General features: G+C 65.0%; 43 protein-coding genes and 3 pseudogenes (1 of these 46 running past the window's edge). 17 read left to right on the top strand and 29 right to left on the bottom strand.

From position 1 onward, the window contains the following. The 11 genes and pseudogenes from ACFFDA_RS07885 to ACFFDA_RS07835 form a co-directional block, all read right to left on the bottom strand. A protein-coding gene (locus ACFFDA_RS07885) for a TM0106 family RecB-like putative nuclease (RefSeq protein WP_404478587.1) crosses the window boundary here: on the bottom strand, nucleotides 1-2,228 show its 5' portion. Its footprint begins 1,162 nt before the window's first position; only the first 2,228 of its 3,390 coding nucleotides appear in the window; its start codon is at nucleotides 2,226-2,228; its stop codon lies beyond the left edge, outside the window. Nucleotides 2,229-2,332: 104 nt separating this feature from the next. Then, complete coding sequence (locus tag ACFFDA_RS07880; protein WP_404478586.1) at nucleotides 2,333-3,109, bottom strand: hypothetical protein; 777 nt, start codon at nucleotides 3,107-3,109, stop codon at nucleotides 2,333-2,335. A 38-nt stretch (nucleotides 3,110-3,147) separates the two neighbouring features. Then, complete coding sequence (locus ACFFDA_RS07875; RefSeq protein WP_404478585.1) at nucleotides 3,148-3,696, bottom strand: energy transducer TonB; 549 nt, start codon at nucleotides 3,694-3,696, stop codon at nucleotides 3,148-3,150. Continuing rightward, complete coding sequence (locus ACFFDA_RS07870; protein WP_404478584.1) at nucleotides 3,693-4,403, bottom strand: hypothetical protein; 711 nt, start codon at nucleotides 4,401-4,403, stop codon at nucleotides 3,693-3,695. Before ACFFDA_RS07870 ends, ACFFDA_RS07875 begins: the two co-directional genes overlap by 4 nt. 105 nt (nucleotides 4,404-4,508) lie before the next feature. Beyond that, nucleotides 4,509-7,139, bottom strand: a complete 2,631-nt coding sequence (locus ACFFDA_RS07865) for an AAA family ATPase (RefSeq protein WP_404478583.1) — start codon at nucleotides 7,137-7,139, stop codon at nucleotides 4,509-4,511. Then, nucleotides 7,136-8,254: an exonuclease SbcCD subunit D gene (locus tag ACFFDA_RS07860; protein ID WP_404478582.1), complete on the bottom strand. Its 1,119-nt coding sequence runs from the start codon at nucleotides 8,252-8,254 to the stop codon at nucleotides 7,136-7,138. The genes ACFFDA_RS07865 and ACFFDA_RS07860 overlap by 4 nt, the downstream gene beginning before the upstream one ends. 237 nt (nucleotides 8,255-8,491) lie before the next feature. Next, nucleotides 8,492-9,106 carry a hypothetical protein gene (locus ACFFDA_RS07855; protein ID WP_404478581.1) on the bottom strand — a complete coding sequence of 205 codons (615 nt, stop codon included), beginning with the start codon at nucleotides 9,104-9,106 and terminating at the stop codon, nucleotides 8,492-8,494. Between the two features lie 334 nt (nucleotides 9,107-9,440). After that, a complete protein-coding gene (locus ACFFDA_RS07850) occupies nucleotides 9,441-10,031 on the bottom strand; it encodes a response regulator transcription factor (protein ID WP_404478580.1) in 591 nt (196 codons plus the stop codon). Then, nucleotides 10,028-11,650, bottom strand: coding sequence for a sensor histidine kinase (locus ACFFDA_RS07845; protein ID WP_404478579.1), 1,623 nt, complete (start codon nucleotides 11,648-11,650; stop codon nucleotides 10,028-10,030). Before ACFFDA_RS07845 ends, ACFFDA_RS07850 begins: the two co-directional genes overlap by 4 nt. A gap of 685 nt (nucleotides 11,651-12,335) precedes the next feature. Then, nucleotides 12,336-12,779: pseudogene (locus ACFFDA_RS07840) on the bottom strand (IS3 family transposase); the annotation flags it as partial. Between the two features lie 367 nt (nucleotides 12,780-13,146). Further along, nucleotides 13,147-14,079 (bottom strand): helix-turn-helix transcriptional regulator, encoded by a 933-nt coding sequence (locus ACFFDA_RS07835; RefSeq protein WP_404478578.1) that lies wholly within the window; start codon nucleotides 14,077-14,079, stop codon nucleotides 13,147-13,149. Nucleotides 14,080-14,317: 238 nt separating this feature from the next. Here ACFFDA_RS07835 and ACFFDA_RS07830 point away from each other — a divergent pair, with 238 nt between their 5' ends. Both ACFFDA_RS07830 and ACFFDA_RS07825 read left to right on the top strand, forming a co-directional pair. Continuing rightward, on the top strand, nucleotides 14,318-14,782 hold the full coding sequence (locus ACFFDA_RS07830; protein ID WP_404478577.1) for a DUF2628 domain-containing protein: 465 nt from the start codon (nucleotides 14,318-14,320) through the stop codon (nucleotides 14,780-14,782). 34 nt (nucleotides 14,783-14,816) lie between these two features. Continuing rightward, nucleotides 14,817-15,251: a limonene-1,2-epoxide hydrolase family protein gene (locus tag ACFFDA_RS07825; RefSeq protein WP_404478576.1), complete on the top strand. Its 435-nt coding sequence runs from the start codon at nucleotides 14,817-14,819 to the stop codon at nucleotides 15,249-15,251. Between the two features lie 3 nt (nucleotides 15,252-15,254). Here the strand turns inward: ACFFDA_RS07825 and ACFFDA_RS07820 are convergent, their stop codons facing one another. After that, nucleotides 15,255-15,680 (bottom strand): nuclear transport factor 2 family protein, encoded by a 426-nt coding sequence (locus ACFFDA_RS07820; RefSeq protein ID WP_404478575.1) that lies wholly within the window; start codon nucleotides 15,678-15,680, stop codon nucleotides 15,255-15,257. Then, entirely contained in the window at nucleotides 15,673-18,036 is a 2,364-nt protein-coding gene (locus ACFFDA_RS07815; protein ID WP_404478574.1) for a TonB-dependent receptor, read from the bottom strand. The genes ACFFDA_RS07820 and ACFFDA_RS07815 overlap by 8 nt, the downstream gene beginning before the upstream one ends. Before the next feature lie 218 nt (nucleotides 18,037-18,254). On the opposite strand from ACFFDA_RS07815, the gene ACFFDA_RS07810 reads away from it, so the two are divergent. Continuing rightward, nucleotides 18,255-20,474, top strand: a complete 2,220-nt coding sequence (locus ACFFDA_RS07810) for a molybdopterin-dependent oxidoreductase (RefSeq protein WP_404478573.1) — start codon at nucleotides 18,255-18,257, stop codon at nucleotides 20,472-20,474. 397 nt (nucleotides 20,475-20,871) lie between these two features. Here ACFFDA_RS07810 and ACFFDA_RS07805 read toward each other — a convergent pair whose 3' ends face one another. After that, nucleotides 20,872-26,574 (bottom strand): hypothetical protein, encoded by a 5,703-nt coding sequence (locus ACFFDA_RS07805; protein ID WP_404478572.1) that lies wholly within the window; start codon nucleotides 26,572-26,574, stop codon nucleotides 20,872-20,874. Nucleotides 26,575-26,868: 294 nt separating this feature from the next. Here ACFFDA_RS07805 and ACFFDA_RS07800 point away from each other — a divergent pair, with 294 nt between their 5' ends. Beyond that, complete coding sequence (locus ACFFDA_RS07800) at nucleotides 26,869-27,234, top strand: MarR family transcriptional regulator (protein ID WP_404478571.1); 366 nt, start codon at nucleotides 26,869-26,871, stop codon at nucleotides 27,232-27,234. A gap of 121 nt (nucleotides 27,235-27,355) precedes the next feature. On the opposite strand, the gene ACFFDA_RS07795 is transcribed toward ACFFDA_RS07800, so the two are convergent. Then, nucleotides 27,356-27,787: a hypothetical protein gene (locus tag ACFFDA_RS07795; RefSeq protein ID WP_404478570.1), complete on the bottom strand. Its 432-nt coding sequence runs from the start codon at nucleotides 27,785-27,787 to the stop codon at nucleotides 27,356-27,358. A 268-nt stretch (nucleotides 27,788-28,055) separates the two neighbouring features. On the opposite strand from ACFFDA_RS07795, the gene ACFFDA_RS07790 reads away from it, so the two are divergent. After that, complete coding sequence (locus ACFFDA_RS07790; protein WP_404478569.1) at nucleotides 28,056-28,376, top strand: hypothetical protein; 321 nt, start codon at nucleotides 28,056-28,058, stop codon at nucleotides 28,374-28,376. Nucleotides 28,377-28,562: 186 nt separating this feature from the next. Here the strand turns inward: ACFFDA_RS07790 and ACFFDA_RS07785 are convergent, their stop codons facing one another. Beyond that, a complete protein-coding gene (locus tag ACFFDA_RS07785) occupies nucleotides 28,563-28,688 on the bottom strand; it encodes a hypothetical protein (RefSeq protein ID WP_404478568.1) in 126 nt (41 codons plus the stop codon). Nucleotides 28,689-29,001: 313 nt separating this feature from the next. Between ACFFDA_RS07785 and ACFFDA_RS07780 the strand changes: the two genes are divergently transcribed. The 4 genes from ACFFDA_RS07780 to ACFFDA_RS07765 are packed head-to-tail and all read left to right on the top strand — an operon-like array spanning nucleotide 29,002 to nucleotide 34,033. After that, a complete protein-coding gene (locus ACFFDA_RS07780; RefSeq protein WP_404478567.1) occupies nucleotides 29,002-29,553 on the top strand; it encodes a TPR end-of-group domain-containing protein in 552 nt (183 codons plus the stop codon). 45 nt (nucleotides 29,554-29,598) lie between these two features. Beyond that, the gene (locus ACFFDA_RS07775) at nucleotides 29,599-31,245 is read left to right on the top strand and encodes a hypothetical protein (protein WP_404478566.1); all 1,647 of its coding nucleotides are present in this window, start codon (nucleotides 29,599-29,601) and stop codon (nucleotides 31,243-31,245) included. Nucleotides 31,246-31,249: 4 nt separating this feature from the next. After that, on the top strand, nucleotides 31,250-33,310 hold the full coding sequence (locus ACFFDA_RS07770) for a hypothetical protein (RefSeq protein ID WP_404478565.1): 2,061 nt from the start codon (nucleotides 31,250-31,252) through the stop codon (nucleotides 33,308-33,310). Nucleotides 33,311-33,352: 42 nt separating this feature from the next. Next, the gene (locus ACFFDA_RS07765; RefSeq protein WP_404478564.1) at nucleotides 33,353-34,033 is read left to right on the top strand and encodes a hypothetical protein; all 681 of its coding nucleotides are present in this window, start codon (nucleotides 33,353-33,355) and stop codon (nucleotides 34,031-34,033) included. 52 nt (nucleotides 34,034-34,085) lie between these two features. Here the strand turns inward: ACFFDA_RS07765 and ACFFDA_RS07760 are convergent, their stop codons facing one another. The 5 genes from ACFFDA_RS07760 to ACFFDA_RS07740 form a co-directional block, all read right to left on the bottom strand. After that, complete coding sequence (locus ACFFDA_RS07760) at nucleotides 34,086-34,418, bottom strand: hypothetical protein (RefSeq protein WP_404478563.1); 333 nt, start codon at nucleotides 34,416-34,418, stop codon at nucleotides 34,086-34,088. A gap of 21 nt (nucleotides 34,419-34,439) precedes the next feature. Continuing rightward, complete coding sequence (locus ACFFDA_RS07755) at nucleotides 34,440-35,129, bottom strand: CerR family C-terminal domain-containing protein (RefSeq protein ID WP_404478562.1); 690 nt, start codon at nucleotides 35,127-35,129, stop codon at nucleotides 34,440-34,442. A 232-nt stretch (nucleotides 35,130-35,361) separates the two neighbouring features. Continuing rightward, nucleotides 35,362-36,771: an FAD-binding oxidoreductase gene (locus ACFFDA_RS07750; protein WP_404478561.1), complete on the bottom strand. Its 1,410-nt coding sequence runs from the start codon at nucleotides 36,769-36,771 to the stop codon at nucleotides 35,362-35,364. 11 nt (nucleotides 36,772-36,782) lie between these two features. Then, nucleotides 36,783-37,517, bottom strand: a complete 735-nt coding sequence (locus ACFFDA_RS07745) for an SDR family NAD(P)-dependent oxidoreductase (protein WP_404478560.1) — start codon at nucleotides 37,515-37,517, stop codon at nucleotides 36,783-36,785. A 67-nt stretch (nucleotides 37,518-37,584) separates the two neighbouring features. Next, complete coding sequence (locus ACFFDA_RS07740; protein WP_404478559.1) at nucleotides 37,585-38,958, bottom strand: spinster family MFS transporter; 1,374 nt, start codon at nucleotides 38,956-38,958, stop codon at nucleotides 37,585-37,587. Between the two features lie 410 nt (nucleotides 38,959-39,368). Between ACFFDA_RS07740 and ACFFDA_RS07735 the strand changes: the two genes are divergently transcribed. From ACFFDA_RS07735 to ACFFDA_RS07720, 4 genes are all read left to right on the top strand, one after another. Beyond that, on the top strand, nucleotides 39,369-40,277 hold the full coding sequence (locus tag ACFFDA_RS07735; protein WP_404478558.1) for a glutathione S-transferase C-terminal domain-containing protein: 909 nt from the start codon (nucleotides 39,369-39,371) through the stop codon (nucleotides 40,275-40,277). Nucleotides 40,278-40,334: 57 nt separating this feature from the next. Beyond that, on the top strand, nucleotides 40,335-40,541 hold the full coding sequence (locus ACFFDA_RS07730) for a hypothetical protein (protein WP_404478557.1): 207 nt from the start codon (nucleotides 40,335-40,337) through the stop codon (nucleotides 40,539-40,541). 143 nt (nucleotides 40,542-40,684) lie between these two features. Further along, nucleotides 40,685-43,066: a TonB-dependent receptor plug domain-containing protein gene (locus ACFFDA_RS07725; RefSeq protein WP_404478556.1), complete on the top strand. Its 2,382-nt coding sequence runs from the start codon at nucleotides 40,685-40,687 to the stop codon at nucleotides 43,064-43,066. 14 nt (nucleotides 43,067-43,080) lie between these two features. Continuing rightward, nucleotides 43,081-43,794: an SDR family NAD(P)-dependent oxidoreductase gene (locus ACFFDA_RS07720; protein ID WP_404478555.1), complete on the top strand. Its 714-nt coding sequence runs from the start codon at nucleotides 43,081-43,083 to the stop codon at nucleotides 43,792-43,794. Nucleotides 43,795-43,832: 38 nt separating this feature from the next. On the opposite strand, the gene ACFFDA_RS07715 is transcribed toward ACFFDA_RS07720, so the two are convergent. The 6 genes from ACFFDA_RS07715 to ACFFDA_RS07690 form a co-directional block, all read right to left on the bottom strand. Next, nucleotides 43,833-44,522: a CerR family C-terminal domain-containing protein gene (locus ACFFDA_RS07715; RefSeq protein ID WP_404478554.1), complete on the bottom strand. Its 690-nt coding sequence runs from the start codon at nucleotides 44,520-44,522 to the stop codon at nucleotides 43,833-43,835. 130 nt (nucleotides 44,523-44,652) lie between these two features. After that, nucleotides 44,653-45,303: a glutathione binding-like protein gene (locus ACFFDA_RS07710; RefSeq protein WP_404478756.1), complete on the bottom strand. Its 651-nt coding sequence runs from the start codon at nucleotides 45,301-45,303 to the stop codon at nucleotides 44,653-44,655. 14 nt (nucleotides 45,304-45,317) lie between these two features. Continuing rightward, nucleotides 45,318-46,415: an LLM class flavin-dependent oxidoreductase gene (locus ACFFDA_RS07705; RefSeq protein ID WP_404478553.1), complete on the bottom strand. Its 1,098-nt coding sequence runs from the start codon at nucleotides 46,413-46,415 to the stop codon at nucleotides 45,318-45,320. Nucleotides 46,416-46,481: 66 nt separating this feature from the next. After that, nucleotides 46,482-48,302, bottom strand: coding sequence for a CocE/NonD family hydrolase (locus ACFFDA_RS07700; RefSeq protein WP_404478552.1), 1,821 nt, complete (start codon nucleotides 48,300-48,302; stop codon nucleotides 46,482-46,484). A 1-nt stretch (nucleotide 48,303) separates the two neighbouring features. Further along, nucleotides 48,304-49,059: a glutathione S-transferase family protein gene (locus tag ACFFDA_RS07695; RefSeq protein ID WP_404478551.1), complete on the bottom strand. Its 756-nt coding sequence runs from the start codon at nucleotides 49,057-49,059 to the stop codon at nucleotides 48,304-48,306. Between the two features lie 11 nt (nucleotides 49,060-49,070). Further along, nucleotides 49,071-51,407, bottom strand: coding sequence for a TonB-dependent receptor (locus ACFFDA_RS07690; RefSeq protein ID WP_404478550.1), 2,337 nt, complete (start codon nucleotides 51,405-51,407; stop codon nucleotides 49,071-49,073). Nucleotides 51,408-51,765: 358 nt separating this feature from the next. Between ACFFDA_RS07690 and ACFFDA_RS07685 the strand changes: the two are divergent. Next, nucleotides 51,766-52,667: pseudogene (locus tag ACFFDA_RS07685) on the top strand (ATP-binding protein); the annotation flags it as partial. Between the two features lie 215 nt (nucleotides 52,668-52,882). Here the strand turns inward: ACFFDA_RS07685 and ACFFDA_RS07680 are convergent. Then, nucleotides 52,883-53,056, bottom strand: a pseudogene (locus ACFFDA_RS07680) (chromosome partitioning protein ParB); the annotation flags it as partial. A gap of 123 nt (nucleotides 53,057-53,179) precedes the next feature. Here ACFFDA_RS07680 and ACFFDA_RS07675 point away from each other — a divergent pair. The 3 genes from ACFFDA_RS07675 to ACFFDA_RS07665 all read left to right on the top strand — a co-directional run bounded on the left by ACFFDA_RS07675 (nucleotide 53,180) and on the right by ACFFDA_RS07665 (nucleotide 56,375). Continuing rightward, a complete protein-coding gene (locus tag ACFFDA_RS07675; RefSeq protein WP_404478549.1) occupies nucleotides 53,180-53,533 on the top strand; it encodes a hypothetical protein in 354 nt (117 codons plus the stop codon). Nucleotides 53,534-53,697: 164 nt separating this feature from the next. Beyond that, nucleotides 53,698-53,829 (top strand): Entericidin EcnA/B family protein, encoded by a 132-nt coding sequence (locus ACFFDA_RS07670; RefSeq protein WP_404478548.1) that lies wholly within the window; start codon nucleotides 53,698-53,700, stop codon nucleotides 53,827-53,829. Nucleotides 53,830-53,996: 167 nt separating this feature from the next. Further along, nucleotides 53,997-56,375, top strand: coding sequence for an EAL domain-containing protein (locus ACFFDA_RS07665; RefSeq protein ID WP_404478547.1), 2,379 nt, complete (start codon nucleotides 53,997-53,999; stop codon nucleotides 56,373-56,375). 290 nt (nucleotides 56,376-56,665) lie between these two features. On the opposite strand, the gene ACFFDA_RS07660 is transcribed toward ACFFDA_RS07665, so the two are convergent. Next, on the bottom strand, nucleotides 56,666-57,514 hold the full coding sequence (locus tag ACFFDA_RS07660) for a transglutaminase family protein (protein WP_404478546.1): 849 nt from the start codon (nucleotides 57,512-57,514) through the stop codon (nucleotides 56,666-56,668). Between the last annotated feature and the right edge of the window lie 157 nt (nucleotides 57,515-57,671).

The following is a 57,671-nucleotide window of genomic DNA, read 5'->3' as shown; positions in this document are numbered from 1 at the left end:
TCCATCGCCAGGCAGCGCAAGGTGGCGGCCTCGACCAGATTTTCGCTCGGTTGCACCAGAGCGCCAGCCTGTCCGGCCTGCCCGGCAGTGGGCCAGTCGTGCAGGCGCGGCGGCGTGCGTTCGATGAGATCGAGGAGCGCGCGGTAGCTCTCGCCGCCCGCCGCCCAGTGCGCGGCGACGCGGCGCACGGCGGCGATCAGCGGGCGGTTGTTCACCGCCGGTTCGGGGATCAGCGAGCCGCTTTCGGGAAAGGCCTCGCCCGGCTTGAGCTGGCGCTTGAGGGTGAGCTGTCCGGCGGTCGCATCGATGCTGTCGATTTTGCCCAGCTTGGCCAGCGTCGGCGCGTGGAGCACGGCCGAGCCCTTGCGCAGCTTGGTGTCCTGCGGTGCGAAGCGATAGCGCGCCAGGGTGCTGCGTTTCTCCTGCCACTGCCACGCACCCTCGGCGTCGGGCAGGGGAGCGATGTCGCCGATGCACTCGCCGTCCTCGACCATCTCCTCCAGCTCGCGTTCACAGCGGTCGAACATGGCCCACAGTGCGGGCTTGTCGGCGCGGCGGTGGAACTGGGTCAGGTGGTCGACCAGCGCGCGGCCCTCCGCGCTGGGCGGCAGTGGCCCCGCGGCGATCGCGGCGCTGAGCGCGGAGGCGGCGGCCTCCGCCTCGGCGCGGGCCTCGGCCTTGTCGTCGGGCAGGGCGGTGGCGAGGCCGACCTCGCGCCAGGGCAGGCCGTCCATGCGCAGCGAGACGAGCCAGTCGCGTAGGGCCTCGGTGTTCTCGCAGTCCACCTTGTTGTATTCGAGGATGTCGTCGAGGATCTTCTGCTCACCTGAGTCCTGCCAGCTTTTGTACTCGACGATCGAATCTCCGGCGTTCGTGACCGCCTGATCGCGCTTCCTGGCGAAGAACACCTCCATCGTCTTGAGTGAGAGGTTCGGCTCCGAGGTGCGGATCGACTGGCGCAGCACGCCGTAGAGGTCGACCAGCTTGCGCTCGCGCAGCAGCGTGTCGATCGCGTCCTCGCGGCTTGCGTGGAGGGTGGAGAGGCGACGCAGCGCGGTCACTTCGTAAGGTGCGTAGTGGTAGACGTGGGCGCCCGGGTTCGCCGCCAGGTGCGCGACAATCCAGTCCACCGTGCTCTCGAAGGCGACCCGCTCTGCCGCGCGGTCGTGGCCCCAGCGGAAGCGGAACTCAGGATGGCCGTCCACCACGTGATGCACGCCCCACAGGTAATCGAGGCCGCCTTCGGTCAGCGGATCGCCTTCGAGGTCGAAGAACAGGTCGGCCGGGTGCGGCGGGGGCAGGGTGGCGAAGCCACGCCCAGGCTCGATGGGCAGGGGAACCACCACCGGCGCGCCACCCTCGCGCCGCGCCAGCTGCAGCGCGGCCTGCGCGCGCAGCTTGGCGAACGTCGCCGCGGCCATGCGCGGCACCTTGGTATCCTCACCTACCCCCGCTAGCGCGGCGAGGGTGGTGATCCCGGCGTCCTCAAGCTTGCGCCGCTGCGGTTTGCCCAGGCCCGCCACGCGGCTGAGATGGTCGGCGGCGTCGAGCTGCTCGTCGCAGTGATCGCGCCACCCGCACAGCGAACAGGCCGCGCACGGCTCCGGCGCCGATTGCGGCGCGCCATCGCGGATGAAATCGAGGTAACGGGCCTTGGCTGCACCCAGCGTATGCGCGAATTCGGCCAGGCGGAACGTTTCCAGTCTGCCGCTGCCCAGCGCCACGTGGACCCGGCGCGGCGCGATACCCTGCACCCGCGCGATCATTTCGGCATAAAGCCCAAGCTGGACGATGTACGATGCCTTCACCGACTTCGCGAGCTTGGTATCGACTGGCTCGTAGGACCATGCGCCGAGGTCCGAAGGCTCCTCCACCCGGATCAGGAAGTCCGCGAAGCCGTGCCAGGGCGCATCGAGAAATGCGGCTTGAAAGATCGTCTTCGCACCAGCGCGCATCGCCTCCAGCGTCGCAGCCGCGCGGTGGCGCAACGAGCCCGTGGTGGGAATCTCCACTAGCCCGCCCTCGGCCTTGAGCCCCGCGCGATAGGCATCCTCGTGGTCGAGTCCGGCGCGCTGGACCAGCTTCGCCATCGCATCGTCCTGCGCGCGCTCGGGCAGCGCACCGGGATCGACGAGGCGCAAGTGATTCAACGACACCGCATGCGCGCAGCCGAGGAACGTCACCAGATCGGACGGCGAATGGAGCAGCTGGTCTTCGTAGGTGCGCAAGGGGCGAATCCTGAATTTGGGCGATGCCGGACGTTTGCGCCCCGCTACGACACATGCAGTCGTAGCGGGGCGTTGCGGGGTTGTCCGGATCGTAAGCTATCGGCTCAGATGTGGGCGTTGCAAAGGCAGTCGGGCGCGTCCGTCAGGTGTGCTGTGACCTTGCTGGTGCGATGTGTCGTGTAGGTTTGCTCGCAGCATCCGCGCGGCAGGGTCAGCCCGTCCAGGCTGTCGATCACTGACTTCAGGCCCGGGATCGCCCGCAAGTCGTCCAGCAACTGACCTGCGGAGTAGGTGGCGGGATCGATGATCCTGCCGTCTATGCGGACGAGTTCGAGCGGTGCTCCATCGACTTGCGCATAGCGCATGTAGGGCAGCGAGAGATCAGTGCAGCGGTTCGGCAAGGCCTTGTGTGTCGTCTTCGTGCACAGGACCGTGGGGACGAGCCAGGCGAAGACCAGTCGCTTGCAGGCAAGCTCCATGTCGCCCGCCTCCACCGCCATGAGCACCATCGATTTGACCTGCGATACCGGCAGGGCATGTTCGCGGTCGGACAGGTCGAGCACGGCATCGCCGCGCCGTTCGACGAAGAAGTGCTCGTCCGCCCTTTTCCTGGTCCAGGGCAGCAGGTGCTGATTGCGGATCAGGTCCGCCACCGCCTCGCGCTGCATGCGGCGGATGACGCCGGTGAAGTCAGTTTCGTGGCCGGTCGTCTCTCCCAAGTGCTTGAGAAACAGGAGTTCGGCGGACAGCTTCCCAGGCATGTAGAGGCCGGCCCAAGCGTCGATGCCTACGCCGTGCCATCCGCGATCGAGCCAGATGTCCCATTTCGCGGGATAGACAGTCAGCTTGTCCTGGAGGGGTGTGGTGGACATGTCGTTCATTGCGATCTCCATTGCGGGCGGCCGGTTGGAAAGTCCGGTCAGTTCAGCGTGTAGCTGACGGTCTGGCGAAGGTTCGTCGTTGCCACCGGCACTCCGGCGGCGTCGGTGGCGGGCCGGTAGCGCGCGCGGCGCAACGCGGCGTCGCAGGCCGCTTCGTCGAGGTCGGGCGAACCGCTCGAACTTGCGACCGTGCAATGCGTGACCCGGCCTTGCGCGGACACATCCACCGCGATGGTGACACCGCCTTCGCGTTCTTCGCGCGCGGCGCGGGTGGGATAGTTGTCGGCAAAGGCCCTGGAGATCAACTCGGGCTCGTCACGCACTGGGACCAAAGTCTGCGGAGTGGCCGAGGCGTCATCGCCGTAGGGCTGGTTGCCCTCGTCGCCATCGAGGTTTTCGTAGCCTTGGTCCGGCGGGATCGGCGTTTCGACCTCGACGGGCTGTGCCGTTTCCACGGGGCTGGGCGTTTGCGAGGGCTCTTCTATGGTGGTGTCGACCGGGCCCTCGCCCGGCGAAGGCGAGCATGCCGCGACCACTACCGACAGCGCCAGCAGACACGCGCGCCGCCGCGTTTCCGCGCTGGTCATGGCTCGATCCCTTCTGGCGTCGCCTGGACGGCGATTCCGCGCAGGTTCCGTTCGATCTTGACGAACAGGAAGACGAAAATGATGAGGACGAAGGCGAGGAACGCGGCCCCGGCAACGCCAAGCTTCACCATCAGGTCGGCGCGGGCCGAGGCCTGCCGGGCCTGGTCGGCCGCCAGTTCGCCGACGAAGTGCTGGAAATGCCAGGCGATCAGTTCGTGAACCCGCTCCTCGCTCAACTTGCGCCCGGTGCTGTTCAGCAGGCTTTCGCTGAGCGCCAGCACGCTCGCACCGTAGCGCGCAGGGGCATCGGCGACAGAGACCTGGCCCACCGCGCCGGTCACCAGCCCGTCGGCGTTGCCCTGCAGCAGGATCGAGAAGTTGCGCTTGGCAGCAGTGCCCGGCGTGCCGAGATACTTCGCGAAGTTCGCGGCCGCGGCATCGATGTCCGGGGCGATCACCGTCTCGACCTCCGGCCTGCGTTCGGCGAGTGTCTCGTCGCCGGGGCTGCTTTGATCCTTCTGCTCGGCCATGAACTGACGCAGGCTGCCGTTGGCGGTGTCCTCAGCGCCGCCGAAGCCCGCCGACGCCAGCAGCGATGGCCCCGATGCGACCGCGACGCCGATGGTGACGAGCAGCGCCAGGCTCGCAGCGACAAGAATGGCAACCCGCAGGATTGCCAGATAAACGCCTTCCAGTTTCGACAGCATGGTACCCCCTGATTGCCTCGTGCCGGTCTGGCGCAGGGGAAGGTTCTTCGTCGATCCGGGAAAAATCCGGTCTTCCAAAAGCTTAACGGCGCAGCATTGCTCCGCTCACATCCGCACCCGGTTGCCTTCGACATGCCGGAACGCGCGTTCGCGGCAGGTCAGCAGGATCACCTGCATGCGCTGCGAGGCTTCGAGGATCAGGTCGGTCATCGCATCGAGGCGCACGTCGTCGGAGTAGACCAGCGGGTCGTCGAGGATCAGCGAGACGGGCCGGCCCTGGTCCAGCAGCATGTCCGCGAAGGCGAGGCGGGTGAGGATCGCGAGTTGCTCCTGCGTCCCGCGCGAGAGTTGCTCGCAAAGTTCGTCCACGCCGGCGCGGCGGATCGCGGCAAGACCCAGGTCGTCGCCGAACCCGGGTTCGCCGCCGGGCAGGATGCGCCCGACATAGCGGGCGGCGCGGGTCGCCACCGGGCCGGTGATCGAGCGGGCGGTTTCTGCCTGCGCTTCGGCCAGGGTGTCGCGCAAAAGGCGCAGGGTCTCGGCTTCCTCTTCGATGCGGCTGAGCGCGGCGCGGGCGGCGTCGTTTTCCTCGCGGGCGAGGGCGGCATGTTCGGCCAGGCCCTTGCCGCCGTCGCTCTCCACTTGCGCTTCGAGGCGGGCGATGCGGGTGGTGATCTCGTTGCGGCTGTCCTCGGCGGCGCGGCGGCGCGCGGCGAGGGTTTCGATGCGGCGGGCGAGCGCGGCCTCGTCGAAAGCGCGGGCATTGGCTTGTGCGCGGTCCAGCTCCACGGCGGCAGTGGCCGCACCCTCGCGAGCGGTGGCCAGCGTGGCGGCGAGGTCGGCGAAGTCGGCGTGGGCGGCAAGCGCGGCCAGATCCTCGGCGGCGCGGGCGAGGTCGCTGGCGGCGGTCTGCTCGTCGATGGCGAGGGGGGGTTCCGCCTTTTCGGCGTCGCGCATGTCGCTTTCCGCCTGGCGCGCCTGTGCCTCGGCGCGCACGAAGACGGCGTCGGCGCGGTCCTGTTCGGCTTCGAGTTCGGCGAGCGGCCGGGCAGGGGCCTGCGCCTCGTCGGCGTCGAGCGGGTTCGCGGCGACGAAGGCGGTGAGCGCGTCGGCACCAGGGGCCAGCGCAAGTTCGCGGTCAGCGGGGGTGGCGGCGGCGATCTGCGCGGCCAGCGTTTCGAGCGCGCGCCCGGCCTCGCGCGCGGCGTCGGCGCGGGCCTGCGCAGCGGCCAGGCTTTCGAGCTGCCATTGCGCCAGCAGCGCGGCGCGGCGGGCGCGGGCGGCGTCGAGCGCGGCCTGCGCACCGGCGAGCGCCTGCGAGGGGCGCAGGACCAGTTCGCCGCCGCCGGGCAGGCCGATACGGGTGTCGCGGGTCAGCGTCCATTCGCCGGGCTCCAGCGGAGCGCCATCGCGCGTGAGCGCGTCCGCCCCGCCGATAAGTTCGATGCGGGTACCGTCGGCTTCGAGCAGGGTGCGGTGGCGCACCACTTCGCGCTCGGCTGCGGCGAGGTCGTCGAGCACGCGGGCGGGCACGGCGAGGGCGACCGCCTCGTCGAGCGCGGCGCGGCGGGCTTCAAGCGCGAGCACATGAGCATGACGGGCATGGGCGGCGGTGACGCGCTCGCGGCGGCGGTTGGCGGTGTCCTGCGCGCGGGCCTCGGCCAGTGCCGTGCGCGCCGTCTCGCGCGCGGCGAGCGCGGTGTCGAGGGCGGAGCGGGCCTGCGTGGCCTTGGCGCGTGCGGCGTCGAGTCCGGCTGCCAGCATGGCGCGTTTGCCGCTCGCCGTCTCGCGCCGCGTCTGCGCCGCCGCCTGCCGGTCGAGCGCACCGGCGTGGCGGGTCGCCAGGTCCTCCAGCCCGCCCAGACGCGACGATGCCGCCGCAGCTTCGGCCTTGCGGGTGGCAAGTTGCTGGGCGGCGCCGCGCGCGGTTTCCAGCCTGGCGATCAGGTCGGCGCGTTCGGGGGCGTCGGGATCGTCGTCGAGTTCGCGGCGCAGCGCGGTCAGCGCGCGGCGCGCGGTGTCGAGATCGGCGAAGGCGGCTTCCAGCGCTTCCTCGCGCCGCTCCGCCTCGGCCAAAGTGTCGACGGCCGTGCCCACGCGCTTTTGTGCGGCCAGCAGGCGGGCGGTGGGGGCGCCGCTTCTGGCGGTGAAGTACGTGACATACTGCCCCTCGATCCGCGCGCGCACGCGTTCGAAAGCGGCGCTGCCGATCAGCGACCCCGCCTCACCTTCCAGCGTTGCGCCGATGAGGTCGCGCACGGTGCCGCCGGGGGCCTCCACGCACAGGCCGTCCATCTGCGCCACCCACAACATGCCCAGCGCGCCGTGGAGCGCTTTGTCGAACGTCGCGCCCTGCTGGCCCGCCTCGAAGCCGAGCAGCGCCTGCAGCGCCTGTTCGGCAGCGTCGCCCTGCTGGCGTCCGGTGGGGCCGGAGAGCTCGACCGAAGGCGACTTGAGGAACTTCTTGGTCAGCGACCAGGCCGCTCCGTCCACTTCGAAATCGAGCGCGACCTGCGGCGCCACGTTGTCGCCGGTGGGCTGGAACGAGCCGATCAGCCGCGTCTTCGAGCCATGCTTGAGGAACAGCGCGGCGCGCACCGCTTCGAGCAGCGTGGACTTGCCAGTCTCGTTCGGCTCGATGACGATGTTCAGGCCACCGGTCAGCCCGGCGATTTCGTGGGGGCCGCGAAACTTGCGGAAGTTTTCCAGCGCGATGCGGCGGATCAGCAGGCTCATGCGGCGTCTCCCTGATCTCTCAGCGCTTCGACGAACAGGCGCTCCAGCGCGCGGCGGGCGCGGGGGGCCTCGGGGCCGTCGGCCTCGATCTTCGCGCGCAGCATCGCGCCGGCGCGGCCGAGCATCCCTTCGGTGGAAAGCGCGGCAAGGTCCTCCTCGGTGGGCCGCGCCACCACGTCGGCGTCGCGCACGTCGAGATGGCGCAGGCGGTGGGCAAGGTCGTCCTCGATCCGCGCCAGCATCGCCACGCGGTCGGTCAGCGGGACGATGCCCGCCAGTTGCAGGCGCAGCAGCGTGGCGGCGGGTTCGCACGCGGCGAGCAGGTCGTCGGCCAGCGCGGCGAAGCCGATCGCGTCGGCCACTGTCCAATCGCGCGACAGCCAGCGGAAGCGCCCGGTGCTAAGAGGGGCGACGCTGGCTTTTTCGGGCTTCAGATCGACCAGCAGCGCCTGCCCAGGGTCATCCCGGCCGGCCTGGAAGCGGTCCGTTTCAGGCGTACCGGAATACCAGGTGCGCGCATCGACCTGCAACGTGCCGTGCCAGTCACCCAGCGCCAGATAATCGAGAGTGGACAGTTTCGCGCGGTCGGGTGCGATCAGGTTCTTCGTCTCGCCTTGCGTGCCGAAGCCCCGGATCGAGCCGTGCGCCAGCCCGATCCGCAACCGCGCGCCGGGGGTCTCCATGCGCTCGAACGCTTGCGTGGGATCGTCGAGGGTGTGGCGGTGGAGCAGCGGCGCGGGCAGGAGCCAGACGCCGTCCTCGATCTCGTGCGGTTCGGGTTCGGCGAGGACGGTGACATTTGCGGCGGCGCGCTTGCGGACGCGGTCCCACAGCCCGCCGTTTCGTGCGAAATCGTGGTTGCCGGGCAGCAGCCACCAGCGGCAGGCGTGGCGCTCCATCCGAGTGACGGCCTGGACGACGGTGCGCTCGTCCGGCCCCTCGGTGTCGAACACGTCCCCGGCGACGAGGACGTGGCCCGCGCCATGTTCGGCCGCGGCTCTGCCCAGCGTGTCGATCACATCGAAGCGCGCCTCGGTGAGTGCGGCGCGCGTCTCCGCATCGAAGCGGCCGAAGGGCTTGCCGAGCTGCCAGTCGGCGGTGTGGATGAAACGCATAGGATGGTGTCCGCTGGTGAAGGTCCGTCGTCTAGCCGGGGATGAACGACGGGGCTACGACAGAAGCGGTCATGGCCGGCGGGCTATTTCTTGCAGATGATGTTCTGGCCGATGATCTGGCAGCGCTGTCCATCCGAAACCCGGATGGTCTTGCCGACCCTGCGGTAATTGTTGCCGTCCGGGCTGTATATGCAGCGCGAGATGCCCGCCCTTCCGCTCGCGAACAAAAAGCGATTGTTATGCCGGTGCATACTCGTTCTGATCGTCCAGTCGGCGCAGGCGGCGATCAATCTCGGTGAAGACCGCGTCCACGTCCTCGCCCCTGATAAGCGCGGCGATGATCTCGTCGCGGCAGTCACGCAGGCCGGGATGGTAGCGTTTCCCGTGCTCCTTGGCGTGCGCGCCCATGGCGCCGCGCGCTTCCTGTTCGGTGCGCCGGAGGCGGGGCATTCCGGTGCTGTCGTCGATGCCCAGTTCGGCGAGGAATTCCGGCGCGACCGCAGACCAGTCGAAACCGCGCGCATGCGATTGTCGCACCAATAGTTCAGGGAGCGGGTTGTCACCGGTCACGGCATTCACGACGAGACAGGAGAGGTCGGGATAGCTGTAACGCTGCGTATGGCCACGCAGCGCCTCAAGGCGGCGGCCCAGGTTTTGCGCGATCTGGCTGTGGATCGGGTGCTCGTGCCCGGCAAGCTGCTGGCGGGCGTCGAGGATCAGGTTTTCGTAAGTGATCGTCCGCCCGGGTCGCACCGCGGCGACGGCGACGAGGATGGGATAGACGGCGCTGGCGATCGCCTCGTCGATAGGGGTGAGGCTGCGGCCGGATGTGGGCGGTATATCGGCAGGCATGTTGGCTCCCTTTGAGAGGCGTGATGGCCTTGGAGGCCGCGTGTGGCAGTTGCGACCTCGGCGCGCCTGCTGCCGCTCTTTCCCTCTTTGCGGACCGGCCTGTCGATCCGGGAAAATTACCGTTTTCCATAAGGGTAATGAGACAAGGAGGTCCCATGCGAAAAGGCCGGCGCAGGCATGGGGACCCGCGCCGGCCCAGTTCGGCCTTCGCACCAGGAACGCGAAAAGCCTCGGGTCGCCTTTGAATTTCGGTGTTTCCCTCGGGAAACATGCAAAACTGTATCGCCTGCCGCAGGGCTCGGGTCGATCCGGGAAATACCCGGATAGGACTGCGTCAGATTGCCTCGCCCCGGCTGAGTGCGACGAGTTGCGCCACGCCGTTGGTGCGGGACTTTGCGACGATTGCGGCGCGGTGGTCTTCCACGGTGCGCGCGGAAATGGCGAGCCGCTGGCCGATCTCCTTGTTCGAATGGCCGCGCACCAGCAGGTCGAAGACCTCGCGCTCGCGCCGGGTGAAGGCGGCGGTGACGGCGGCGATGCGGCGCTGATTGCCCGACCAGGCGAGGCCCTCGTTGACCGCTGCGATCAGCCGCTGCTCGTCGATGGGCTTTTCCAGGTAGTCGAGCCCGCCGTGGCGGCGCACCGCGTCGACGGCGTGGGCGGTGGTGGGCCAGGCGGTCATGAACACCAGCGCCACCGCCGGGTCCTGCGCGCGCAAGGCGTCGGCGAAGGCGAAGCCGTCCATCTCACCCATCTGGATGTCGCTGACCACGCAGCCGAACGGCTCGGCGGGGAGCGTGTCGAGCAGGCTCTGCGGCGCGGTGAAGGCGTGCGCGGCCAGGCCGTGGCGGCCCAGCAGGCGCGCGACGGTGGCGGCAAGGTCGGCATCGTCGTCCAGCACGGCGACGGGCGCGTTCGGGTTCATGCGAAAGCTCCGGTGAGAAGGGGCAGCGAAATGGTGAAACGCACGAGGCCTGGTTCGTCGTGGCGGGCGAGAGTGCCACCGTGGGCCTCGACGATGGTGCGGGCGATGACGAGGCCAACCCCCATGCCGCCTGATGCGGTTTCCGGCGCGCCCGGTAGCGGGTTCGATACCTCGATCCGCACATCATCGGCCTCGGGTAAGGCGGAAAGGCGCACGACCTGTCCAGGGCTGGCAGCCAGTGCGTTGCGCAGCAGGTTGACCAGCGCCTGCGTCAGTTCGATCTCCTGCGCCTGCACCACGAGGTCGGCGGCAATGGCGGAGCACTCCAGCCTGCCACCGGCGGCGCGGGCTTCGGGGGTGACGATCTGACAGGCGGTCTGGACCAGCATCGCGACGGGCAGAGGCGACGGCTCGTCGACGTCTCGCCCGCCAAAGCGGCGCAACCGGCGCACGAGGTCCGACAAAGCGCGCGCCTTGCGGTCGACCAAGTCTGCGCTTGCGGCAGTATCGGCGTCGAGGTGCGCAGTGGCTGCCTTGAGGTGCGCGGCCTCGATTGCGAGGGTCGAGAGGGGCTGGCTGATCTCGTGGATCACCGCCACCGACATGGCGCGCAGGGTCTTGAGCCGCTCGGCCTGGAACAGCAGGCGGTTGCGCTTGTCGAGGGCGGTGCGCGATGCCTTCTGCGCATCGGAGAAGCTGCCCGCGAGCCAGGTGACAACGACCACGGCGGCAAGGCCGAGGTGCAATTCGAGCCGTTTGCCGTCGTCCAGCGACCCGGCGGAGTAGGGCAGAAACACGCAGACCTGCGCGCAAATCGCGAACCATGCGGCGGTGCGCCCATGGCGCAGGCCGATCCACGCTCCCGCCAGCAGGCTGGGGATCGGCTGCGCACCCAGCCCGGCTCGCCACAATGCGATCGTCAGCAGCAGGCACAGCGCCATGACCAGCACGTCCTCCAGCAGCGGACGCAGGTGTGGGCCCAAATTCAGGTAGGGCAGGCGCAACGGTGCAGCGCCCTCGGCCAGCGCGGCGAGCCACAGCAGCAGAGGCGCGAGGACGAGGATACCCAGCAGGTCGCCCACCGCCAGCCCGGTCAGCGAGATCGCGATGTCCACGCCGATGCGGTAGCGTCCGGCGTCGGCCGGAAGCCACGCTTCGAACGGCATCACCATCACCGCGTTGAGCGCGGGCGCGGCGACGGCGGCGAGACCCAGCGTCATCGGCGGCAGCGCCAGCGCGTCGCCGCTTCCCTTGGCCAGATGGCGCACCGCTGCGATGGCGAGGCCGCAAGTCAGGCCGGGACGCATGGCGCCGGTCACGGCTTGCACGACGCCGGGCCCTGTGAGCGGAAATACGCCGACGGCCCAGTCCGTCAGGATCTCGGTCGCCGCCAGCCACGGCGTCAGTCGCGCGCCCCGGCTCCACAGCACGGCGAACCGCAGACCCGCCGCCGGATACCACAGCGAGAAGAACCCCGCCCCGCCCCACGGCTTCGCGGCCCAGTGCAGGAGCGCAAAGGCGAGCGCGTAGGCAACAAGCAGCGGCAGATCTGCAACGCGCAGGGCCAGTGCGCGAAAGGCGGCGGTTGGGGAGCGGAGGGCAGCGTCCAGCACGGTCATCGCGTCAGCCTCTGGCCTGTCCGGGGCGGCAGCGTAACCCGGAATTTTCACGGGCACTTGCGGCAGACGGCGATCGGCTGCGTGAATCAAAAGCGCCGCCGTGATTCAATATCCGCCTTGGACGCCTACAGCGCACGGCGCGATCTTGCGCTGCCATGGATGATGTGACGACACAAGTGGAGCGCCTCTTGAGACCGGCCGGTGGCAGGCTGGCACTGGAAGCGCGCGACCCTCCGCGCAACCTCGCGAGGGGCTGCTGCTGCGGCGCGGCAGGGCGATGACGCGGGTCGGCGTAGCCTATAGATCGGCCCGGTAAAGCAGCCTAGCGGGCCGGTGCCATTTCTAACTGGGGCTTATATGAATTGGAATTGATAATATATATTATGTTAAATATTGGTATCTGGAGATGTGTTGTGCTGGGATCACACCCGCCGTCGTTCAGCCTTGACTACAACGGCAGCAATTTCATCAGCCCGGAGGAGAAGCCAATGCGTGAGAAATTTCAAAACAATTAAGAATTGGGCGTCCGCTATCGGCGGATGGCGCTTGAGTATGGCCGCGCGCGCATTGCTGGACGGGAACCAGTGTGAAGCGCCGTTTTGGCAGAGGGTGGGTCACGCCCTGGAACTATCGTTAACGTCGCTGTGGCCTGCTGCCGGTTTGGCGGACACCGAAAGAGGCTCGGTCAGGTTACCCCCGCTTCTCGCTCAATATCCATAGGGCTGAGATAACCTAGGGTCGAGTGACGCTGGGTTGCGTTGGAGAAGCATTCAACGTAGTCGGACACATCCGCCTTCGCCGTGGCCCTGGTGCGATAAACCTTCTTCCCGATCCGCTCGGTCTTGAACGAGGAGAAGAAGCTTTCCATGGCGGAATTATCCCAAGCATTGCCGGACTGGCCCATCGAGCAGGTATTGCGAAGACCGGTTCAGTCCGCCCTGACTGCCTTGGTCCGAATGATGCAGCAGGGCGTCCGGCTTGCCCCTCCGCCAGATCGCCATGATCAGCGCGTCGGTAACGAGCAAGGCGGTCATGGTGTCGCTCATCGATCAGCCACCCACTTCTAGTTGGGCCTGTCGGCGGTGAACTCGCGATCCAGCACGTTGGCGGCGATGACCGAACGTTCGCCCTAATCCGTGGGCGGACCGCGAGCGTTTCATATGGATTTTCGTAGACTGTTCGCTGCGAGAAAAGATCGAGAGCCGTGGAGAGTGCGGGATCGACATGCAAGGGCAGCGAACCATTGGCCGATCGGGATAGGGTATTCACATCATCCTTTCCTCCCTATGCGTCACGTCAGTCCAAACTGTATCTGATGGTGCTGCCGAATAGACGGTATCGACGTGGCGGTGAACCTATCTTTCGATCGAGGGTGCGCCCGCTCACCAGCAGCGCCTGTCGAGCCGGCTGCCAAACTACCCGCACCTTAATCCGTACAGCGCGCCAGGAAATTCGCCGATCAGACAGGCTTCCTCGCCCATCCCAGGCGAAGAGATTCAAGACAGGTTTTCACAAACTCCGTTCCAGCCCGATTTGCCGACCCCCACTTCCTGCCGAAACTCCATGGGCGTCCGACCCGTAGATTTGCGAAACGCCGCTGTAAACGCCGCCGAGCTCCTGAAGCCCGTATCGAACGCCACTTGCTTGATCAGGACGCCAGGCTCGAGCAAAAGCGCCTTCGCCCGCTCGATGCGCGCATTGGCAACGAAGCTGCGGAGCGTCGTTCCCGTGGTATTGCGATAGGCGCGGGCGAGTTGCCGAACACCCATATCCGCGACGGTGGCAAGATCCTCAATGCAAGGTCCCTGACCCGGGATATCCTTCGCCATCGAGCATAGCCTATCCAGCTGTCGCGTGGACAAAGTAGCGTTGCAGTGGATGGCCTCCGAAGGTGCACGGCGCAATTGCCGGCGGACCTCCGCAGCGACGAACATCAAGGCAATCTCGATTTCCATAGTGCTGGCAAAGCCAGGCGCCAGTATCTCCTCGGCTACCCGTCGCAGGCCTGCGCGCACATAATCATTGCCGACCGCCAGCGAATTCATCGGGTCGCAACTGGGCCATTCCCAGTTCATGCCCGCTCTCGTCGTCAATCCTTCAATATCGAACATGCAGGAAATGCTGCGCTGAAGCCCTGCGTCCCAGACGCAATAGAGCGGCGTGTCGGAGGGTATGCAGGTTACGTCGCCCAGTCGGCGATAATCCGATACCTTTGCATGCCCATCATAGCTGGCCCGTACAAGAGGGCGGGTGAGGATCATTTCGACGAAGAACATCGAAGGGTTGAAGACCCCCTCTCCGGGCTCGGCCCAACGAGTCCTATGCAACTGCACGTCAAACGACGCACCACTGGCATGACCTTCGACGATATTGTCGAGAATGGCGGCCGACATCATTGCCGCATGTTGAGGACTCGGTTGTGCCTGCATCCACCTTGCTCCCCGGCCGTGTCCTTCTTTCAGAGACATCAGCCGTGCATCTACTATATCCGACGGAGCCATTCATTGCCACCTTAGCTGCACTGCAACCTATCGCAATGCAGGCGGAGCCATTCGCGCCGATCGGAGACCATCGCCGAGATGCAATTCATATCGTTGGATGGTTCGACGGGTTGGCGTGCAGAACGGCCTCCTATAATCGCGAGTCCAGATCTTTCGTAGGTATCGCATGACCACCTCATCGCCTCTGAGCCTGCTCGAACATCCCGACCTCGACGCCGTCCTCCGCTGCCGGACGGCCCGTCACCGCGTACTGATTGGCCGGTTGCTGGCTCGCGCCGGTGGCGATGCCGGCAAGGCAGCCGCCCTTCCATCGTGGAACTGGGCAGGCCTCCTCTTTGGCACCGGATATCTGCTCTATCGAAAGCTCTGGCTGCCAGGCCTCGTTCTATTGGCGATGGAGGTTGCCGCCTCACTGTTGCCGCCGCCCCTTTCCTATGCCGCCTGGATCGCGATCGCGCTGGTGATAGCGCTGTGGTCGGAGGCGTGGCTGACCGGTCGGGTCGTGCACATCCTGTACCATCCCAAGTTCGACAGCGCGTGCCGTCGCCAAGCCGGTGGCACGAGTTGGACGACAGCAATCCTCGGCATGGGTGTAGGCATCGTAGCGACGATGGCGCTGAAATATCTCTAACAAGGGCGCAATCCGGCCCGACGAGCAGGAGACAATGATGGCCGACAAGGCAAAAGAGATCGCGCTCAAATTCATCGGCTATTTCCGTGAGACCTGGCCAGAAGATTTCGACGCGCCTTTGCAGCTGGTTTCGGACGACTGCTACTATCAGAGCATCGTCCCCACGACCGATGCGATCTGCGGCAAGACAGCGATCAAGGCCAAATGGGACAAGATCCGGGAACTCTATGGCGATCAACGGCACGACATGAAGGCGTCGGCCTCCGATGGCCATTTCGTGTTCACCGAACGTACCGACTGGAGTTGCATCGACGGAAAATGGGTTTCCATACCGCTCGTCGCGGTATTCGAGGTGGTCGACGAGAAGATCGTGGCATGGCGCGAATATCTTGACGGTGGCAATGTCGCGCGTCAGGCCGGCCTCGACCTGACGGCGCTTGAAAATTCGCTCAACGCTTCGCCTGCCTGACCGTCATCTGCCGAAGAAGCGGGCGGCCACCTGCGTGTCCATATATTCCCGGCCACGCAGGATCAGGCCGTCCGCCATCGTAAGCAGATAGACATAGCTGTTGCAATATTCACCTTCGGCGAAGGCGAAACTGCCAAGCGCTTCGGCGGCCACCCGATCGTCCTGTGCCGTCAGGCTCTGTACCTTCATCACCCGCACGCTTGCACGCCGGATAGTCCCAGCCACGGCCTCCAGAAATTGTGCCCTGGTCATCATGCCCCACCCCTGCACCCACCATGTTGCTTGGGGATGAAGCAAAGCATCGATCCGATCGAGACTACCCGAGACGATGGCGCCCATCAGGTCGCTGGCGACCTGTGCATTGAAGGCCGGACCAGTCGAGCCGCAACAGCCTGCCGCGGCTCTTCCTCCATCGTCGAGATCAACCACCGAAACGATAGCGCAATTGCACGCCATACATGCGCGGCTCGTTGAAGTTGACGCTGATGCCCGGCGCGCCCGGGGTGTTGATGGCGCCGGCGATGATTGCGTCCTTGTCAAACAGGTTCTTCGCGAACAGGCTGGCGTCCAGACTGGTTCCGCCGACATCGTCCCAGTCCAGCCGTGCGTCGACCAGCGTGTAGGACGGTGCGCGATAGGCGATAAGTTGCACCTCGTCGCTCCAGTAGAGACTGCTGTAGAGGGATATTTTACCCAGCGTGTCGGGCACCGGCAGTTCAAGCCTAATATCGGCGCTGAGTGATTTCTTCGCAGTGAAGTTCAATGGAACCTTGCCGTTGGTGACGCCCGCATAGCCGGTCGCGAGCGCGGCAGGCAGAGTCATCTTGTCCGTCGACTGATCCAGTAACGTGCCGCGCAAACCAAGTCGCAAAGCCGGGATCGGGCTGATGCTGAGATCGAACTCTACGCCCCTGACGGTCGTGTCTCCGATGTTGACCAGCAGCACGGACTGCGCTGGGTCGTTACCGGGGAAACAATCGCCATCCGGCGAAAAGGGCGGCCCGCCGAAGACGGGATCGCCGACGGCGCAACCCGGTTGCGTGACCAAGCCAGTCAGCGTGTATTGCACGTCCTTGGCCTTGGTCAAAAACACCGAGATGTTGGCGCGCCCGCTCAGCCGGCCCGCGGTCCAAGACGATTTCACCCCCGCCTCGAAGTCCGTGACTTTTTCAGGCTTGAAGACCTGTCGGTCGACCAGGGTCGGACCCAGCGCGGGATTATTGAGGCCGCCCGCGCGATAGCCCTTCCGCGCGGTCGCATAGAGGAACAGGTCGTCGTTCGCCTTCCAGTCGGCCCCGATGGTCCAGGTGAAGGCGCGATTCCGGTTTGTCAGTTTGGCTCCGGTGCCGATGAGGAATATGGGATTGTTGGCAGAGCACTCGTCCGGTCCGACCGTATGAGGCGGGGAGGATTCGCCGCTACCACCGCAGGTCGTTTGCTTGTCCCAAGTGTGCCTCAGCCCTGCATTGAGCGTCAGCCCGTCGACCATATCGTCCAGATGATAGCTGACATTGCCGAACAGCGCCCGGCTGTGCTCGGTCACATAAGCGTAGGAAAAATTGCCGGGAAATAGTCCGAAGAACTGGGGGAATATTGACCCGTTCGTATCGTAATCATCCTTCTTGTAGTAAAATCCGCCCATTAACCAGTCGAGCTTGTCGTCAAGCGCGGTGCCGCGCACCTGCACCTCGTCGGTCAACACGCGGTTATGATAGAGATTATAGGCGTCCAGCAGTCCGATCGGTTCGGGCAGCGCGTCGGTGTTGGCGTCGTAGAGCCACTCCAGCCTCTGATGGCCGAAGATATTGATAAAAGTCGCAAAGCCCAGGTCTATCTCGGTGCGGTTGATGATCGTGCTGTGCTTCTGATTGCTGCGCGGCACGAAGACACCGTAGTCCACAACACGGGGACCGCGCGCCTGCTGCGCAACCAAATCGGGTCCCAACAACCCATCGATGCCGAATAGCGCCGCCAGCGGGGTCACCTCGACCAGCACCTGCGACGACCCGATCGACCTTGTCCTGCGATAGTCGAAATAGGTGACGTTCTCGATGCCCTCGACGGGATTGACACGCAGCGCGAGACGGAACTGGTCCGAATGGACATTGTCCGGGTTTCCGCCCGTGCCGATATTCTTCGTATAGCCGTCGCGCCGGCTCAACCGTCCGGAGAAGCGGATAGCGACCTTGTCCTGGACGATGGGCAGATTGACGGCGCCTTCCAAGTCCTTGTAGTCGTAATTGCCGTAACTGCCCTGAACATAGCCTTCCAATCGGTAGGTCGGCACGGTGGGGTAGAGGAGGACCGCGCCACCAGTCGTATTGCGGCCGAACAGGGTTCCTTGCGGACCTTTGAGTACCTGAACGCTGCTGAGGTCGTAGGTCATCGCCGACGATCCGAAATTGGGTAGCGGCACCTCCGCGAAATAGCTGACGACACCGGGCTGGCCCGGCCCTGCGACCGGACGGCCCTGCCCTCGAATGGAATAGACCGCATTTTCTTTGCCGCCGGCGCCAGTCAGATAAACGCCGGGCACAGCGTACATCAGGTCCTGCGTCTCGCGGATCGACGACTGGCGCAGCGTGTCGGCGTTGAACGCGGCGATGGTGACGGGCACCGTTTGCGCATTTTCCTCGGTCCGGCGCGCGGTAACGATGATCTCGTTCGCGCTTGCGACTGGCTGCGGGGCAGCATCCTGTGCAAAAGCCGGCGCGCAAAAAACTGCCGCCAAGGCCGTTCCGACAAGGGCCAGCGCCGGCGCGCCAAAAAGATGATCTTTTGTCATTGTCCCGTTCTCCCCGTTCTGGCCGTTGACCGGACCCATTGTCTGGCGCGTCCGTCTGCGTATCGGCAGCGGAAGCGCACCCCCCAATTTTTCTAGGTCAGGGCGGGATGTAGGGCGACGATCTTTGATATCGCCCAAGTTCAAAACCTATCGTTAAGTTGCCTCACCGCTTTCCCCGCCGATTTTGAAACTGTAGCCATGAGATACGGGAGATCAGGATGACAAAGAGCGACGGCGATGCTGCGACGATGGCTGCCCTGCACAAACGCACATGCCCGCTCTGCGAAGGAATGTGCGGGCTTGCCGTCGCGGAGGATGCCGAAGGTCGGATCAGCATCCGGCCCGACCCCGACAATGTGTGGAGCCGCGGCCATATCTGCCCCAAGGGCACCACGCTCGGCGAATTACATCGCGATCCGGACCGCATCACCACGCCCATGATCCGCGACGGGCTGGCATGGCGCAGCGCAACCTGGGATGAGGCATTCGACCATATCGCCGACCGCCTGAAGCGGATGCGGCACGATCACCCCGATGCGCTGGTGGCGAGCTATACCGGCAATATGTCCGGCAAGGGTTTCGCCACTGGCCGATACATGATGCTTCTGCATGGGCTGGCACGCTTCGACGCGAGCTTTTCCTCATCCAGCGTTGACCAATTACCCAAAAATGTGAGTTCGCATCTGCTTTACGGCGACATGTGGCGCATCCCGGTGCCGGACATCGATCGTACCGACCTGTTCGTTATCCTGGGCGGGAACCCCGCCGCATCCAAAGGCAGCCTGTTCGCGCACCGCGACGTCATGGGCGCGATCCGCGCATTGCGCGCCCGGGGGGGCAAAGTAATCGTCGTCGATCCAGTCCGAACGCGCACCGCCCAGGCCGCCGATCAATGGATCGGTATCCGGCCAGGCGGGGACGCCGCGCTGCTGCTGGGCGTGTTACATTTCCTGCTGGCAAGCGGCATCTGTAATCCGGGGCCTTTGGGGCAGTGGGTGGACGGCTTGAACGAGATCGCAGCGATCGCGCATCGCTTCCCGCCAGAGCGTGTCTCCGCTTTCTGCGGCGTCGATGTCAGCACGATCCGCGATCTTGCCGACGCCATTGCCCGTGCCCCCACAGCCGCCGTCTATGGCCGGATCGGCACCTGTACGCAAAACTACGGCACCCTGACGTCCTGGCTGATCGACGTCATTTCCATCGTCACCGGCAATCTCGACCGGCCGGGCGGTATGATGTGGAGCACGCAGGTCGCTCCGCATCTGGACTTGACGCCGCCTTATCCCAGCACCGCCGAGATTATGGGAGCGCTGTCGCGCGTGCGCGGATTTCCCTCGGTTCTGGGTCAGTACCCCGCCTCCTGCCTCGCCGAAGAGATCGACACGCCGGGGCCGGGGCAGGTCCGCGCGCTGCTTACGATGGCTGGCAATCCAGTCCTCAGCGTACCCGGGAGTTCCCGGCTGGACGAAGCGTTGCCGCAGCTCGACTGCATGGTCAGTCTGGATATCTATATCAATGAAACGACCCGCCACGCTCATGTTATCCTGCCCAGTCCATCGCTGCTCGAACAACCGCACTGGGATATATGGGCTTGGCCTTGGAGCGCGACCAGCGGCGGTCACTACTCGCCCGTCCTGACCGATCCCATCGATCGCCCCGAGGAATGGCAAGTGATGATCCGGCTCGGCGCGCTGTTCGGCGGTATGGACGATCCCGATGTCGACGCATTGGACGACGAATATTTCGGGGGCATGTGCGATGCGGTCGGCATAGACCGGTCCGTCGCGATGACCGCATTGCCCGACCATGGCCCCGAACGCATATTGGACCTGTGCATCCGATCGGGGCCATTTGGCGACCGCTTCGGCGCGGTGCCGGACGGGCTGACGCTGGATCATTTCAAGGCGAAACCCGAAGGCATATTGCTTGGCCCCGCCGTCAGCCTGGGCGCGACGGCAATTCGGACCGCCTCGGGCAGGATCGACCTGACCCATCCCCATTTCCTGACGGACCTCGAACGGCTTGAGAACGATCTCGCGGTCCCGTCCGACGACCTGCTTCTCGTCAGCCGCCGCCAGCTCCGCTCGCTCAACAGCTGGATGCACAATGTCACCACGTTGGTGAAGGGAAAGGACCGCTGCACGCTGCAGATGCATCCTGTGGACGCGGAGAAGCGGGGGTTGGCGATGGGGGACGCAGTCATCGTGCATAGCAGCAACGGCGCAGTGACCGCTCCGCTGGAAATCACGCTCGACATCAGGCCCGGCGTCGTATGTCTGCCGCACGGTTGGGGCCATGACCGGCCCGGCGCCCGACTGCGCGTGGCCGAGGAACGCCCCGGGAGCAATATCAATCAACTGAGCCCTCCATCCCTGCTGGACCCTGCGTCGGGCACCGCGGTCCTGAATGGGGTTAGAGTCGAGGTTACTGCCGCCTGACTGGCGTTCAACGAGGGGAAGCGCATGTCCGGTAACTGGCTAATCAAGGGCGCTTCCACCGGATAGGCCGCGAGTAGCGCAGGTCATATTGGCAGACGGTCTGATCTGACTGCGTGCGTTCGCAATCCAAACTGGATCGCGGACCTGAATGCCCGGTATCCGACCAGCTTCTTGTCGAGCGTTTCGACGTCACACCGACCGCAGAACTTGCTGCTATCGTGGCGAGGACGCCGGCTCGCAGAAGTCGACCTGTCGGTGCACGCTGCCGGCTGCTGTCGCACGAAAATCAGTGTAAGAAAGCGCGACAGAGCGGCAAGGTAAATTTATCAGATGTGCACAAAGAGAAGGGTGCCGGACGTGCCGGCACCCTTCCAGTGGATACAAGCTCAGGGGGCGATTAGAACTTGATACCGATCACCGACCGGATGGTCGCGACATTGTTGTTGCTACCGAAGGCGTAGGTACCGCCCAGGGAGATGTTGACCTTGTCAGCCACGATGGTGCTGAGACCGGCGGCGACGGTCGCATAGCCCTTCGGATCGACACCTTTCAGTGCGAAAGTGTTGCCGTCGGGATCGCCAAGGTAGCCGACCGTGCGGGTGGTGCCCGCATCACCCTGGAACGTGTAGGCCAGGCTGGCATAGGGCCGCAGCGTAAAGGTGTCGGTCTGCGTGGCAACCGTGGCGAAACGAACGCCCAGGGTCGGCTCGAAGACGCTCTTGCTGTCGCCTTCGACCTTGAGGCCCAGACCTGCGCCGCCCTCTTCGGTGAAGCCCTTGGTGCTCCAGTGGCGGATCGCCAGTTCACCGTAGGGCACGATTTCGACATCGCCCTGGCCGAAGTTGTACGACACGCCGATGCTGCCGTCCCATTCATTGCCGTTGAACTCCGCGGTGACCTTGCGGGCCAGCAGTGCCAAGTTGCGCTGCGCATCGAAGCTCGAGAAGCCGTAGACGAACTGCGCATTGACCGAGAGCGGACCGAAGCCCTGGGTCCAGTAGGCACCCAGCGAGTAGGTCTTGCCGTCCACCTTGACCGGCTGACCCTTGGCATCGACGTTGTGGCGGGCATAGCCGAAGCCGAAGCCGAAAGCACCGGTCTCGTTATAGGCGATGTCGAGGCCTGCGCCCGCGCCATAGCTCGTCGCGTCAATCTTTGCGGCACCCGAGTCAGTGCCGCTGAACTTCGCGAAGTTGCCGATCGGCGCGATCCACAGACCGGTGGCACCGGCCTGACCGTCACGGCGCTGGGCAAGCTGATCGAGCTGCCCCTGGAACGCGACGTTCTGACGCAGGTTGGCGAGCGAGCCATAGATCGAAGCCGAAGCCAGCTCGTTGAACACCGCGGCAGCCTGCGCCGCAGAGAGGTTCCAGTCGAGGTTCGACACCAGGTTAGCGACGTCCTGGATCTTGTTCAGTTCGTCGATCGAGGCGTAGCTGCGCACGCCCGATGCATCGTCGACCAGAACTTGCACCACGCCCGGGATGGCCTTGTCGAGAGCGACGGCGGCTGCGGTCGCGTTCGGGCTGGTTGCCGCCGTGCCATAGCTGACGCGGGTGGCTTCGACCGAGACGGTGCCGCCCGAGGTTTTCGAGGCCAGCGTCACGAATTGCGAGTTCAGGTTGCTGACCACCGAGACGGCGCCGGAGACCGTTCCGCCCACGGTGAAGAGATCCGCGCTTTCTCCGCCAAGGAAGATCGAGCCGGTCGGGACATAGACCTGCACCTTGCCGCCAAGCGCCAGGTTGCCGCCCACGGTGATCGACGAGGGCGAGTTGATCGCCACGCCGGCCGCTTCGGGGGTGGTGTAGGCAAGGCCCGAACCGGTCAGCACGGTGGTGATCGGGGCGAGGAAGTCGGTCGAGGTCGAGACCGGTGCAACCGGGGTCTTCACCAGCGTGCCGTTGAGCCCGACGGCCAGCGTACCGGCAGTCGTGAAGTTGCCCGAAACCACGAGGTCCGTACCCACGATCGTGGGCGTGGTGCCGGTGATGCTGGCGCCCGATCCGGTATTGGCCGGGGTGACCAGAGCGCCGACGATCAGCGTGCCGTTGGCGCCCACGGCGACGTCGCCATTGATGCCAAAGGGACCATCGACCGGCGGGGTGATCTCCGCCGTGCCCGAGTTGACGTTCAGCTTGAAGCTGCCGCCGGTGGCGCCCGCCTCGAGGCCGGCCGACCACACGGCGTCGGCATCGATCGTTTCGGCGGGAACGTAGGCCGGGCCGACCAGGGTCAGCTTGCCGCCGTTCACGTTGACCACGGTGTCGGTGTTGTTCTCTGCGAAGAACGAACCGGTGGTCTGCGAACCCGTGTTGAGGTTCACCGTTGCGGCGACGTTGCTGGTCTTGAACGTTGCGTCGGCCGTCTCGTAGCCCGCGTAGTCCGCACCGGTGACGTAGACGTTGCCTTCCAGGATACCGTTCTGGTTGACGGTGTAGGTCTGGGTGGGCAGCGTCGCAGCCGGGGTGAAGACCCCGTCCGGGTAAAACGACGGCGAGGTCGAGGTGACCACGCTGACCGCCGTGCCGTTCGGTACGGCCATACCCAGCGAGATATCGCCTTCCACGGTCCCGCTATTGGTCACCGTGCCGGTGGCACCGGCGACTTCGATGTACGAAGTGGTGCCGCTGTTGGTGACCGAGGCGGCCCCGCCGACTGGCGTGTAGGTCGTGGTACGGGTAATCGTGTGGGTGGACGGGCTCAGGTTGGTCCAGTCGTTATCGACTTCGACGTAGCTTTCGCTCACGCCGCCGGCATAGGCGACAAGAGCCGCCGCTTCGCCGCTGTTGGTGACCGAGGCGGTCTTGAGACCTTCGGCCACTGCCGCACCGGCGATCGTCCCGGCATTGGTGACGCTTGCCGCGTTGCCGACCAGCGTTTCGGCATAGCTGTAGTTCTGCGTGACGACGCCGGCGTCGGCGTAGTTGCGCGTGACCGTGCTGGTCGTGTCGGTGAAGCTGCTCGACGCGTAGGCCGAACCATCGACGCTCGATCCCGCCGCAACGGAGATGGTCGCGCCGCCGAGACCTCCTGCATAGACGTCGGAGACGCTGGGCGTCGCCGTGCCCACGCCGTCCGCCTTGAAGGCTGCCGAAGTGTCGATCACAACCGAGGCAGTGCCTCCCGAAATGGTGGAGCTGCTGGTGCTGGTGTAATCGGTCAGTACCGGCGAGGCCGACGTTCCGGCGTAAGTCCACTCGGTCGAGTTTGCCGAGCTGAAGCCTACGGCGTAGGCGTCAACATAGCCGCCGACCTGGCCGGTGACCGTTGCAGAGGCATTGCCACGACCTGCCGACACGACGAGGCTTCCTTCGACAAGACCGTCGACGGCTGCCGAAGCGTTGCCGGATGCGGCGGCGACCTGCGAGGACCACGCTTCGGTCTGGGTCCGGGTGGAAGTCCCGGCCTCGGCGTCGAAGGCGTAGAGGTCCGTGCTGGCCGATGCCATGTCGGAGCCAGCGGCCGCTACCGTCACGTTGCCGAGCACGCTAGCACCTGCGGCGACCTGAGCCGAGGCCGAAGACACGCCCGTGACGCTGAGCGAGCCGTTGACTTCGCCCGATCCGGTCACGTTGCCGACACCAGCACCGCCGGTTACGGTGCTGGCATAGCTGTCCGCATAGTCGGAACCGATCAGGACCGAAGGCGAACCCGCGTAGGTATCCACCGAGTTGGAGGTGCTCTGCGTGCTGGCGATGCCGTTCGCGTTCGAATTCACCGATCCGTCGACGATGCCGGAGACGGTGACAGTGCTACCCGTGGTACCGTTCGAGGAAACGGTTTGCGACCCGAAGTAGGCATCCGACACGTGGCCGGTAATGTTCACCGTGCTCGTGCCTGCGGCGGAGGTCGAGGAACCCGTCGACGCATAAGTGTAAGTCGATGTGTTGTTTTCCGGCGCCGCGGCGTCGTTCACATAGACGTCGGTGAAGGTCCATTCGCTTTGCGACGTACCTGTGCCCAGCCCGGCCGACGAGGCGATCGAGCCGAAGACCGTGCCCGAAGCGCTGACCGTGCTGTTGCCGGTCGCTTCCTGGGTGATGTTGCCCTCGATGACAGGTGAGAAGCTCACCTGGCCGTTGGTGCCCGAATACGTACCCGTCACGTCGCCGGCGATGCCGGTGGTCTGCGAGGAACCCGTCTCGGTGTAGGTGACGTTGGTGACGTCCCCTTCGGTCACGGTCGCGAGGTTCTCGGAGTAGGTGCTGGCAGTATCGGTGCCGCCTACGTTCACATACGTCGAGCCGACGACCTGGCCGCTGTTGGTGACGGTGGCGTCATTCAGCGCGGTGACCGATACGTTGCCGCGAACGTATCCGGCGTTGTTGAAGGTGGCATCGCCGCCCGCACGGGTGGAGGTGTTCTCCTGGCTGTAGCTGTAGTCGCCGGTGACCGGGTCGGAACCCGTGCTGGTCGTCGTCGAGGTGCTTTCGTAGCCGGGACGGGCGCCGACGTAGACCGAGCCGTTGACGATGCTCGATGCCGCCGAGGTGACCGACGCGCTGCTGTTGCCGTAAGAGGTCACGTCACCACCGACGGTCGCACCCGAACCGATCGCGACCGAGGCCGCCCCGTCCGCGAAAGTGCTGCTGCTGTTGCTGACGGTCGTGTCGGTATCGGCCGTATAGACGCTGTCGTACGTGGTGCTGGCGATGTTGGGCTGGCGGGCTGTGATGCTGCCATCGACATCGCCGTTGGCGATGACCGAGGCGCCTGCATCGCCGACCGCGTTGATGCTGCCGCTGACCGAGCCGCCGGTGCCGATCGTCACGCTCGCAGCGCCGCCCGAACGGGTGCTGGTCTGCGCGTACGTGTTGCCGGTCAGATTGCCATCGGTATCGTAGCTGGTGCTGCCGGCGTAAGTGTAGTCGGTTCCGCTGGAGACCGCGTTGATGCCGCCGGCGATTTCACCGTCGCTGGCCACGCTCGCACCGGCATCGCCGGTCGCGTTGATGCTGCCCGCGACGGAACCGCCTGCGCCGACGGTCACGCTCGATGCGCCGCCGGACTGGCTCTGGGTCTGGGTGTAGGCGTTACCGGCGAACACGTTGTCGGCATCGCGCGTTTCGGTGGTGACGTAGCGATAATCGTAAGTCGAGGACGAGGCATTGACGCCGCCGGTGCCGACCTTGCCGTCCACGGCAACAGTGGCCCCGCCAACGGCGCTTGCCGAGACGCCGGTGACATCGCCATCGGCGCCGACGGTAACCGCCGCAGTGCCGGTCGCGGCGCTGAAGCCGTAGTCGTACGTGGTCGTGGTCGCATCCGCGACCGCAGCGTTGCCGCCGCTCCACGACGTGCCCGAACCGGTGGCGCCGACGGCCGAGACCGCACCGGCCACGGCGTTGACGCTGACGCTCGCGTCACCCTGGTTGGCGGTGGCCGTGAGATTCGCGCCCGTCACGCCGTCTGCCAGGGTGGCATCGCCGTTCTGGGTGATCGCGGCGTTGCCGCCCTCGATGGTCGAGGTGGTGATGCCGTCCGCCGTGGTGCTGGTCGCCTGCGAGAACGCGGTCGCACGCACGCCGTTGAACTGCGACGCTGCGATCAGGGAGCCGCCTGCAGCCGTCGTCACCGCAACGTTGCCGAAGCCGGTGCCGTTGATGCTGCCATATACTGTGCCGGCATTGGTGATCGAAACGTCGCTGCCGAAGTTCGTCGCCTGCACGCCGCCCGTGACGAGGCCGTTGTTGGTTACCGTGGCGGTGTTGTCGGCAGCCGCCGATCCGGCGCCCAGCAGCCGCAGGCCGACCGTGTCGGTGACCAGACCGTCGGCATCGACGGCGCCCAGTTCACCCACGCTGGCAAAGCCGAGTGCGCCATCGCCGCGACCTGCGCCGAGCGAGGTAAGGACGACATTGCCGCCGCCGGTAACGACGCCCGCTCCCGTGACGCTGACTGCGACCGAGGCTGAAGGCGTATTTGCCGCAGCCGCGATGCTGGTGTTCAGCGCGATGGTCGTGGTCGGCTCGGTTACGCTGACGCTTTGTGCAAGCGCACCGCCGCCGTTGATGGACACCAGCGCTGTGGTGATGGCGAGTGTTGCGCGCCGACGGCGCAGACGACTTTGCGTGCTAACTGAAAAACTGGACTTCATAAATGCCCCCTAAATGCGATTTCAGGCCTGGAGCAGAGATGCTTGTTGTGAATGCCTGTTTGGACATACTTCTCTGGCTCAGCGCGATGTCGTTAAGGCGGTAATGGGAATAAAAGTACTTCTTTCGCCTGCGTTATATTCACGAATTATGTTCATGTATAAATAACCGGCAAATGATGCAGGAATAATTCGCAGCTTTAAATTGCGTTACACGCTGGTGCTTTGCCGTTTACAAAGCCTGCGACGCCAAGCAAGCGCATGGTACTTGCCGCTGAATAGGGAATGTGAGTCAGCGTGAAAAAGTCAGATGGCCAACAGGCGCCGCCGATGCGAGTTGCCGACGCAGCGGTCAGGCGCCGCGTCCAGCATACGCTTTACAAACTGCTCGAACTGGACAGCGATATGCGGGCGGAATTCGGGAGCAGTTTGCTCAGCCACGATTTTAGACTGATCCTGCAGGCAACTGTCAGCGAGAGCCTGATCGTGAAAGATGCATCGGCATCATCGCTGCTTTCCGGTCGCGCTTTCCACCAGTTGCTCAAGCGCCTGGAGACAGTCGGCCTGATCAGGTTTGAACTGAATGCGCATGACCGCCGATCGAAGTCGATTGCCGTCGATGAGGGCCTGGTCGCCCATCTCTACGATAACTTGGGTGATTGAATCGAATCATCGACCGCCGCATCCAACCGGTCCGACGCCCTCGCTGGACAGGGATCAGCCTTTTTGTCGTTCGAACCGGCAAGTCCGAAGGTATTCAGGTATTGGGAATGCCTGTACGCCATCAGGCTGCAACCGCCTTGCAGCAATCGGCCGTAATTCTTTCAGGCGCTTCCGCCAGGCTGGAAAGTTTTTGCCACAAATCATCGCTTAGGCACATGCGCTTTGTCCGCAGGTCATTGGGCGCAGTCTCTTGTCGGATCACCCCGTCACGTTCGAGGCGCTTGGACAACTCATAGAAAGCTCGGTCCGACAGCCACGAGGACAGCGCCGCTTCCTTGACGATCGTTCCGCCTTTGACCGCGAGTTGTAGGATCAGCCTGGCTTCATGGCTTAACAAGCCGTTCGATATGACCGTTCGCAGTGAAGCGTCTGCATTAAGCAGCGCTTGGCAGCGCTCGGCGATGGTCCGGCGATTTAAGTTGCGCAGGTTGGCAGGCGCGTCATCGATGCGCAGCAGTGCGTGTTCCGTTTTTGGACTGGTCGCAAAATTCATTTAACCCCCCGGTAAACAATGAAACTTCAATTAGGTGCGACCCTCATTCCTGCTCTTTATCAAGTTCGTTCGTACGTCATCCCATAATTATGGTATGGGTGGAAACGCCTAGTTATGATTACCAATGTTGCTGCCGACGTGCCGCATGGATCGATTTTGCTGATAATTGATATCCGGGAAATTCACGGTATAGACATTGTCTGCCCTGCCTGCTTTGAGGAAAGAGATGGGGCACGGTAGACCGTCCAGCAGTTACTGGCGTTTTGCGTTGACTGATGAAACCTGCTCTGCCCACAACCTTCTGAATTGGAAAGCGGACCGACGTGACGCAATGACGCTGACCCGGCTGATAGGGGCCGGTGAACTCACAGCGATGTGGATGCCGCTCGAGGCGGACGAGGCGGTACGCGACCTCATTCGCGCCCGGCGCAGCGGACACGAGGATGCCAGTGGGATCAACCAGACGGTGCAAAGCGTCTGGCTACCGCATGATCATCGTTTTGGCGGTAGGACAACTTGGACGAAGATGTACCGGCGGTGGTTCTCTGAACACCACTTCGTATTCCCCCATCAGCAACTGGCATTCTAGGGGATGCAGAAGCGGGTAGTTGAAGCGCAGGTGCGGGGTCGGAAGGCTGGAGACGGCGCTGTGGAATTTCGCGAAGAGTTCGTCGCCATCCATCTCAAGCGTCTGGGCGGGGTGAAAGCGACAGTAGCGGGCGAAGTCCACGGCACTAGGGCCGACGCGCAGGACGATCTCGTAGTCGTTTTCGCGTTAGATGCGGCTGCGCTGCAGGCGGACCAGCGCGTTGAGCGCGGCCGGCATTTCGTCCAGCGTCAGGCCTTCGCTGGATTCTGAAAGCAGATAAACGAGCGTCAACGCGCGGCGCAGCTTGCCCATGCGCTGACCGCCGCCCGTATCCAAGCATGCCGGCAGAAGTATCTGCGCAGCAATGCTGCCGCTTTGCAATTACAAGAATTTAATCGTTGTTTACCTAGCACTTCTCTCACAGATGACCCGTCGTCAGCAACGAATGCTGCATGTCGCACTCGGTGTGCCGGCGGGATGAGGCGCATGGTCACTGGTCCGGGCCCCATCAGGGTACCCGGGAAAAATACGGATACTTTTTCGAGCTAAGTCACTGGAATCACGCAGTCACCGGCGGGGGCGTCCGTAAGCGATCGGACACGCCGGTATTAGGGGGTTATCAATCATGAAATCCGCAAGGTTTGCGGCGCTTGCGCTGTGCCTGGGCACGGCGCTGCCCATGACGCTGGCCGGGTGCGACAAGGTCGCGCCGTCGGGCACCGAGGCGCAGCAGGATGCGCCTGCCGGCCTGGCCGGCGTGCGCGCCGCCATCGTCGCGCGCAACTTCGGCGAGGCGGTGGACCTTGCCGCCGCCGAGGTAAAAGCCCACCCCAAGGATGCCGCCGCCCGCTTCGAGCAGGCGCGCGCCGAAGCGCTCGCCGGCAACGAAGGCCGGGCGCTGGATGCGCTGGACCAGGCGATCGCGCTGGGCCTGCCCGATGCCCCGCGCGCGCTCGAAGACCCAGCCTTCGCGCAGATCAGCGGGTCCGACCGGTTCGCCGCATTGCTCGACCGGGCGAACCCTGTGGCCGGCGATGCGGCAGGAAGCGCCGCAAGAACCGCAATCGTCGCAGGATCGCCGCGCGGCCGCGCCGGGGATGGCGTGTCGCTGCGCGAAAAGCCGGGCGGTGGCACGCATATCCAGGCCGGCGACGTCGTTCTCGACACCGACTTCTGACACCTTCCCCACTTCCCTTCCCTTACTGACAGGACCGTTCCCGTGATGAGCGATCGTGCTTGCCTGCGCGCCTGGTTGCGCGCGTCTACCTTCTGCCTTGCGCCACTGATGGCCATTACCCCCGCCTTTGCCGACACCGTGCAGGGCAACGGCCGCGCCATGATCACCAAGGACACCGAGTCCGTGCGCAACCTCGCCATACTCGAGGCCAAGCGCGACATCGTGCGTGCCATGCTGATCTCGACGATCGGCGCGGGCCGTATCCGCGAGGCGACGCCGGACATCGTCGATCGCATGGCCGGGCAGGTGCGCGACGACATGATCTCGGCCCAGACGTCCGAGCGGGTAGGCAAGGACTTCCTCGTCCACCTCACCGCCGACATCGATCAGGCCTGGTTCCGCACGATGCTGTCCGACTTCGGGCTCGACAGCGCATCGCAGCGCGCGGACGGCAATCGCCAGCTGATCCTCGTCTACCTCGACCGCGACGACGGCACCGCGACTGACTTGTCCGCGCCCGCCGAATTGGACGTGGAATACGACCGGCGCACCGGTGCCTCGTTCTCCGACACCTCCAGCGTCACCGCATCCGCGAAGGAGGCGGGCGGTTCCAGCTATCGCAGTGCCTCGGGATCGAGCAGCGCGTCTTCGGGGGCGCAGCGTACTGCGGTTTCGGGGGCCTACCAGCAGCGCAGCGCCGCCGCCTACGGCGCATCGGGCCAGGGCGGATCGGCGGCGGGATCGGCGCGCGGGGCCGCTGCGGGGGCTTATGCGGGCAGTTCGGCCAGCGGGTATTCGAACCGCGCCTCCAGCGCCTCGGCGACCAAGTCGTCGAGCGCCTTTGCTGCCTCCTCGTCCTTCGCCGACCGCACCAACGTCCAGGCCGAAGTGCACGACGACGTCTATTATCGCGCGCACGTGGTCTATCAGACCGCGCCCAAGAGCGTCGACGGCGACGCCATCCGGCAGGGCCTGAACGGTGCGCTGCTCGACTATGACGTGCAGGTCGCCGATTCCTGGATGGCGCTCTCGTCGTACTATCCCTCGGGCGTGCCGCGCTATCAGGACCTCAAGCGCGACCCCAGCTTCGCCGGGTTCCTGGGCAGCCTGAAGGCACGGAACACCCCGTTCTTCCTGGGCGGCGCGTTCAAGGTCACCCAATCCGGGCGCGATCCCGCCAGCGGGCAGGCACTGTGCTCGGGCCAGCTCGATGCGGGCGCCGCCGCCAGCGAGGACGGGCGCACGATCGCCAGCGGCGTATTCCCCGCCACCGCGCTGGGCATCAGCCCGGAAGACTGCGCTGCCAACCTCGCGCGCAAGCTGTCGAGCGCCGCCGCAGCCAGGCTGGGCCCGCAAATCCAGCGCCACTGGCGCGCGAAGGCGAGCGCCGCGCTCGGCCAAGACACGCGGCAGGAGGCGGACTACACGCTGGTACTGCGCGCGGCGAAGCTCGACATGGGGCTGCAACAGGACCTGCTCGACGCGATCGCCTCCACGCCGGGCGCGCAGATGCAGGCGTTCGTCTCCTCGGGGGCGAGCGAGCTGCGGCTGACCGTGCGTTATGCAGGCGCCATGCCGCTGCAGTTCGCGCTGTTCCAGCAACTGCGCGCCCGGCCCGCCTTCGCGGCGATGCAGTCCAGCGTCGACGGCCGCGCGATCACGCTGTGCCTCTCCACTTGCGGCGGGGTCTAAGGCAATGGGTAGCGCATTCGCGCGCGCCTCGGCGCTCGCCGCCGTCCTGGCCTGCCCCCTGCCCGCCTTCGCGCAGGACGCTGCGCCGCTCGACGCGGGGGTGCCGTGGCTGTGGGCCGCACCTGCGCTTTACGGTTTCGAGGGCGGCGTGTGCGCGCCCGGCGCGGCGCAAAGCGGAGCCACCATGGTCGATCCGCTGTTCTGTGCCAGCCTCCGCCTCGACCAGCGCGTCGCCATCGGCAATGCCTTCGCCCGGGCGGTCGCGAGCGGATTCCGCAACGTCGAGCCGACCTTCGGCGCGCACCTTCCCGCAGGGGCGACCCCGGCGGCGCGGCTTCGCGGCACGCTTGCCGTCTCGCTGCGGCTGACGCGCGCGGGGCTGCACACCGTGGCCAAGCCCGGCGGCGTGGTCGATGCCTATGCGCCGATCACGCTGACACTGGACATCACCAACCCTGCCACCGGCGAAGTCGTCTTCACCCGAACCAGCAACGACGTGGCGCAAGGCGTGCAGTCCGCCGGCACCGTGGACGCGGAGATGGCGCGCCAGGTTCAAGCGCACCTCGACGCCGCGATGCACGCCCTGGTCACCGAAGCCGCTGCCGCCTTCCGCCCCTATGCCCAGAGCGCCAAAGTGCTCGGCACCGTGACGCTGGCGAAAGGCGAAACCGGCCACGTCGTCGACAAGGGCCGCGCCTCCGGCCTGCGCGCGGGCGACGGCATCAATGGCGACGGCAAAGTGCTTTACGCCGGGCCCGACTATGCCGTCGTCCAGGCCCAGCTTGGCGACTATCGCACCGGCCAGGTACTTTCGCGCCTGGCGACCGCCCCAGTCGAGACGCTGGCACGGCCCAGCGTGCTGACCGTGATCGACGGCACGCCCGAAGGTTATGCCCCCGACTGGCTGCGCCAGATCTTCGAGGATGCGCTGGGCAGCGGCAGCGCCCTCGCCCCGGTGCCGGTCAATGCCGCATTCTCGGCCCTGCGCACGCTGGCGCTGGACGGGGCGGGCGCCGACCTTGCCCCCGATGCGCGCAGCCTGCCCGACTACGTCGTGGACGTGCGCACGGTCCTGCTGCCCTCCTCCACCCGTCCGAGCGAGATCCCCGGCGTTGTGATGGATCACCACGAGGCCTTCGCCTTCGTGACGCTGGTGGATGCCTCGGGCCGCGCGATCGGGTCGTGGCAGGGGCATAACGTGATCGAGGACAAGGTGACGCGGGGTATCCGCCTCTCGGCATCGCAGCGCCACGATGCCGTCCTGCGCAATGCGCTGGGGGATGCTGCCAAGGCGATCTCCACGTTCCGTCCGCAGCCGCGCTTCGTACCGCTGACCGACAAGGGCGGCGCCTTGGTGATGACCGACGATGCAGGCGCGGCGGGGCTCGGCCAGACTTTGCCGGTGCTGCGCCCGGCCGGCCGCTTTCCGGGCGTGACAGGCGCCGTCATGGTGCCAGTGGGCGACGTGACCACGCGCCAGGCGGTGGCGGACGGCCTTGCCGTGACCGACGCCGGTGTCGTCCCGCTATCCCTGCGCGGTGGCGAAGTCGTTGCGCTCGAAGCCTCGGGCGTTCCGGCGACGATGCGCCAGACGGTCGGCCAGTGCCTGGACGCAGCGGGCACTCCAGCCCTCGACGATCGCGGACAGGTGGCGATGCCGGGCTACGCCCTTGCCGCGCCCGCGCTGCTGGCCGGACGCATAGCCGCGCCGGTTCGGGTGACGCAGCTTGCCTCCCTGCTCGCTGCCTATGCCCCCAGCTTCGCCGGGTGGGATCGCTTCGCGGCGGCCGCCGCGGCGCCGGTGGATGTCTGCTTCGTACCGGTGCTCGCCGTGGTTCCGGCCGCTACCGGGTATCAGTTGACGGCCGGCTACACCCTGCACCGGGGCGCGCTGGCCTCCGGCCCGAAGATCGGCACGAGCGGCCTTGCTGTCACGCTGTCGCCCACGCGCCTGCCCGCCGGCAGCGATGCCCAGGCGCAGTCGGCCATGCTCCAGTCCGACCTTGCCGGGCAAGTATTGCCGGTGGCCGCCAAAGCCGCCGCCGCGCTCAAGCCCGCGTCCTGAACCCTTTTCTCAAACCTGATTCAATCGAGGAGTGTGACTTTCATGAATACCCGTAAATCGATCGCGATCCTGCTTGCTGCCGCCGTCCTCGCCGCGCCCATGGGCGCCTCGGCGCAGTTCGGCGCCCTGGGCGGGCTGGGTAAGAAGATGCTGGGCGGCGGCTCCGACAGCAGCGTATCCAGCGCCGACGCCGGTGCGTTCCTCGACGGCGCCCTGCTCTCGACCAAGAACGTGATGATCTCCGCCGCGCTGCTGGCGCAGGCACTGAAGGACCGCAACGGCCTCGCCACGCAGAAGGAGGAAATCACGGCGATCCAGAATGCGCAGAACTTCGGCGAACTGGGCAGCCACAAGGCCAAGATGCAGGAAGACCTCACTGCCCTGTCGGCGCAAGGGGCGATGACTGACGGGATGACCGCCGCCTACCAGAACGGGAACGCCGAGCAGAAGAAGATCATCGGCGCCGCCCTGGTCAACCTGGCGCTCGGCATCACCCGCAACATCAAGCTGGCCGGTGCGGCGCCCGGCATGCTGCAGTCGGTCGGCAGCAACCCGCAACTCTTGACCCGCGTGGGTGAATTCAAATCTGCCGCCAGCCTGCTGGGCATGCAGGGCAAGGGTCTGGGCACGATCGGCACGGCGCTGCCCAAGCTGATGACCGGCCTCAAGATCAAGCCGCTGCCCGAAGCCGAAACCACCAAGCCGGTCGAGGTCGCGCTCTGACGCGGCCCTGATGGGACGAGGGCCGGTCCCGCCCCTGTGTCGGGATCGGCCCTTAACGCGCCTCGAGCGCCAGGCGGGCGGCACGCTCTGCGGTCGCCTCGGCAAGCGCGGCAGTGATGCCTTCGGGCAGCTCTGGCACGGCCATCCGTCCCCCGATCGCCGCCTCAACCGTCACCGCTCGGCGGCGCACGAACGGAGCGGTCAGCCCGGCATCCTGCGCGAAGCGGGCGAAGCTCTCCGCGTCGATGTCCTCCAGTCGCGATGCGCCGCCGAACCGCATCGCCAGGCGCGGGGACAGTTCCTCCCACGCACGCGTCGCGACGAGGTCGTAGAGGGGCGCCAGCACCACCTCGCCGCTGGCTCGCCGTGAGGTCCGAAGATGCACGGGGCGCTTCGCCCAGTTCCTTCAACACAAGCGGCGCAGGTTGCTCTCGACATGCGTACGAAGAGCGGCTCGCACCATATCGAGCCGCTCTCCCCGGACGTCGCCCCATCCCATCAGGCGGCTGGTCGTCTGCGACGAGACGCGCATGGTCAAAAGCAGGGAGGTCAGCATTGACATGGTCAGCTTCGTTTCCGGATCGTCGGCGGGCCTGCCCATAATCCTGCCGACTAACCGGGCACCCTTGACATGCATCGGCAGTATGAGTTGCTCGAAAATCAGCTCGAAAGCTTCGCTGGGCTCTGCCCGCGTCTGCTCCCGCGCCAGGAACAGAACCCAGTTCCTGGTGTCGTCGTCAGCATAGAGGTACACAGCCTGTTGGTCGAGAAACTGGCACAGCCGCTCGACCAAGGCTTCGCGTGTCTCGTCCGGTCCGGCATCGTCCAGCAAGGCGACCGCCTCGCTCAACCCTTCCTGCGCCTTGACCACGAGATGCTGGGCGCAAGCGCGGTAGAGGCCGTCCTTGCTTCCGAAGTAATATTGAAGTGCGGCGACGTTGGACTGCGCCTGCGTGGCGATCGCGCGTGTCGATGCGCCTTCATATCCGTTATCGCCGAAAGCCGTGAGAGCGACTTCCAGTATCCGAAGCCGGGTCTCGTCACCCCGGGCATAGCCGCCCTCCGAAGGACGCCGGTTCGACCGTTCGACCGTCACGATCGGCCGGCCGCAGATACGAGGTACGAATTCACCACGAACGGAACTCCTACGCGACCGTCTGATCGCAATCGCCCGTCAAAGGCTTTCCTCCACACTTCGCGTTCACCCTTATCATCGCCATTACCAAGCATCGCTCCTGTCAGGCGGGCCTCGTCAACCTCCCCCATATCCCCGTTTCCAAAGGCACGTCAAAGGCTCGACACGAAATGAGACGAACCGGGCACGGAGGTCAATCGGGCAGGAAGATTTTGCCGGGATTGAGAATGCCCAGCGGATCGAACGCCAGCTTGAGGGCCTTCATCACCTCAATGGCCCCGCCCCCCGCTTCTGCGAGGAGATGCTCGCGCTTGTTCAGTCCGATGCCGTGTTCGCCGGTACACGTACCGCCGACAGCCAGGGCATGGTCGATCATGCGATAGTAGATCGCCTCGGCGTCGGCGCGCTCGCGGACGTTGCCCGGCTCCAGATTGAACAGGACGTGGAAATTGCCGTCGCCGACATGACCCACGATCGGCGCGAGGAGACGATGCGCGTCGATATCAGCACGAACGGCGCTCACCACCGCGGCTAGGCTGGAAATCGGAACGCACACGTCCGAAGTCCAGACCTCAGCATTTGGCCGCAAGTTGAGTGCGGCGAAATAGGCGTGGTGCCGCGCCTTCCACAGGCGGTTGCGCCCCTCGACCCGGTCGGCGCGTACGAAGCCGGTGCCGCCATTGTCTGCCGCGATGCCCTCGGCCAGTTCGGCCTGCTCTCGCGCCGACGCGACGGTGCCGTGGAACTCGAAGAAGAGGTGCGGTCGCTCGGGAAGATCAAGTCCCGAATAGAGGTTGCACGCCTGGACCTGAACCTCGTCAAGAAATTCGACGCGAGCCACTGGAACATCCATCTGGACCAGCGCGGTCACCGTTTCGATCGCGCCCGACAGAGTCTCGAAGGCACAGGTCGCCGCCAGTATGCTTTCAGGGATACAGTAGAGGCGCAGGTGCACTTCGGTAATCAGCCCCAGCGTTCCTTCCGAGCCGACGAAGAGATGGGTGAGATCATAGCCGGCCGCCGACTTGCGCGCCCGTCCGCCGGTCCGGATGACCGTGCCGTCGGCCCGCACGACCGTCAGCCCCAGCACGTTATGCGCCATCGTCCCGTAGCGTACAGCATTGGTGCCGGACGCCCGGGTCGATGCCATCCCGCCTAGGCTGGCGTTGGCGCCCGGGTCGATCGGGAAGAACAGGCCCCGGTCGCGCAGATGGTGATTGAGCTGCTCGCGCGTGACGCCTGCCTCCACACGGCAATCGAGATCGCCGTCATGGACTTCGAGGATGCGATCCATCCGCCCGAAGTTCACGGCAAGGCCCCCGCGGATCGCAGCGATGTTGCCCTCTAGCGAGGTCGCGGCGCCGCTAGCCACGAGGGGAATGCAGCGCTCGCTGCAGAACCGTGCGATGGCGCTGGCCTCGCCAGTCGTTCGGGGGAAAGCGACGGCATCGGGCGGCAGCGAGACGGGAAAAGATTCTCCGCGAGCGAACTGGTCGCGAACGGCAACTGCGGTGGTGAAACGATCACCCAGCATGGCTGCCAATACGCTCCAGTCAATGTCCAACGTCGAACTGCCGTTGATGTCGTCACTCTTATCCAGCATTGGCTTGTCCGTCATTCCCAGGTTTCGATGATGTCCGCGTCACCCACCACTTCCTCGACGCGATCGCGCTTGGAAGCCATGTCCCAATAGGTCGCGGCGATGTTCTCGGGATCGACCATGACCGGCTCGACCTGGACGCGCCGTTGCGGCTGGGTCAGCGTCAGGCGATCGTCGGTCGCGCTGTGGCGCACGATGCCCGCGATCGTGATCGTGCCAGCATAGACGCCCTTGTCTTTCAAGCTGCGATTGAGAACATAGGCATAATTGCGCAGCCCCGCCAGCGCGAGACCTGCGTTGGAATGCGAAGGTATCGGATAGCGTGCTGAATAGGCGCCCGTCAGCAGCAGGCTGCCGTTGCCGCGCTCGATCATGCCTGGCAAGACCGCCCTGACGGCAGCGATCGCACCGAGCAGGGAATATTCGAGTTGGTGGATCGCGTCCTCCGGCTCCAGGTCTTGGGGTAACACGAGCCTGTCGCGCTGCGGAGTGGGATTGTAGCACAACACGTCGGCCGGCCCGCCGACCTGCTCCAGTCGCCCTATCGCCTCGATCAACGCCTGTCGGTTCAGCACGTCGGCGCTCTGCGCGCTGGCGGCAATGCCCTCGCGCGCAAGTTCAGCAACTTGTGCTTCCAGTCGGACACTGTCGCGCGCGATCAGCCCGACATGCAGCCCTTCCTTCCCGAACTGGCGTGCAAAGGCCTGCCCAAGCGCCGGACCGGCGCCCACGATGATGATGCTTCCCAACGTATTTCCTCCTTGAACGATATGGATTTGACGAGATCGAGCGAGCCGGTGCGTCAGCCCCGTCCGGCTAGCTGGCAATGTCGGTGACTTCGTCGCGGCTGAGCGAACGACCAGCGAGCAGCAGGAAAAAGCCTGCGATGAGGGGCAGAACACCGAACGCAGCGAGCGCCCAGCGCAATCCCTCGGCGACGGCATCCGCGCAGTGTGCCACGGGGATCCTGGCGCCCGTGGCGCAGGTCAGTGGATCGACACCCGCGCGGACCATGAAGACATGCGACGACAGGTCACTCAAAAGCCCGATCGCCGGCGCACCCAGCCCCTGTCCGATCAATATAGTCGCCAGCAGGAGCAGGGCGGAGGCGGTCGCCCGGCTCCGAGGCTGCGCGACGTTCTGACCGACGGCAAAAACGATGGGCAGCGTGGGGGACTGCACCAGGCAGGCAGGCATGAACAGGGCGATGTAGAGCGGTAAGCTGGGCGCCATGAATGCCAGCGCCCAGAGGGGCCCGGCTAGGAAAAGGCCGATCGCGGGCAGTCTTGTGGTCCATCGCGCGTCGCGGCGGGCCAGCCGGTCCACCGCGATGCCGCCCAGGACGATCCCGATGGCGCCCATCAAGGCGGGTATCGCGCTCTGGATCATCGCGACCTGCGTGAGGCCGAGCCCGTAAGCACGGATCAGGAAGGAACCGACGTAGAAGAGCACCGACATGCCGAGTTGGGCGATGACGCCGCCGATCATCACGTTGCGGAAGGTCGGTTTGGCAAGCAGCGCCTTCAACGTAGCCCAGAAGGACACCGGCTGCGTGGTCTGCGCCGTCCGGTCCGGCTCGCGAACGGTCAGAAAGACGACGATCGCCAGCACCACGCCGGGAATGCCCAGCACCAGGAAAGCACCGCGCCAGCCAAGCGCCTGGGCCGCAACGGCACCTATGACCGACAGGAGAATGACCCCGAGCGGCTGGCCCAGCGAAAACAGCGACAGCGCCATTGCCCGGCGTTCGAGAGGCACGGTGTCGGCGATCAGCGCATGGGCTGCCGGCGTGAAGCCGGATTCGCCCACGCCCACTCCCATGCGGGCAGCGACGAGTTGCACGTACGTGGTGGTGACACCGCACACGGCGGTGAGTGCGCTCCACATCGCCATCGACGAGGCGATGATCGCCACCCGGCTCCGGCGCTCCGCTAGCCGCGCGATCGGCAAGCCACACAGCGTGAAGACGAAAGCGAAAGCGGGGCCGGTCAGCAGCCCAAGCTGCAGGTCGGAGAGATGAAATTCCCCCTTTATGGGTTCCTGCAGGACCGCGATCAGGGCGCGGTCTCCCAGATGGAATGCGTTGAGAATCATCAGCGCGACGAGGGTGTAGATCGTCCCGAACCGGACGGCGCGACCCTCGCGCGGAGCCACTGCGGCCGGAACCGGTGAAGATGGGGATATGGTCATTAGTCGAACTTCCAGTCGCGGATTGGCTTGATGGATCGTCGGAAACGACCAGCAGGTGACAAGGACTTGTCGCATAACCATTTTGGTTATCGCCTCATGATATATTCTTGCTTCTTCGAGCGCTTGTGAAAAACCTAATCTTGCGATTAGTTTTTCTTTTCATCCGTGCAAATTTTGTTGCTCGCTCGACAACGAACCGACCATTACTCTACCTCTTCGATAGAGATTTACCCGACAGCGGTCTTTCAACATCGCGTGCGAATCGCGGCAGCTTGTGCAGTCTCGCGTCCCGAATTTCCCCAGGAAAGCGGCCAATTTCCATGTCCAGCTCTTCGTCTGACACGACCGCGCGACTAGCCCGGCCCAGCTATGCCTCCCCGGTCGATATCGCGCTCCATGGCCCATATGCGGTGCCTCGCATCGAAAGCGTACCGCTTCACCAGTTCGTCGGACGCATCCGCAAGGACGGCTCCACACCCTTTGCGCCGGAGCCGGGACGCTACCATTTCTACCTTGCGATAGGCTGCCCGTACTCTCACGTAATCGCGATAGTTCTGAACCTACTTGGTTTGGATTCAGCGATCAGCCAGTCGCTGGTGGACGACTTGCGCGATGCTCGCGGCTGGGCGTTCCGCCCACTGCGCGGCCCCGATCCCATCAACGGCTTCGCTTTCCTATCGGACGCCTACATGGCCAGCCGCCCTAGCTTCGTCGGCCATGTGAGTTGCCCGACGCTATGGGACCGCAGGACGGCCCAGGTCGTCAGCAACGACAGTCACGAAATCGTCGTCGACCTCATCACGCAATTCGACGAAATCGCGACCGAAACGGTCGATCTTTATCCAGAGAACATCCGTGCCGACATTGACGCCCTGAGCAGCCGCATTCTCGACGAGGTGGGTATCGCAACCTATCTCGCAGGCTTCTCGAACGATCAGGCCGACTACGCCGGCAAAGTCCATGCCCTGTTCGCGACGCTGGACGAACTGGAAGAGCGCCTTGGCAAGGGACGTTTTTTGTTCGGCGACCGGCTGACCGAAAGCGACGTCAGGCTCTGGGCGATACTCGCGCGCTTCGACATTGCCTACCACTCGCTGTTCCGGGCCAATCTGCGCAGGATCATCGATTTCCCGAACCTATGGGCCTACGCCCGCGATCTGTACGCCCTGCCCGCGTTTCGAACGCTCAGCGATTTCGAGGCGATCAAGGCGGTCTATTGGGGGATGTTCCCTACGCTGAACCCCTCCGGCATCGTGCCTGTCGGGCCGCTGCTGAACTGGCACGCGCCGTCGGACCGTACCGCGAAGGCTGGGATATAGAGTGACCTAACGGCGCGCAACCCGGCGAAACACAGCCCCATAGTCCATGGGCAGGACTTGGCGGCCATCGCCGCGACAATCTCGCTGACGGTTGACCTTGAAGCGGGTTCGCCGGTCGGCGCCCCGGACACGGTGGCAAACACTGACTACCAGTTGCGTCTCGAGCACCGGACTGCCGAACTCGAGAGCGCCGACCCGGCGCTGCTGCAGATACTCGAACGGCGACTGCAAGGCAGCCAGAAGAGCATCGACGTCCCGGCCTGAACGAACGGCCTGGGCCTGCAATCGCACGGTGGCCCAACGCCTCGAGGCCGCGCCGCCGCGCCTGGATCCATCACGCCCGTCCGGCGGGCGAGTCGCCGTTCGTCCGGCGCCGATCATGTGCATCAAAAATGGGGGTTATCATCATGAAACGTTCTGCCTACGCGCTGACGTGCGCGCTGCTGTCTTCGACCGCGCCCGTGCTTTCCGTCACCAGCCACGCCCAGACTTCGGCGCCGACCGCAACCGACGAGACGGACGTGCTGATCGTCACCGGCACGCGGCGATCGGAGCGTAGCGCCTCCGACGCCAGCGCCCCCGTGGACGTCATCGGCAACAATGCCCTGCGCACGGTGTCCTCGCCAGACCTCGCCGACCAATTGACCAGGAACGTGCCGTCCTTCAACGTGCAGCGCATGCCCGGCCTCGTGGGGGCCAGCTTCGTTCGCCCCGCCAGTCTGCGCGGCCTCTCCCCCGACGAGACGCTGGTGCTGGTCAACGGCAAGCGGCGCCACCGGACGGCCTACGTCAACCTGGTGCCGTTCGGCGGGCATCAGGCTCCCGACCTCGCCCAGATTCCAACCGGCGCGATCGCACGCGTCGAAGTGCTGCGCGACGGTGCCGCCGCGCAGTACGGGTCGGACGCGATCGCCGGGGTCGTCAACATCCTGCTGGAGGACAAGCCCGGCTTTTCGGGCCTGGCGGAGATACGCGAGAGTTACGAAGGCGATGGCCTGACCCACCTGCTGTCCGCGCGCGGCGGCGTGGCCTTGTCGGGCGGCGGCTCGCTCACCGTCACGGGGGAGTACAGCGACACGGACTATTCGTCGCGCAACGGCACGCCATCCCGCGTGGGCTTGCCGAAAAGCGATGCCTATCGCCTGTTCTACAACCTCTCCGCACCGATCTCCGATGGAATCGAGCTTTATTCATTCGGGAGCTACAGCTACACCGACGCGGCCAATGACGCCGCCTATCGATCGACTGCGATCTTCGTGCGCTCCTACTATCAGGACCATGCACCTTTCATCGCACCGGACTTCGACTTCAAGTCGATCTATCCCAACGGTTTCGTTCCCAGCTTCCAGTCGAAGACCGACGACTACAGCCTGGTCGCTGGCCTACGCGGGAACATAACCTCGGACCTGACCTGGGACCTCAGCGGGAGATACGGCCATGACCGGATCAGATACCGGATCACCAACACCATCAACTTGTCGCTGGGCCCCAATTCACCGACCAGTTTCCATGCCGGCAGCCAGAGCCAGACCGAAACCGGCGTCAACCTCGACCTCAACTACTCCCTGGACGCCGGCCTCGCCAAGCCGGTCAACGTCGCTTTCGGCGGTGAATACCGGACCGAGCGCTTCAAGCTTCACGCCGGCGAACCGGGCTCCTACGCGATCGGCGTCTTCGCAGACCTCCAGCCGGGTGCCGCAGGCTATCCGGGTACGACGCCGGACCAGGCGGGCAGTTGGGGACGGCATAGCGGCGCGGCTTATCTCGATGTCGATACCGACCTTACCGAGCGGCTGAACCTGGGCGCCGCAGTGCGTTACGAGGACTATTCCGATTTCGGCGATACCGCCAACTCCAAGCTGTCGGGGCGCTACAAGGTCACCGAATTCTTCAATGTCCGCGGTGCCGTCAGCACCGGCTTCCGCGCGCCGACGCCGGGCCAGTCGCACATCACCACGACGCAACAGAACCCCGATGCGTCGTCCGGCCTGCCGCCGCCATTCCCGATCGTGACGCTTGCGCTGCTGCCGCCCAGCAACCCGATAGCGCAATACTTCGGGGCGCAACCACTCAAGGCGGAAAAATCCACCAACTACAGCCTCGGCTTCGTGCTGAAACCGTTGACGGGCTTTTCGCTGACGGCGGATATCTACAGGATAGACGTCAGGGACCGCATCGGCCTGCTGCCCTTCACCCGCATCACCTCCGCGCAACGGGCGCTGTTCGTGTCCCGGGGTATTCCCGGCGCCGCCGGCCTTTCGCAAATCCGGTTCTTCGTGAACGGCCTCAACACGCGCACGCAGGGCATCGACATTGTCGCCACTGCGCAGCGTGAAGTCGATGGCGCCAATCTGGGCCTGACCCTCGCTTACAATCACAACGTCACGAAGGTCCGTAAATCCGATGCGCGCTTCGACGTTCTCGAAACCTATCAGTATTACGAGCATCATCTGCCGCGCGACACGCTGATCGCCACGGCGACGATCGACATCGAGCGCTTCAGCCTTCTGGCCCGGACGCGTCACTACGGCACCTGGATCGACGTGGTGCTGAGCAGCCCGCTGGCGGCGCAGAACCAGAGGGTCGGCTCCGAGATCTTCTTCGACCTGAGCGCCACCTATCGCGTCAGCGACGCGGTGTCGGTTTCCGTTGGCGCGGAGAATTTACTCGACAACTATCCGGATAGAAAGAAGGGCTTCCTCGCCACCGCCGGTACGCTGTGGCCGGTCTATTCCGTCTACGACAAGGATGGCGGGCGCTACTTCGCGCGGCTGGCCGTGAACTTCTGAAGGAGGCCGCGTCGATGTCCGCAGGTACGATCCTGATCGTCGGAGCCGGTCCCGGCCTCGGCCTGTCCATCGCCCGCACGTTCGGACGCGAGGGCTTTGGCGTGGCCCTCGTCGGCCGGTCACCGGAACGGCTCGGGCAACTGGTCGCAAGGCTCGTCGAGGACGGGATAGAGGCTGCAGGCTTCGTGGCGGACGCGACCGACAGGGATGCACTGACCGAAGCGATCGCCGCCGCCAAGGTGCGCTTCGGCCCCATCGACGTCCTCGAATACAGTCCGATCGCGCCCGCGGCCGACCCTGCCTCGCTGGCGGCGACCGTCCTGACCGCCGAGGTCGCGGAACAGGCGATCGGGTTGCTGGCGCTGGGCGCCGTCGCTAGCGTCCAGGCGGTGTTGCCCGACATGCTGCGACAGGGCAGCGGGACGATCCTGATAACCACGGGGGGATCGGCGATCCAGCATCAGCCTTTCCTCGCGGCTTTTTCCATGGGTGGCGGTGCAGCGCGCAATTATGCCCTGACGCTGCATGCCGCGCTGGCGGGAACCGGCGTCTATGCCGCGTCCGTCTGCATCGCGCTCGGGATCAGAAAAGGCGATCCCGAAGGGGACCCGGACCTGCTGGCCACCCGGTATCTCGCCTTGCATAAGGCACGCGAGCAGGCGGAACTGCAGATCCTTGCCAGATCTCAGCTCGAGGATCTCCGGGAATTTGCGGATCGGAGCGGCTGATCCGAACCGAACCTGTCCGGACGGGCGCGGCGGCTAGGCTAGTCGATGCTGGCGGACAACATGGCGCGAAGGTGAGCGTGCATGACCGCCTGCCAAAGTGACAGGCGAGCGCCGGTGAAGTCGTCCCACCCCATGAACCGCAGCGTAACCTGACCGTGGCTGCGCATGCCGGTCATCAGCGACAGGATCATCGAGGTGCGCAACTGGGTTTCGGGATCATCCGCCTGCTTGCCGATGATCGCTCCGACGATCGGCGCAAACTTGAGCAGCACTTTCCGGTTCAGGCGTTCGAAAATGATGTCGAAGATTTCGCCCATCGCAGAGGTTTGTTCCCTTATCAGGAACAGCGAGCGCTGCGACATCGCCTCGTCCAGGTGAAGCGTCTTTTCCTGGGCGAAGAAGAAATCGCACAAGGCGTCGATCAGCACGTCCTGCCCCGCGTCAAGCGACAGCGCGTCGAAAGCCTTCGCGTCGGCCTCGATTTTACCCCAGGCATGATCGGCGATATGTTCTGCACAGGCGCGGTAAAGCCCGGCCTTGCCGCCGAAGTAATACTGGATTGCCGCTGGGCTCGCGCCGCACGGTTCGACCAGCATCCGAGTGGAAGCGCCGTCGAAGCCCCGATCCCCGAACACCGAGATGGCAGCTTCGATCATGAGCTGGCGGGTTTCGTCTCCCCTTACGTAGCCGCCCTCCTGCGGGCGATGCTTCATTCTGGTGCCAGCCATGACTTCGTCGGGAATCCTTTGCCCTACACTGCGGCCACGGTGGAACGGCCGTTGCTTCGGGGCGTACAAGCTTGCAAGCGCCTAGCCTTTTTCGATGGGCAAGGCCAGAGCCGGCAAGCCTGCGCGCAGCCTATTGCGCCGTCACTTGTTCGCGCATCCTGGCCGCCGCTTCGAGCGCGCGAACGGTCGCAGGGCGCGCCTTGATCCGTTCGAGCCAGGCGGAAAGGTGCGGCATCTCGTCCAGCGGCTGACCGAGCCCCGCATGCGCCTCGATCCAGGGATAGCAGGCCATGTCGGCGATCGAATAGGCCTCACCGGCGAGGAAGGAGCGATCGGCAAGGCGCCGGTCCAATACCCCATAGAGGCGCGCCGTTTCGTCGGCGTAGCGCTTGATCGCATAAGGAATCTGCTCGGGCGCGGCACGGCGGAAGTGGCCGCTTTGCCCGGCCATCGGGCCAAGGCCGGCCATCTGCCAGAATAGCCACTGGAGCGTCTCGGTCCGCACCCGCAGGTCGGACGACAGGAACCGGCCCGTCTTCTCCGCTAGGTATTGCAGGATCGCGCCGGATTCGAAGACCGGCAGCGCCGCGCCGCCATCGGCCGGCGCATGGTCGACGATGGCGGGTATGCGGTTGTTGGGCGAGAGCGCGAGAAAGGCGGGGTCGAACTGGCCGCCGTTGCGGATGTCGACCGGGACGATCGTGTGAGGAAGCCCGGTCTCCTCGAGGAAGAGGGTGATCTTCAGCCCGTTGGGGGTCGGGAAGTAGTAGAGGTCGATCATCGCCTGGCTCCTGTTCACGCGAGTTCTGCATAGGGGCGGATCGGCCCCCGGAACAGCGGCATGACCTTCTGCGCGAACAGCCGCACCGAGCGTTCGACGATCGCGTAGCTTTCCTCGTCGGTCGGCGCGAGGAGTGAGAGGTGGAACAACCCGAAGCCTTCTTCATCGATTTCGCGCACGTGTTCGATCATCGTCTCGACGCCGCCATGGACGGTCATGTGCTTGCGGAAGGCGTCGCCGGCGCGGTCCTGAACGTTGGGCAGCGGTGCCTCGATGCCCTGCAGCGCGCGGGCCTGCGCTCCGTAGGACAGCTTGCGGCGGTGCAAGTCGCCCAGCTTGGCGTTGAGGAACGCCCATTCCTCGGCGGCGGTAGCGTCGTCTTCGGCGATGTGCATCGAGGGCTTGGCGATCGACGTCCATTCCGCGCAATGGGCCAGCACCGCTTCGTCGTGGCCGTGGCTCAGCAGGGCCTTGCGGTACTGCGCGAACAGTTCGCGCGCGTCCTGCGCATCGCGCTTGATAAAGAAGATCGGCCAGCCCTCTTGCGCCGAACGTTCGATATGCCGTTCGGTCGAGGCGGTGGTCTTGAGATAGGGGCGCGCCTTGCGATAGGGGGTGGGCGTGATCCGCTCCAGCAGCGTGCCTTCGTACGTCCCCACGCGGATCGACAGGTCGGGATCGTCGCTGCGCTTGGCCCACAGCGCCAGCAGCGCTTCAAGGCCTTCGTGGAACAGTTCGTCGTTCTGCTTGCGGATGTCAAAGCCGAAGGCGACCGCGTCCTCGGGCGACATGCCGCTGCCCAGCCCGAAGACGACCTTGCCCTTGGCCAGATGGTCGACGATGTTCAACATCTCGGCAAGGCGGACCGGGTGGTAATTGGGCACGATCGTCACGCCCGTGCCCAGCCAGGCGTTCTTGAGCCGAGGCGCCAGCGCGGCGAGCGCCAGCAGCGGATTGCCGCCCGCGATCCCGCTGAAGTGGCGTTCGCCCACGATCACCATGTCGAAACCGATCTCGTCGGCGAGCACGCCCAGCCGGATCTCGGCCTCGACCATCCATTCGTCATGTTCGGGTGCGAGCGATACGGGGAGCAGGGAAAAGGCAAAACGCATGGTCGAGGACTTTCTCTCGAGAGGGTGAATCGTCGGGCGATGTGGTAAGGCTTTTGTTGAAAGCCGTTATGGGAAGGGCCGGCCGATCGGCACGGCAAGCGCGCTGGGATGTGCGGCGTCGTGGATCACGCGGACGGTCACCGGGGCTCCGTCGGCGAACGTCTCGCGATTGATGTCGCCGCCGGAATTGTAGTTCTTCTCGCTGTAGATCGAATTGATCGGCCCGATCACGAGCCGCAGCCGGCTTCCCGCCGCGAGCGAGCGGGCGACGAAGGGGAACTGGTCGAAATCGTAGCGCAGTGGCTTGTCGGTGCGGATCAGCTCCGCCTTGCGGTTGCTCACACGGTAGCGCGCGCGCTTCTGGTCGGTGGCGAGCAGAAGCGTCGATCCGTCGGCCTTCACCTCCTGGATGGAGACCTGGAAATCGGTGTCCGGCCGGTCAATGGCGATCCAGGCGGAAAGCTTGAAGAAGCCGGAGACCACCGTGGCGCGATCGAACGGGGCGGTCTGGTAGACCAGTTGCTTGCCATTACGGGCGCGGATCAGCGCGTCGTCCACCAGGCTGGAGGGATCGATGCGGCTTTCCAGATCGGCACCGGACACGTCGGCCGGGTCATAGACGTAGCGGTCGCCGCCAGCGTTGCGCGCGGGCTTGCCCGGCGCAAGGGTGCCCGGTGCCGACAGCGTGTCGGGATTGCCAGTCGATCCCAGCTGGTAGGCGCGCGTTTCAGCCGGAATCTCGGCGAAGTCGTCGGCATAGCGCCAGACTTCCGCGCCAGTGACGTAGTAGGCGATCTTCTTTTGCAAGAAGGCGGGGCGCTCGCCGCCCGCCAGCGTCCAGCGATACCAGTCGAGGTTGAGCTTCTGGAGATCGAGCAGGCCGGCTGGCGCTATCGTCAGCCCGCCCACTTGCGGGCGCGGCGTGCGGGTGCCGGCATGGTCCCAGGGGCCGATCACCAGGTAATGCCGGTCGTGCGCCTGTGCGGTGGAATAGAGCCGGTGGCGCTTAAAGTATTCGATTGCGCCGAGTTGCAGGTTGTCGAACAGGCCGGTGATGCTCAGGATCGGCATGTCGATCGCGGCGAACTGCGCCTGTGTCGGCACTTGGGCGTCCCAGAAGGCATCGATGGCGGGGTGCTGCGCCCACAACGCCAGATGCGGCGCGAGCGCTTGCGGATCGCCAACGGCGCTGGCGAGCGTGGCGAAAGGTGCGCCAGCCACGAAGCGGTCGCGCAGTATTCCCGACCACAAGGCACCGTCCATCATGATCGTGGTCTGCAGGGCCGGGCCGGCGATGTAGACCGCCGCCGGCAGGATCGCGGTGTTGCGGATGTTGCTGCGGCCCGGCAGGTCCACCCCCATGAAAGGCGAGGCGGCGGGCACGATCGTCGCCAGATGCGGTGGGTGCCGCCCGGCCGCGCCCCACTGGTTGTAGCCCTGGTACGAGCCGCCCCACATCGCCACCTTGCCGTTGCAGTAGGGCTGCGCGGCAAGCCATTCGACCACCTCCGCGCTGTCTGCCGCCTCCTGCGCGAACAGCCGCAGCGTGCCCCCCGACGCGCCGCGCCCTCGCACGTCGACGACCAGAAACGGAAAACCGCGCGCCGCGAAATAGACGGCAGTGCCATGGTAGTTCTGGGCGGTATAAGGCGTCAGCGTGACGATGCAGGGGGCGGGGGTCGCCTGTTCCTTGGGCCGGTAGAGAGTGGCGTTCAGGCTGACGCCGTCGCTCAGCGGAACGCGCTCGCCCCAGCGGAAGCTGACCCTGCGCGAATCCGGCACCGCCGCCGCTGGCGCGGGCGACGGCTGGGTGGCCTGCCCGCCCGCTGTCGTGGCGCAGGCTGCGAGCAGAAGCGCGGTCAGCCGCGAAAACGACACCGGGCCCATCTCAGCGTCCCTTGAACCAGGCGAAGCGTTCGGCGACCACTGCAGACGGGGCGCCCCGCCCATCGGCAACCGCGGCCTTGAGCTGGCGCACGCCTTCCTCCAGCGGTCCGCCCTCGCCGAAGATGAAGTCGGCACGGCTCTGCGCCTCGGCGAAGACCTCAGCAACGAGCGGGTCGGTGCGGGCGCGGTCGAAATAAGCCTGGAGTGCGGGCAGGCTCGCCAGCGCGGCGCCGGTGGAGGTGAGGTCGCCGAAACGGGCGATCGAAAACAGCAGCGGCAGCAGCGCCGCGTCGGCATGGCCGAACGCCGTGCCATTAAGCCAGGGCCCGGAGGTGTCGCGATAGTGCTCCACCGCTTCCAGCCCACCCGCGACCTGCGCCCAGGTGTCGTCGACGACCTGCGCGTTGTGCGCGCCGGCCATCAGCGCACGCATATAGCCGTTCACGCCCGGTGCGATCGCCACGTCGACGAAGCGGGCGAGCAGCGCTTCGCGGGCCCGCGCGCGCGGCTCCTGCGGCCACAGCGAAGGCCCCGGCAGGACGGCATCCAGATAGTCGGCGATGACCGAGGATTCCGGCAGGTGGAACCCGTCATCGTCGAGGAAGGGAATCTTCCCCTGCGGATTGATCGCCAGGAACGCCTGCCGCTCCTCACCCTGGAACGGTGGCGGCAGGACCTCGAGGTCGCTGCCCTTGGCGCGCAGCACCAGGATGACGCGTCCGGCATAAGGGGACAGGCTGGTGGCATAGAGTTTCATCGTAGGACCCTTCAGAAACGGTAGCTGACGTCGGCGCCCACCGTGCGCGGACGGATGGTGCCAAGCTGGCGCTCCAGCCGGCCCGGATCGAGCGGGGTCAGGGTGGACTGCACGTTGACCGCGCCGACCGCGTTGGTCAGGTTCTTGACGAACAGGTGCAGGCCCCAGCCCTCCGTCTCCACGCCCACCCGCACGTTGACCTCGGTAAAGGCGGGCAGCCTTTCGTAGACGTTGTAGGTCGGCCGGAATTCGTTGGCGACGCCGCCGCGATAGGCGATGTCGGCCCGCGCGAAGGCGCCCAGCCGGTCATTGAGCCGCCAGTCGTACTGGACCGCAGCCGTGCCGTTGAACCTGGCCGTATAGGGAAGGCGATCGCCCTTGATCCCGGTCTGCGCCGTCGGCGTGACCGCCGCGCCGTCGGCTTGGCCGCGGGTCAGCTTCGCCTCCGGAATATAGGACAGCCCGCCTTCAAGGGTAAAGCCCGGGAACGGCCGCGCTGTGCCTTCCAGTTCCAACCCCCGAATGCGCGCCTGCCCCGCGTTGGCGACGATACGGAAGGCGGGCGGCCAGTTGAGCGTCGACTGGATATCGACCCAGTCGATCTGGAACACCGCCCCGTTGAACGTGTAGCGCCCACCGCCGAACGAGGCTTTCAAGCCGCCTTCGTAGCTGTCGACCGCATCCGATCCGTAGACGAGCAGGCTGCTCGGCAGGTTCGTCGCGGAAATGCGGTTGACCCCGCCAGGGCGAAAGCCCTGCGCCCACTGGACATAGCCCATCACGCTGCGGCTGAATTCGTAGGCGAGGTTGACCTTGCCGACCCAGCCATTGTCGGCCGTCTTAACGCCGGTGGCAGGGCCCGCGAACGATCCGTAGACGTAGTTGGATTCCAGGACCTGGCCCGAACTGCGCTTTTCGTAGTCGTAGTGACGCAAGCCGCCGGTGAGCGTCAGCTTTTCGATCGGTCGCACCGAGACTTCGGCGAACTGGGAGAACTGCTTCAGGTTTGTCTCGCCGGTGGAATAGCCGTTGTAGACTACGCGCGGGTCGATCAGTTCACCCGTCGCACTGTCGCCGACCGAGGTGTAGCTGTCGATATAGTCGTCTCGCTTTTCGTAGAACAGGCCGACGGTCCAGTCGACGACGCCGCCGCCCGGCGATGCCAGGCGCAATTCGTGGGTCTGCGTTTCTAGGCCCAGGGGCTGGTGGAAGGCCGCGGGCAGACTGTTGTTGATGTAGGTCCGGTAATTGGCCTGCTGGGCAGGCGTGCACGGCGTCACGGACGCGGAGTAGGCTTGGCAGAAGAGCCCCAGGCTCGCGACCGTCTGGAACCCGGCCGTGACGTCCACGTTGCGCACGATGTCCCACTTGTACCAGGACGACGTCGCCGTCAGCTTGCCGAACGGCAGGGTCCAGTTGGCTGTCGCGCTGAACAGCTTGAATTTGTCTTCGTAAGGCACGAGCAGGGCGCCGTCGGTCCTGTAAGCCTTGCTGCCGAGGCGCTGATACCAGGCGCTGTTGCTGTCCTGCTGGCTCTCCTGGTAGACGGCAGTGCCGGTGAGGCTGAAGTTCGGGCTGGGCGTCCAGGCGAGAATGGCGCGGCCGCCCGATACCGATCCGCTGTTGGCGTTCTTCCTGCCCACCGCGACGTTGTCGACGTAGCCGCCGATTTCCTGGACGCCGCCGACCACGCGCAGCGCCAGCGTGTTCTCGACCAGCGGAATGTTGAGCGCGCCTCTCAGGTATCCGCTCGCGTCGCCGCCGTGGGTGGCCGATCCTTCCGCTTCGACATGACCGCCGAACTTGGTCGCATCGGGCTGCACGAACAGGACGCGGATCGTGCCGCCCACCGATCCCGAACCATAGAGCGTACCTTGCGGACCGCGCAGCACTTCGACCCGCCCGACATCGAACAGGTTGAGGTTGGGCATCTGCTGCCCGGCGTCGGCGGTGCTGCCGGCCGGTCCGGTGACCGGGGTATCGCCGTAATAGAGACCGACGGTCGATTCTCCCGCCGCCCAGATGCCGCGCAGCGAAATGCGGCTGGCGCCCGGCGACACGGGATTGTCGGTGATCTGCAAAGACGGAACGCTGCGATAATAGTCGTGGAAGTCGGCAACGCCCTTGCGAACCAGATCCTGCGCACCGAGTGCAGTAATGGCGGCGGGCGCGTCTTGAAGCGTCGAATCGCGGCGCAGCGAGGTGACGACGATATCGCTACCGGTCGGCCCGGCGGCATCGGCCGCCTCGCCCTCCGATCCGTGCGCTGCCGAGGTCAACAGCAACCCCGCGCCCACTATAAGCAGGCTCGCTGATCGGCACAGACCATCCTTCTTTAGATCCGACATGATTCCCCCTCGAAATTAGCCCCCGCCCCACCGGAACCCCATCAAGTGGCAGGTCTTGAACGTCCCCACATGCGGCGTGCCGATCATGTAAAAGATTGTCTTCCAAATCGGTAGTAAATAATTACGCCCAATCGGACAGATTTTCTCAACAGGTAGAAATGGGCCGGATGGGAGGCAGGAGGGGGCCATCAACCCGACGACCAAGCCTATGTTTCATCAAGGAACTTTTGCTCGGTGACCCGGACATCCTGCTCGCCGGCAGGGACCCGACCAGCCCATTACGCCGCTTGGCCTGGGAAGCTGTCATGTGGGAGAAATACCCTCCCTGTCATGAGCAATGCTCAAGTGTCTTCTACGCGTCCTAGCGTGCCCCCTGGCAGACAGCCTCGCGGGCAGGATCCAAACGATCCACATGCTCCCGCTCGCCCGCGCTGAGATCGAAGGCACCGATCCATCGTTTCTCGACGACCTTTTCGCCGGAAGGCTGGAGGGATGAAGAATGCCCGGGTCGGCAACGAGCTCGTCGAGACAGTAATGCTTGGCGGCTTCCCGGAAGCTATATCGCGGACGAGCGAACGCCGCCGCCAGGATTGGGCCCGCGCATACCTGACCTCCGTGCTGACGCGCGATTTGAGAGACATCGCGGACATTGAGAAACTGACGGAGTTACCCAAGTTCGTACGTCTGCTCGCCGAACACTCAGGGCAGTTGGTCAACTACTCCCAGCTCGGCGCCACCATCGGCGTCAGCCACAAGACCAGTCAGCGGTACACCGCCCTTCTAGAACAAATTTTCCTCGTAACAACCTTGCAGCCCTGGTTCACCAATTCCCTTAAACGGATCGTCAAGACGCCCAAGCTGCACTTCTTGGACTCCGGACTCCTCGCCTTCGCCCGAGGCCTTACGATCGATCGCTTACGGGGCGACCGCTCGGCTTTCGGACCGCTGTTGGAGACGTTCGTCTTTTCCGAGGTGCGCAAGCTCATGACGCGGTCAGACCTCCGACTGACCCCCTACCATTTCCGCGACCAGCAGATGCGCGAAGTGGACATCATGTTAGAGCGAGACGACGGCATGGTTGCAGGCATAGAGATTAAGGCTTCGGCTACCGTGAAGGCTACTGATTTTGGAGGGCTGAAGCCCCTGGCGGAAGCATGTGGTGAGCGGTTCGCGCAGGGAGTAGTGCTCTACGATGGCGGAGATGTCGTGCCTTTCGGCGATAACTTAGCTGCAGCGCCGCTCTCGAGCCTCTGGACCTGACTGCTCAAACGCGCGCTTGGACCGAAGCAGTGCGCGTGTCCAATTTCCCGGATCGAGCATGGCCAGAAGGTACCCCAGTATCGTCCCAACCGCCCGGCGATCGTTCCTCAATCTCGCCGATAGCCCGACCTGTGAGATAAATCTCGGATTTGGCCTCAACAGCTATACATTTGAGCTGCGGACCAGCTCGATCATGTCATCACAGCGGCCGAACGGGTCAGGTGGCGGATGGTGGCCGCGTCGATCTGCCCGCGCTGGTAAAGGCCCCGGATGCGCGGAAGCAGATTGCCCAGCGCGAGCGTGCGCCGCACGACGATGTCGGGGAGGCCGAACGTTGCCGAAATATCCTCGGGCCTGCGTCCCTCCCGGATCAGGCGCGAGAAGATTTCAATCGGCAGGCATGTCGGGCAGGCAGGCGGTCGCGGGACTTTGGAAGAGCATGCCCCCTCTCCGCCGCGAGGGCACTTCAGACGCTGCCCGGCGTTGATCCGGCACCACAAGGAGGCGTTGCCATGAAACCCCAGTATCCCATCATATTCGCCGTTCTGGCCCTCGTCGCCTGTGATGGCCCGAAAGAAAAGGCTGGAAAGGAACAGGACAAAGCCGCTGCAAGCGCTGCCGGCCAGGAGTATACCGGTTCAGGGCCGGCCGAGCGGGCCGGCGAAGTTCAGGACAAGGCGGACGCTGCAGCACGCGATGCGAAGAATGCTTCCGCAGACGCAATCGAGGCGCAAGCAAAGAACATCAAAAAGCAGGCTGATGTCGCTGCGGAAAAACTCGAATCTCACGCAGATGCAGTCCGCGATGCGGCCGAAAAGCGCGCCGACGCCCTCGAGCGCGAAGCCGCGAAGGTGCGGGCGCAATAGCCGCCATCGTGGGACCGCTCTGGGCACAGCGTTACCCCCCACCGCCGCGCAGCAGTGAACAGGTAGCGAGAAGTCCTCGGTGCGGGCGGGAACTGCGTAAAACCGGACCAGTTACGGGCTTGCAGGGCGGACAATTCAGTCGGCCCTGGATCAAGGAGTTTCAGATGATCTGGAAAGTCGTAACGGCGCTCGTCGCTGGCGGGATCGGGTTTTCAGCGTCGGCGTGCAACACCGTCAAGGGTGCCGGCCGTGATGTGACCTCGGTAGGCCAGGCTGGCGAAGACGCAATCAAGTAACGCCGGCATTGAGCCGTCCGCCCTGTGAGGCGGACGGCGCCTCAAAGGCATCGGCGCACGGCCAATTCGCGGGTGGCTGGCAGCGTCTACAATTCCGTTCGGACCAACCGATGGCGCCCGCATCGCAGACGGCTTTTCATTAACACAACACTGCTACCTTGGAGGCGATGGATACCCTGTTACGGTCAGTCTTCCACTGCATGGTGCACGAGCATGACCCGCGGCTCGTGGTCATCGCGGGGCTGGTGTGTCTCATCGGCATTTTCGTATCGCTTGCGATGGCGCAGCACGCCGCTCGCGAGGTCGGCGCATCCCGTACCAGGTGGGCTGCCGTAGCGGTGATTGCGAGCGGCTGCACGGCCTGGACGACGCATTTCATCATTCTGCTGGCATTCAGGCCGGGGCTGCCTTCGGCGTTCGACCCCCTTCTGACGGGCTTGTCGCTGATTTGCGCCATCACCGGCATTGCCGCGGGGATCTTCGTCGCGGTTGGTGGCCGGCGCAAAACTGACCACTTCATAGCCGGCGTAATCGTGGGAACGGGCGTCGCCGCGCTGCATTACGTGGGACAGTTTGCGTACCTCGTGCAGGGCAAAGTCGAATGGGACCCAAGATTGGTCGTTCTCTCCCTGGCGATCAGCCTGCCGCTGTTCGGATTGGGACTGCTGTCGGCTGCCGATCGGAACCGCCAGATCCGCATGCTCGCGCTGCCCATTCTCCTGCTGGCAATAACCCTGCTGCATTTCTGCGGCATGGCGGCGCTAAGGTTCAGTCACGACCCGTCCTACAGCTTTCCCGCCGGAGCGGTTTCGCCGGCCGGGATCACTCCGATCGTGTTCGCAGTGGCCGGCGCCCTCATCTCCCTGGCGGTTGCGGGATGGCGCTTCGAAGTCGAGGCCAAGAGGCGTCTCCACCGCGATCGGAGCCGGCTGCGGGCGCTGGCCGATATGGCGCTGGAGGGCCTGATTATCTGCGAGGATGACGCCATCGTCACTGTGAACAGCACCATGGAGGCAATGACTGGCCACGACGCGGCGACCCTGACCGCGATGCAGGCAAGCGCCCTGCTGCCGGGTCTGGACATCGCAAACCTACCTGACCGAGAGGAGCGCGAAGCCCGTCTGTTGGCTGCGAATGGCCAACTGATCCCGGTGCGCGCGCTGCGACGGCAGGTCGAACTGGACCAACGCGTCCAGGCGGTAATAGCGGTCAGAGACCAGCGCGAACGCCTGCGCACCGAGGCCGCCATGCGCGCGATGGTGTTCAAGGACCCGCTGACCGGCATGGCCAATCGAACACGGTTCTTCGAGCTGCTGGCCATGCACACCAAATCGAAGCGGGAGACCGAGCAGTCGTTCGCCGTGCTGATGATCGACCTCGATCGGTTCAAGCTCATCAATGACACGTATGGGCATGCGGTGGGCGACGTGATCTTGTGCGAGGTCGCCCACCGCATGCGCGGCGCCTTGCGACGCGGGGACATCATCGCGCGCCTGGGCGGCGACGAGTTCGCCGTCCTGGCCCTTGCCGTTGAGAATTTCGCCGATGCGGAGGCGCTCGCGGCCCGGATCATCGATGCGGTGAGCGCTCAACCCTATCTCGACGCGGGTCGTCCGTTGTTCCTGGGTGCGAGCATCGGCCTGAAATGGACCCAGGACAACAGCGAAAAGCCGGACGACCTGCTGCGCCATGCGGACCTGGCCCTTTATGCCGCAAAGGAGGAAGGCCGGGGACGCACTCGACGCTTTGACGCGCGCCTGGAAGAGCGGCTTCGGGAAAGCCATGCCATCGAGGAAGGCCTCCGCGTCGCGATCGCGAAGGGCCAGCTGGAGCTTCATTACCAGCCACTCGTCGATGCCCGGACAGGAAGGATCGTCTCGGCCGAAGCCCTCGTCCGCTGGCGTCATCCCGAGCGGGGACTGATCCCGCCTGCCGAGTTCATCAAGATCGCGGAAGAAACCGGCTTGATAGTTCCGCTGGGCGAATGGGTGCTGCACACCGCGTGCCGGGAAGCGGCGTCGTGGCCTGGGCAGGTCAAGGTCGCCGTCAACCTGTCTCCTGTGCAATTTCGCGAGCCGTCGCTCGTATCGGCCGTGATGTCTGCGATGGGGGCGGCAAAGCTGCCTCCGGAGCGCCTGGACCTAGAAATAACCGAAGGAGTCTTGCTGGGCGACGAGCAGCAGACGCTCGATACCCTGACCAAATTCAGCGCATGGGGCGTGCGGATTACGATGGACGATTTCGGGACCGGCTATTCCTCGCTCAGTTATCTGCGCAAATTTCCGTTCAGCACGGTCAAGATCGACCGTTCCTTCGTGCAGCAGCTGCCGCATGATGCCGAAAGTGTCGCGCTTGTCCGCGCGATCATCTCGATGACGTCCGCGCTGGGAATGGCAACGACCATCGAGGGCGTCGAAACAGCCGAGCAGTTCAGGTTTGCCGTGGCCGAAGGGTGCACGAGCATCCAGGGCTACGACATCGGACGTCCGACCGATGGTGCAGAATTCGGGCGGCTCGTGAAACGCGGCACGATCATCGCGGCCTAGGGCAGTTTGGCGAGGAGAGGATCGGGCCGGGAATTCCGATGAAGCCGATCGTTTCCTTCATACCTTGCCATCGCGAGGGGGGCGGCGATGGAGATACGCTGACGCCAGGGCTCGCTACCGGCTCCGAGTAATCGCGCCACACTGTCAGCGATCGTCCGCTGAGCATCGCGCCGTGAAGCGATAACCCCACCGGCAGCATCGCACGATCACGCCGCCGTAGCGCAACCTCACCCCGGACGCTTCCACGTGGGGATGATGACGGTGCCTGACGATTGACCCCGGAGGCCGAATCAAGCCGCGAGGCTTAACGGCTCCGCGGAATTGGACAGGACTTGCGTGACCTCGTCCGTATGCACCTTGAACGATGCTAGCCGCACCGAGCCGAAAGCTGTGGTCAGCGCTGTGTCGGCAGCATCCCGTCCGCACGCCATGAGGATGCGGCCAATTCGGGGGACACGATGACGGGCATCGAAGCTATGCCACTCGCCACCCAGATACACCTCGAACCAGGCGTGGAAATCCATCGGAACATCGACCGGATCGATCCCAATGTCACCGAGGTAACCGCTGCAGTAGCGCGCCGGAATGTTCATGCAGCGACATAGCGCGACCGCGAGATGCGCGAAGTCCCGGCACACGCCGACGCGCTCGTTGTAGGCTTCCCACGCGGTTCGCGTAGACCGGGCATATTGGTAGCCGTAGGTTAGATGACCATGGACGAAGTCGACGATGGCCTGGACACGTTGCCAGCCGGGCGCGACGTGCCCGAAATGCCACCAGGCGCTCTGGCACAGCAGGTCGGTCTCGCAATAACGGCTTCCGACGAGATAGAGGAGTACCTCGTGAGGCAGATCTTTCACATCATGTTGTATCGCATGGGGGCTCTGCGGGTCGGGAAGCCCGTTGTCTTCGATCGCAAAATCGCACGAGACCGTGGTGAACCCCACTGGCAGCGTCATGCGAGTGCAGATGTTGTCGAAGGCATCGCGGTAATCGTGGGCTGGTATCGAACTATTCGTCTCAATGCGATGTGGCGTGATCAGGTCGGGAAATCGCGAAGGCCGAATGGACAGCATGGAGATCAACGGGGTGGGCGCACTGGTCTCTAGGACCAGTTCATAGCCGGCGCGGATAAGCATATGTGACCTTCAACTTTGAGGCGTGATCTACGAACGCAAAAGCCTCAAAGCGGTCGAGAGTTTCTCGTATGAAGTATTATCGGATAATAAATTGCTCTGTGTAATAGTGGTCGTTTCCATCCAAGTTGATCTCGTCGAGGCATGCGCTCGGCATTCA

Origin of the sequence: Novosphingobium sp. BL-52-GroH, from assembly GCF_044813085.1 — a bacterium.
Classification (GTDB): Bacteria; Pseudomonadota; Alphaproteobacteria; order Sphingomonadales; family Sphingomonadaceae; genus Novosphingobium.
This window is presented reverse-complemented; position numbering and strand designations above follow the sequence as displayed.

Bases quoted from the DNA above. Each gene is read 5' to 3' on its own strand.
- ACFFDA_RS07785 (WP_404478568.1), bottom strand. From the start codon at position 28,688: ATGGGCAAGCTGCGCCGCGCGTTGACGCTCGTTTATCTGCTTTCAGAA.
- ACFFDA_RS07715 (WP_404478554.1), bottom strand. From the start codon at position 44,522: ATGGCTGGCACCAGAATGAAGCATCGCCCGCAGGAGGGCGGCTACGTA.
- ACFFDA_RS07695 (WP_404478551.1), bottom strand. From the start codon at position 49,059: ATGAAACTCTATGCCACCAGCCTGTCCCCTTATGCCGGACGCGTCATC.
- ACFFDA_RS07845 (WP_404478579.1), bottom strand. From the start codon at position 11,650: ATGACCGTGCTGGACGCTGCCCTCCGCTCCCCAACCGCCGCCTTTCGC.
- ACFFDA_RS07700 (WP_404478552.1), bottom strand. From the start codon at position 48,302: ATGGGCCCGGTGTCGTTTTCGCGGCTGACCGCGCTTCTGCTCGCAGCC.
- ACFFDA_RS07810 (WP_404478573.1), top strand. From the start codon at position 18,255: ATGACAAAGAGCGACGGCGATGCTGCGACGATGGCTGCCCTGCACAAA.
- ACFFDA_RS07865 (WP_404478583.1), bottom strand. From the start codon at position 7,139: ATGAGCCTGCTGATCCGCCGCATCGCGCTGGAAAACTTCCGCAAGTTT.
- ACFFDA_RS07860 (WP_404478582.1), bottom strand. From the start codon at position 8,254: ATGCGTTTCATCCACACCGCCGACTGGCAGCTCGGCAAGCCCTTCGGC.
- ACFFDA_RS07660 (WP_404478546.1), bottom strand. From the start codon at position 57,514: ATGCTTATCCGCGCCGGCTATGAACTGGTCCTAGAGACCAGTGCGCCC.
- ACFFDA_RS07765 (WP_404478564.1), top strand. From the start codon at position 33,353: ATGAATACCCGTAAATCGATCGCGATCCTGCTTGCTGCCGCCGTCCTC.
- ACFFDA_RS07665 (WP_404478547.1), top strand. From the start codon at position 53,997: ATGGATACCCTGTTACGGTCAGTCTTCCACTGCATGGTGCACGAGCAT.
- ACFFDA_RS07850 (WP_404478580.1), bottom strand. From the start codon at position 10,031: ATGAACCCGAACGCGCCCGTCGCCGTGCTGGACGACGATGCCGACCTT.
- ACFFDA_RS07780 (WP_404478567.1), top strand. From the start codon at position 29,002: ATGAAATCCGCAAGGTTTGCGGCGCTTGCGCTGTGCCTGGGCACGGCG.
- ACFFDA_RS07710 (WP_404478756.1), bottom strand. From the start codon at position 45,303: ATGATCGACCTCTACTACTTCCCGACCCCCAACGGGCTGAAGATCACC.
- ACFFDA_RS07805 (WP_404478572.1), bottom strand. From the start codon at position 26,574: ATGAAGTCCAGTTTTTCAGTTAGCACGCAAAGTCGTCTGCGCCGTCGG.
- ACFFDA_RS07740 (WP_404478559.1), bottom strand. From the start codon at position 38,958: ATGACCATATCCCCATCTTCACCGGTTCCGGCCGCAGTGGCTCCGCGC.
- ACFFDA_RS07750 (WP_404478561.1), bottom strand. From the start codon at position 36,771: ATGCTGGATAAGAGTGACGACATCAACGGCAGTTCGACGTTGGACATT.
- ACFFDA_RS07705 (WP_404478553.1), bottom strand. From the start codon at position 46,415: ATGCGTTTTGCCTTTTCCCTGCTCCCCGTATCGCTCGCACCCGAACAT.
- ACFFDA_RS07725 (WP_404478556.1), top strand. From the start codon at position 40,685: ATGAAACGTTCTGCCTACGCGCTGACGTGCGCGCTGCTGTCTTCGACC.
- ACFFDA_RS07855 (WP_404478581.1), bottom strand. From the start codon at position 9,106: ATGCCTGCCGATATACCGCCCACATCCGGCCGCAGCCTCACCCCTATC.
- ACFFDA_RS07795 (WP_404478570.1), bottom strand. From the start codon at position 27,787: ATGAATTTTGCGACCAGTCCAAAAACGGAACACGCACTGCTGCGCATC.
- ACFFDA_RS07670 (WP_404478548.1), top strand. From the start codon at position 53,698: ATGATCTGGAAAGTCGTAACGGCGCTCGTCGCTGGCGGGATCGGGTTT.
- ACFFDA_RS07825 (WP_404478576.1), top strand. From the start codon at position 14,817: ATGATGGCCGACAAGGCAAAAGAGATCGCGCTCAAATTCATCGGCTAT.
- ACFFDA_RS07770 (WP_404478565.1), top strand. From the start codon at position 31,250: ATGGGTAGCGCATTCGCGCGCGCCTCGGCGCTCGCCGCCGTCCTGGCC.
- ACFFDA_RS07830 (WP_404478577.1), top strand. From the start codon at position 14,318: ATGACCACCTCATCGCCTCTGAGCCTGCTCGAACATCCCGACCTCGAC.
- ACFFDA_RS07880 (WP_404478586.1), bottom strand. From the start codon at position 3,109: ATGAACGACATGTCCACCACACCCCTCCAGGACAAGCTGACTGTCTAT.
- ACFFDA_RS07870 (WP_404478584.1), bottom strand. From the start codon at position 4,403: ATGCTGTCGAAACTGGAAGGCGTTTATCTGGCAATCCTGCGGGTTGCC.
- ACFFDA_RS07835 (WP_404478578.1), bottom strand. From the start codon at position 14,079: ATGCAGGCACAACCGAGTCCTCAACATGCGGCAATGATGTCGGCCGCC.
- ACFFDA_RS07775 (WP_404478566.1), top strand. From the start codon at position 29,599: ATGAGCGATCGTGCTTGCCTGCGCGCCTGGTTGCGCGCGTCTACCTTC.
- ACFFDA_RS07875 (WP_404478585.1), bottom strand. From the start codon at position 3,696: ATGACCAGCGCGGAAACGCGGCGGCGCGCGTGTCTGCTGGCGCTGTCG.
- ACFFDA_RS07815 (WP_404478574.1), bottom strand. From the start codon at position 18,036: ATGACAAAAGATCATCTTTTTGGCGCGCCGGCGCTGGCCCTTGTCGGA.
- ACFFDA_RS07690 (WP_404478550.1), bottom strand. From the start codon at position 51,407: ATGTCGGATCTAAAGAAGGATGGTCTGTGCCGATCAGCGAGCCTGCTT.
- ACFFDA_RS07720 (WP_404478555.1), top strand. From the start codon at position 43,081: ATGTCCGCAGGTACGATCCTGATCGTCGGAGCCGGTCCCGGCCTCGGC.
- ACFFDA_RS07675 (WP_404478549.1), top strand. From the start codon at position 53,180: ATGAAACCCCAGTATCCCATCATATTCGCCGTTCTGGCCCTCGTCGCC.